Annotated in this window: 39 protein-coding genes; 26 read left to right on the forward strand and 13 right to left on the reverse strand. The window is 66.0% G+C overall.

All coding sequences use genetic code 11. The features are described 5' to 3' along the window. Window positions 1–262: 262 nt before the first annotated feature. Window positions 263–934: a DNA/RNA nuclease SfsA gene (gene sfsA, locus MLE18_RS15145; RefSeq protein ID WP_243439643.1), complete on the reverse strand. Its 672-nt coding sequence runs from the start codon at window positions 932–934 to the stop codon at window positions 263–265. 113 nt (window positions 935–1,047) lie between these two features. Between sfsA and MLE18_RS15150 the strand changes: the two genes are divergently transcribed. The 14 genes from MLE18_RS15150 (at window position 1,048) to MLE18_RS15215 (ending at window position 19,590) form a co-directional block, all read left to right on the forward strand. Beyond that, a complete protein-coding gene (locus tag MLE18_RS15150) occupies window positions 1,048–2,220 on the forward strand; it encodes a pyridoxal phosphate-dependent aminotransferase (protein WP_243439644.1) in 1,173 nt (390 codons plus the stop codon). A 20-nt stretch (window positions 2,221–2,240) separates the two neighbouring features. After that, window positions 2,241–3,590, forward strand: a complete 1,350-nt coding sequence (locus MLE18_RS15155) for a glucose-6-phosphate isomerase (protein WP_243439645.1) — start codon at window positions 2,241–2,243, stop codon at window positions 3,588–3,590. A 3-nt stretch (window positions 3,591–3,593) separates the two neighbouring features. Next, window positions 3,594–5,393: a sensor histidine kinase gene (locus MLE18_RS18145; protein WP_243439646.1), complete on the forward strand. Its 1,800-nt coding sequence runs from the start codon at window positions 3,594–3,596 to the stop codon at window positions 5,391–5,393. A 12-nt stretch (window positions 5,394–5,405) separates the two neighbouring features. Continuing rightward, window positions 5,406–6,779 carry a sigma-54-dependent transcriptional regulator gene (locus MLE18_RS15165; protein ID WP_243439647.1) on the forward strand — a complete coding sequence of 458 codons (1,374 nt, stop codon included), beginning with the start codon at window positions 5,406–5,408 and terminating at the stop codon, window positions 6,777–6,779. Between the two features lie 40 nt (window positions 6,780–6,819). Then, window positions 6,820–7,743 carry a hypothetical protein gene (locus tag MLE18_RS15170; RefSeq protein ID WP_243439648.1) on the forward strand — a complete coding sequence of 308 codons (924 nt, stop codon included), beginning with the start codon at window positions 6,820–6,822 and terminating at the stop codon, window positions 7,741–7,743. 6 nt (window positions 7,744–7,749) lie between these two features. Continuing rightward, complete coding sequence (locus MLE18_RS15175) at window positions 7,750–9,321, forward strand: hypothetical protein (RefSeq protein WP_243439649.1); 1,572 nt, start codon at window positions 7,750–7,752, stop codon at window positions 9,319–9,321. Continuing rightward, a complete protein-coding gene (locus tag MLE18_RS15180) occupies window positions 9,314–10,288 on the forward strand; it encodes a glycosyltransferase (protein ID WP_243439650.1) in 975 nt (324 codons plus the stop codon). Before MLE18_RS15175 ends, MLE18_RS15180 begins: the two co-directional genes overlap by 8 nt. Then, window positions 10,285–11,013 carry a class I SAM-dependent methyltransferase gene (locus tag MLE18_RS15185; RefSeq protein ID WP_243439651.1) on the forward strand — a complete coding sequence of 243 codons (729 nt, stop codon included), beginning with the start codon at window positions 10,285–10,287 and terminating at the stop codon, window positions 11,011–11,013. The genes MLE18_RS15180 and MLE18_RS15185 overlap by 4 nt, the downstream gene beginning before the upstream one ends. Then, window positions 11,010–12,872 carry an acyltransferase family protein gene (locus MLE18_RS15190; RefSeq protein WP_243439652.1) on the forward strand — a complete coding sequence of 621 codons (1,863 nt, stop codon included), beginning with the start codon at window positions 11,010–11,012 and terminating at the stop codon, window positions 12,870–12,872. The genes MLE18_RS15185 and MLE18_RS15190 overlap by 4 nt, the downstream gene beginning before the upstream one ends. 4 nt (window positions 12,873–12,876) lie before the next feature. Next, window positions 12,877–15,801, forward strand: a complete 2,925-nt coding sequence (locus MLE18_RS15195) for a DEAD/DEAH box helicase (RefSeq protein WP_243439653.1) — start codon at window positions 12,877–12,879, stop codon at window positions 15,799–15,801. A gap of 342 nt (window positions 15,802–16,143) precedes the next feature. Further along, window positions 16,144–16,593: an RrF2 family transcriptional regulator gene (locus tag MLE18_RS15200; protein WP_243439654.1), complete on the forward strand. Its 450-nt coding sequence runs from the start codon at window positions 16,144–16,146 to the stop codon at window positions 16,591–16,593. Window positions 16,594–17,214: 621 nt separating this feature from the next. Continuing rightward, window positions 17,215–17,865 (forward strand): respiratory nitrate reductase subunit gamma, encoded by a 651-nt coding sequence (locus tag MLE18_RS15205; protein WP_243439655.1) that lies wholly within the window; start codon window positions 17,215–17,217, stop codon window positions 17,863–17,865. A 13-nt stretch (window positions 17,866–17,878) separates the two neighbouring features. Continuing rightward, the gene (locus MLE18_RS15210) at window positions 17,879–19,174 is read left to right on the forward strand and encodes a (Fe-S)-binding protein (RefSeq protein WP_243439656.1); all 1,296 of its coding nucleotides are present in this window, start codon (window positions 17,879–17,881) and stop codon (window positions 19,172–19,174) included. Beyond that, entirely contained in the window at window positions 19,174–19,590 is a 417-nt protein-coding gene (locus MLE18_RS15215) for a cytochrome c3 family protein (RefSeq protein ID WP_243439657.1), read from the forward strand. Before MLE18_RS15210 ends, MLE18_RS15215 begins: the two co-directional genes overlap by 1 nt. Window positions 19,591–20,029: 439 nt before the next feature. Here MLE18_RS15215 and MLE18_RS15220 read toward each other — a convergent pair whose 3' ends face one another. Beyond that, on the reverse strand, window positions 20,030–20,269 hold the full coding sequence (locus MLE18_RS15220; protein WP_243439658.1) for a hypothetical protein: 240 nt from the start codon (window positions 20,267–20,269) through the stop codon (window positions 20,030–20,032). Window positions 20,270–20,440: 171 nt separating this feature from the next. On the opposite strand from MLE18_RS15220, the gene MLE18_RS15225 reads away from it, so the two are divergent. Genes MLE18_RS15225 through hmcD form a run of 4 tightly spaced genes read left to right on the forward strand, consistent with a single transcriptional unit; the run spans window position 20,441 to window position 23,636 of the window. Next, a complete protein-coding gene (locus tag MLE18_RS15225) occupies window positions 20,441–21,244 on the forward strand; it encodes a cytochrome c3 family protein (RefSeq protein ID WP_243439659.1) in 804 nt (267 codons plus the stop codon). A gap of 10 nt (window positions 21,245–21,254) precedes the next feature. Further along, window positions 21,255–22,223, forward strand: coding sequence for a sulfate respiration complex iron-sulfur protein HmcB (gene hmcB, locus MLE18_RS15230; RefSeq protein ID WP_243439660.1), 969 nt, complete (start codon window positions 21,255–21,257; stop codon window positions 22,221–22,223). A 12-nt stretch (window positions 22,224–22,235) separates the two neighbouring features. After that, complete coding sequence (gene hmcC / locus MLE18_RS15235) at window positions 22,236–23,480, forward strand: sulfate respiration complex protein HmcC (RefSeq protein ID WP_243439661.1); 1,245 nt, start codon at window positions 22,236–22,238, stop codon at window positions 23,478–23,480. Between the two features lie 15 nt (window positions 23,481–23,495). Then, window positions 23,496–23,636, forward strand: coding sequence for a sulfate respiration complex protein HmcD (gene hmcD / locus MLE18_RS15240; protein WP_243439662.1), 141 nt, complete (start codon window positions 23,496–23,498; stop codon window positions 23,634–23,636). Window positions 23,637–23,717: 81 nt separating this feature from the next. Here hmcD and MLE18_RS15245 read toward each other — a convergent pair whose 3' ends face one another. Further along, entirely contained in the window at window positions 23,718–24,293 is a 576-nt protein-coding gene (locus tag MLE18_RS15245; protein ID WP_243439663.1) for a hypothetical protein, read from the reverse strand. Between the two features lie 194 nt (window positions 24,294–24,487). Between MLE18_RS15245 and MLE18_RS15250 the strand changes: the two genes are divergently transcribed. Next, window positions 24,488–24,832 (forward strand): IscA/HesB family protein, encoded by a 345-nt coding sequence (locus tag MLE18_RS15250; RefSeq protein WP_243439664.1) that lies wholly within the window; start codon window positions 24,488–24,490, stop codon window positions 24,830–24,832. A gap of 241 nt (window positions 24,833–25,073) precedes the next feature. Continuing rightward, window positions 25,074–26,279: an amidohydrolase family protein gene (locus MLE18_RS15255; protein WP_243439665.1), complete on the forward strand. Its 1,206-nt coding sequence runs from the start codon at window positions 25,074–25,076 to the stop codon at window positions 26,277–26,279. A 428-nt stretch (window positions 26,280–26,707) separates the two neighbouring features. Here the strand turns inward: MLE18_RS15255 and MLE18_RS15260 are convergent, their stop codons facing one another. The 10 genes from MLE18_RS15260 to MLE18_RS15305 form a co-directional block, all read right to left on the reverse strand. Next, entirely contained in the window at window positions 26,708–27,472 is a 765-nt protein-coding gene (locus tag MLE18_RS15260; RefSeq protein ID WP_243439666.1) for a hypothetical protein, read from the reverse strand. Window positions 27,473–27,491: 19 nt separating this feature from the next. Further along, the gene (locus MLE18_RS15265) at window positions 27,492–28,517 is read right to left on the reverse strand and encodes a hypothetical protein (RefSeq protein ID WP_243439667.1); all 1,026 of its coding nucleotides are present in this window, start codon (window positions 28,515–28,517) and stop codon (window positions 27,492–27,494) included. Between the two features lie 10 nt (window positions 28,518–28,527). Continuing rightward, on the reverse strand, window positions 28,528–29,163 hold the full coding sequence (locus tag MLE18_RS15270; RefSeq protein ID WP_243439668.1) for a DUF2491 family protein: 636 nt from the start codon (window positions 29,161–29,163) through the stop codon (window positions 28,528–28,530). A 116-nt stretch (window positions 29,164–29,279) separates the two neighbouring features. Further along, window positions 29,280–29,603 (reverse strand): cupin domain-containing protein, encoded by a 324-nt coding sequence (locus MLE18_RS15275; protein ID WP_243439669.1) that lies wholly within the window; start codon window positions 29,601–29,603, stop codon window positions 29,280–29,282. A 139-nt stretch (window positions 29,604–29,742) separates the two neighbouring features. Beyond that, a complete protein-coding gene (locus MLE18_RS15280) occupies window positions 29,743–30,171 on the reverse strand; it encodes a hypothetical protein (protein ID WP_243439670.1) in 429 nt (142 codons plus the stop codon). A 201-nt stretch (window positions 30,172–30,372) separates the two neighbouring features. Continuing rightward, entirely contained in the window at window positions 30,373–31,584 is a 1,212-nt protein-coding gene (locus MLE18_RS15285) for an acetate kinase (protein ID WP_243439671.1), read from the reverse strand. A gap of 27 nt (window positions 31,585–31,611) precedes the next feature. Then, window positions 31,612–33,705: a phosphate acetyltransferase gene (gene pta, locus MLE18_RS15290; protein WP_243439672.1), complete on the reverse strand. Its 2,094-nt coding sequence runs from the start codon at window positions 33,703–33,705 to the stop codon at window positions 31,612–31,614. 553 nt (window positions 33,706–34,258) lie between these two features. Then, the gene (locus MLE18_RS15295) at window positions 34,259–35,359 is read right to left on the reverse strand and encodes a LeuA family protein (RefSeq protein ID WP_243439673.1); all 1,101 of its coding nucleotides are present in this window, start codon (window positions 35,357–35,359) and stop codon (window positions 34,259–34,261) included. Next, window positions 35,356–37,083 carry a putative bifunctional diguanylate cyclase/phosphodiesterase gene (locus tag MLE18_RS15300; protein ID WP_243439674.1) on the reverse strand — a complete coding sequence of 576 codons (1,728 nt, stop codon included), beginning with the start codon at window positions 37,081–37,083 and terminating at the stop codon, window positions 35,356–35,358. The genes MLE18_RS15295 and MLE18_RS15300 overlap by 4 nt, the downstream gene beginning before the upstream one ends. A 31-nt stretch (window positions 37,084–37,114) precedes the next feature. Continuing rightward, window positions 37,115–37,912 (reverse strand): sulfite exporter TauE/SafE family protein, encoded by a 798-nt coding sequence (locus MLE18_RS15305; protein ID WP_243439675.1) that lies wholly within the window; start codon window positions 37,910–37,912, stop codon window positions 37,115–37,117. Between the two features lie 415 nt (window positions 37,913–38,327). Between MLE18_RS15305 and nifH the strand changes: the two genes are divergently transcribed. From nifH to MLE18_RS15335, 6 genes are all read left to right on the forward strand, one after another. Then, window positions 38,328–39,152: a nitrogenase iron protein gene (gene nifH / locus MLE18_RS15310; RefSeq protein WP_243439676.1), complete on the forward strand. Its 825-nt coding sequence runs from the start codon at window positions 38,328–38,330 to the stop codon at window positions 39,150–39,152. Between the two features lie 42 nt (window positions 39,153–39,194). Further along, window positions 39,195–39,557 (forward strand): P-II family nitrogen regulator, encoded by a 363-nt coding sequence (locus MLE18_RS15315; RefSeq protein ID WP_243312570.1) that lies wholly within the window; start codon window positions 39,195–39,197, stop codon window positions 39,555–39,557. Next, entirely contained in the window at window positions 39,554–39,928 is a 375-nt protein-coding gene (locus tag MLE18_RS15320) for a P-II family nitrogen regulator (protein ID WP_243439677.1), read from the forward strand. The genes MLE18_RS15315 and MLE18_RS15320 overlap by 4 nt, the downstream gene beginning before the upstream one ends. A 45-nt stretch (window positions 39,929–39,973) precedes the next feature. Beyond that, entirely contained in the window at window positions 39,974–41,623 is a 1,650-nt protein-coding gene (nifD, locus tag MLE18_RS15325) for a nitrogenase molybdenum-iron protein alpha chain (protein ID WP_243439678.1), read from the forward strand. Between the two features lie 11 nt (window positions 41,624–41,634). Beyond that, window positions 41,635–43,017, forward strand: a complete 1,383-nt coding sequence (nifK, locus tag MLE18_RS15330) for a nitrogenase molybdenum-iron protein subunit beta (RefSeq protein WP_243439679.1) — start codon at window positions 41,635–41,637, stop codon at window positions 43,015–43,017. Window positions 43,018–43,126: 109 nt separating this feature from the next. Continuing rightward, on the forward strand, window positions 43,127–43,429 hold the full coding sequence (locus tag MLE18_RS15335) for a (2Fe-2S) ferredoxin domain-containing protein (protein WP_243312566.1): 303 nt from the start codon (window positions 43,127–43,129) through the stop codon (window positions 43,427–43,429). The last annotated feature ends 162 nt before the right edge of the window (window positions 43,430–43,591 follow it).

Here is a 43,591-nt window from a genome sequence, read left to right on the forward strand (position 1 = left end):
CGCGGCGCAAGCCGACATATCGGAAGAATATCGTCATGCGCCGCGCTGGGAGGGCCACACCGCCGGACAAAGCGGTTCACGGCAAAAGCACGGGGTTCAGGGCCTCGCCTGGATGGTCCTGTTGGCTTGTTGGTCGCCGAACGATGGATTGGCCACATGAAACGCACCTTTGCGGCCTGATGCGAAGCTTATATGGGATTCCAAAGGGAGGAACTCCCTTTGGCCGCCGGAGGCATTCTTCTCCGCCACCTCTTCCCGCTTCTTAAAGCGCCAGGGGCAGGCGCTCGCCCAGTCGCAGTCCATCCCGGGCCACGTGCACCACGAAGGGCCAGGCCTCCACGCCAGCCTTGAGCGCCGCCTTGAAGGCCTCGGCGTAGGGCGGGTCCACCACCTCGGCCGGGGCGAAACACCTGCCGTCCGGGCGCTGCACCGCGAAGAACACCGCCGCCCGCAACCCCTGAGCGGCCAGCCGGGTCAGCTCCCCCATGTGCTTGCAGGCCCGCTCGGACTGGGCGTCCGGGAACTGGGCCACGCAGTCCTCCACCATGGTCACGTTCTTGGTCTCCACGTAGAGCTCGCCCGCCGGGCCGCTGAGCAGGGCGTCCAGGCGGCCGCCCGCGAAGGCGGGTTCGGCCCGGAAGCAGTCATAGCCCGCGCAGCCGGGCAGCAGCCCGGCCTGCCAGGCGGCGCGCAGCACGCGCGTGGGCATGGCCGTGTTCACCCCCACCCAGAAGCCGTCCAGGCGCACGGCCTCCACGGTGCAGGCGTGCTTGCGCGTGGGGGAGCCGCTCACGGAAAGCAGCACCTCCGAGCCGGGACGCAACAAGCCCAGCATGGAGCCGGTGTTGTTAGTGTGCGCGGTGAAGACGCTTCCGTCGGCCTCAACGTCCATGAGAAAGCGCTTGCGCCTGCCCACGAGGCGCGCGGCGCGCATGGTTGCGGGATACGGAACGAGCGGCGGGCGGCAATTTACTGTTTGCATTTTTTCCTCTACAAGGTGCAGGGCTTGAGCGCCCGCCAAACGTACAGCCAGCAGAGAGTGCACGCATGAGAATTTCCCTGAAACTGTCCCGGATCAAGCCTTCGGCCACCCTGGCCATGAACGCCAAGGCCCAGGAGCTCAAGGCCCAGGGCGTCTCCGTCATCAGCCTGGCGGTTGGCGAGCCCGACTTCCCGACCCCGGCCCACGTGAAGGCCGCGGCCGTGGCCGCCCTGGAGGCGGACTTCACCCGCTACACCGCTGTGCCGGGCATCCCCGAGCTGCGCGACGCCGTGGGCGGGTACTTCGGCCGCTTCTACGGCGTGACCCCGCCGCGCGAGGCCGTGATCGTCTCCAACGGCGGTAAGCAGGTGCTCTACAACCTGTTCACGGCCCTGCTCAACCCCGGGGAAGAGGTGCTCATCCCGGCGCCGTACTGGGTCAGCTACCCCGACATGACCATCCTGGCGGGCGGCGTGCCCGTGCCCGTGCCCACCAACCCGGAGGACAACTTCCTGGTGAGCGTCGAGGCGCTGGACAAGGCCTGCTCCCCCAATTGCCGGGTGCTGGTGCTCAACTCGCCCTCCAACCCCACGGGCTGCTGCTACACCCGCGAGCAGCTGGACGCCATCATGGAGTGGGCCGTCTCCCGCAATATCTTTGTGATCTCCGACGAGATCTACGACCAGCTGGTCTACGCCCCGTCCGAGCCCGCCTCCTGCGTGGGCTGGTGGGAGAAGCACCCCGAGAACGTGGCCGTGGTCAACGGCCTGGCCAAGAGCTTCGCCATGACCGGCTGGCGCATCGGCTACTGCGTGGCGCACCCGGACCTGATCAAGGCCCAGAGCAAGATCCAGGGCCAGTCCACGTCCAACGTCTGCTCCTTCGCCCAGAAGGGCGCGGTGGCCGCGCTCACCGGCAGCTACGACTGCGTGGCCGAGATGCGCGCCGCCTTCAAGCGCAGGCGCGACCTGGCCATGGAGGTTGTCTCCACCTGGGAGGGCGTGCGCTGCCCCAACCCCGGCGGCGCCTTCTACCTCTTCCCGGACGTGTCCGCGCGCTACAGCGCCTCCACGCCGGACTCCACCACGCTGTGCACGCGCATCCTGGAGGAGGCCAAGGTGGCCCTGGTGCCGGGCGCGGCCTTCGGCGACGACCGCTGCGTCCGGTTCTCCTACGCCGTGGACGACAACACCCTGCTCGCCGCCCTGGAGGCCGTGGGCAAGGTGCTCAAGAGCTGACAATCCCAAGGAGAGACTCCATGTCCAAGAACTTCCTCGACTGGTCCGGCGCATACCCCAAGGGCGTGTCCCCCAGCGCGGGCCAGGCCCGCCTCGGCGCCTTCGTGGAGAAGCTCTCCATGGACCTTTCCGGTCCCGAAGGGGGCAGGCTGCCCTTCATCAACCTGCCGCACTGGCCCGCGCTCAAGCGCGAGCTGGCTGCCCTGGCCCCCAAGCTGAAGCGCTTCAAGCACATGCTGGTGCTGGGCATCGGCGGTTCGGCCCTGGGCGCGCGCGCCCTGCAGAAGGCCTTCGCCCCCGGGCAGGACCAGCCCGGCCACGACGGCCCCTGGCTCTGGATCGCCGACAACGTGGACGTGCCCACCCTGACGGCCTACTTCACCAAGCTGCCCCCCGGGGAGACCGTGGTGGTGGCCATCAGCAAGTCCGGCGGCACCATCGAGACCACCAGCCAGTACTTCCTGGCCTGCCAGTGGCTGCAGGGCGCCCTGGGCGAGAAGTGGAAGGAGCACCTGGTGATGGTCACCGGCGCGGAGGGCTTCTTCCGCAAGGAGGCCGACGCCCACGGCTTCACCACCCTGCCGGTGCCCACGTACATGGGCGGGCGCTACTCCGTGCTGTCGGCGGTGGGGCTGGTGCCCGCGCTGTTCTTGGGCATCGACTGCGAGGCCCTGGTGGAAGGCGCGCTGGCCGTGACCAACCCCCTGTTCGAGACCATCCTCTCCACCAGGATCCTGGCGGCGCACCCGGCCTGGCAGCTGGCCACCTGGAACTGGTCGCTCATCGATTCCGGGTTCAACCAGCTGATCTTCTTCAGCTACGTGCCTCAGCTCTCCACCTTCGGGGCCTGGTTCGGCCAGCTCTGGGCCGAGAGCCTGGGCAAGGACGGCAAAGGCTCCATGCCCCTGCCCGCCGTCGGCGTCACGGACCAGCACTCCCTGCAGCAGATGTTCCTGGACGGCCCCCGCGACAAGGGCTGCCTGTTCCTCACCTGCCAGGACATGCCTGAGGGCCAGGCCTTCCCGGCGGACATCCCCGCCGAGTTCGGGTACCTGCGCGGCAAGATGATGGGCGAGCTGCTGGCCGCCGAGGCCCTGGGCTCGCGCATGGCCATGACCCAGGCGGGCGTGCCCCTGGTGGAGGTTGGCCTTGGCGCCTGCACCGAGCGCGAGGCCGGGCGGCTCATCGCGCTCATGGAGCTGACCACCCTGTTCACGGGCTGGCTGCTCTCCATCGACCCGCTTGACCAGCCCGCCGTGGAGCTGGGCAAGCGCCTGGCCAAGGCCAAGCTGGGTGCCGAGGGCCTGGCCAAGGAGAAGCAGGACCTCGCCGCATTCCTGGCCTCCGACCGCCAGACCACGGAGTTCTAGCCAGTGCAGCAGCCTTCGCGGGCCCCAGGGGGATCGTCCTTCGGACTGATGAAGTTCGTCTCCTGGGGCACGCTGGTGCTGACGCTGCTCTCCAGCCTGTTCCTCTCCATCTTCCTGGCCAACTACGCCCGGCAGGTGCTGCTCTCCAAGCAGCACGAGTTCGCCCGGCTCTGGGCCGAGACGCTCAACCACAACATCTCCCGGCGCTTCTCGGTGCCGGTGTTCCTGCGCTACGGCGAGGTCAACCTGGCCGACCCGGCGCAGTACAAGCTCCTGGACGACGTGGTGCGCTCCGTGCTGGAGGACTTCCCCGTCCAGGACATCCGCATCTACGACCTCAACGGCGTGGTGGGCTACGCCCTGGACCGCTCCCTGGTGGGGCGCGAGGGCCTGGGCGGCGAAGCCCTGGGCCAGGCCATGACCGAGGGCAAGCTCACCTTCGAGTTCATCTACCAGACCGGGCCGCTTGGGGCCATGTTCTCCGCCGAGATCGCCCCGCGCTCCGTGGTCATGCGCACGCTGGCCCCGCTGCGCTTCAAGGTGACCTTCCCGGGCGGGCGCATCACGCCCAACGCCCACGGCCAGAGCCCTCCAGGGGAGGAGCTGGGCCCCGGTCCGGCCGGGGAGGCCAAGCCGGGGGCGGGGCGGGAGTCAGCCACCATCCAGAGCGCGGGTCCGGCCCCGGGGCAGAATCAGGGCTTGGGCGCTGAATTCGCGCTGGAAGGCAGCCCCGCGCCGGAGTCGGCGCCGGCACCGGCACCCGCGCCGGAGCCCGACACCGGGCAGCCGCCCGCGCCCGCGCAGACCCAGAAGGGCGAGGACGCCCAGCCGGGGGCTGGGCAGAGCGGCGCGGGGCAGGCCGAGAACCCGGAGGAGCAGGCCGGGGACCTGGTGATCAACGAGGTCATCGGCGGGCTGGAGTTCACCCAGGACATCACCGCCGACTACCAGAAGCTGGTCACATTCCAGCGCATCATCATCCTGGCGGCCCTGATCTCGGCGTTCCTGCTGTTCTTCGTGCTGCGCATGCTCATCCACCGCGCCGACCGCCTCAACGCCCAGCGCCTGCTGGAGCGCGAGACCTTCGAGCGCGAGATCATGCAGAACGAGAAGCTGGTGAGCATGGGCCGCATGGTGGCGGGCATCGCCCACGAGATCAGGAACCCCCTGGGCATCATCCGCTCCAGCTCCGAGCTGCTGGTGACCCGCGTGGGCGACAAGGACCAGCTCACCACGCGCATCCTCCAGGCCATCAACGAGGAGGCCGTGCGCCTCTCCAAGACGGTGGGCGACTTCCTGGACTACGCCCGCCCCAGGGCGCTCAAGCTGTCCCCCGTGGATCTTGGGCAGCTGCTGGACCAGGCCCTGACCTTCCTGGAGCAGAAGTTCCGGGAGCAGGGCGTTGAGATGGTCAAGGAGTACGGGCAGGGCGTGGTGGTCCAGGCCGACAAGGACCTGCTCTACCGGGCGCTGTACAACATCCTGGTCAACGCCCTGGAGGCCATGGCCACCCAGAAGCCCGCGGAAACCGGGGAGGGGGCCGGGGGCGTGCGCGGGCAGATCGTGGTGCGCCTGAAGGAGGAGGGGGGCAAAGCCCTGCTGACCTTCCTGGACACCGGCCCGGGCATTCCGGCGGACATTCGCGACAAGCTGCTGGATCCCTTCTTCACCACCAAGGAGTCGGGCACGGGCCTGGGCCTGGCCATCACGGCCAACATCCTGCGGAGCCACGGGGCCACCATCGCCCTGGGCGACAACCCCGAAGGCGGGGCCAGGGTGGACATCGTCTTCGCCAAGCCGTAGATGTGATCCGTTATGGCAACCCAAGTTCTCATCCTCGACGACGAGCGCAACTACCTCCTGATCCTGCAGGCCCTCCTGGAGGGCTCCGGCTACGCGGTCACAGCACTGGACGACCCCGAGATGGGCATGGCCTACCTCGAGGAATCCGAGGTGGACGTGGTCATCACGGACATGAAGATGCCCAAGATGACCGGGCAGGAAGTGCTGGAGCGCGTCAAGAAGACCTATCCCCACGTGCCCGTGATCATCATGACCGCCTTCGGCTCCATCGAGGCCGCGGTGGAGGCCATGCGCGTCGGGGCCTACGACTACGTGACCAAACCCTTCTCCAACGACGAGCTGATGCTCACCGTTGGCAAGGCCGCCCAGTACGCCAAGGCCAAGCGCGAGAACCTGATGCTGCGCCAGACCCTGGAGGAGCGCTTCTCGGTCCACCAGGTCATCGGGCGCTCCAAGGCCATGGGCCAGGTGCTTGAGCTGGTGGAGAGGGCCGCGCCGTCGCGCTCCACGGTGCTCATCATGGGCGAATCCGGCACGGGCAAGGAGATGGTGGCCAAGGCCATCCATTTCGCCTCCCCCCGCAAGGACGGCCCCTTCATCTCGGTGAACTGCATGGCGCTCAGCACCGGGGTGCTGGAGAGCGAACTTTTCGGGCACGAGAAGGGCTCCTTCACGGGGGCCGTGGCCCGCAAGCGCGGCCGCTTCGAGATGGCCCACGGCGGCACCCTGCTGCTCGACGAGGTGGGCGAGCTGACCCCCGAACTGCAGGTCAAGCTGCTGCGCGTGCTGCAGGAGCGCACCTTCGAGCGCGTGGGCGGAACCGAGTCAGTCGAGGTGGACATCCGCGTGGTGGCCGCAACCAACAAGAACCTCCAGGAGGCCGTGGCCGCGGGCACCTTCCGGGAGGACCTGTTCTACCGCCTGAACGTGGTGCGCATCGACATGCCCGCCCTGCGCGAGCGCCGGGAGGACATCCCGCTGCTGTCCAGCCATTTCCTGCGCAAGTACGCCTCGGAGAACGGCAAGCCCTTGCAGGGCTTCAGCACCGAGGCCATGGACGCGCTCACGGGCTACGAGTGGCCCGGCAACGTGCGCCAGCTGCAGAACGTGGTGGAGCGCTGCGTGGTGCTGGCCTCGGGCGAGCTCATCGGCGTGGACGACCTGCCCGCCGAGCTGCGCGACGAGGAGACGCAGTACAAATCCGCCGTCGACCTGCTGCCCGTGCAGCTCAACCTCTCCGACACCCTGGAGCGCATCGAGGCGGCCCTGGTGCGCCGCGCCCTGGCCCGCGCGGACTTCGTGCAGGTCAAGGCGGCGGAGATGCTGGGCATCTCCAAGAGTCTGCTGCAATACAAGCTCAAGAAGTACAACATCGCCGGGCATTGACGCGCAGGCGCGCGGCCCGAGACCCACAAGGTTCGTTCCGATGAATCCGAACGCCGATTCCACCCGCGCCCCCGGCCCGGGCAAGGACCAGCTCCAGCGCTTCTGCGAGCGCGCGGGCCGGGGCCTGGAGCTTTTCCGCCAGGAGCTGGAGGGAGTCCACCTGCTCTACGCACAGGACCTGGAGCGCCCGGCCGCCCGCTCCCTGGCCGAGCTGGCCGAGACCGGCCGCCAGCTGGCCCGGCTGCTGGAGGAGAATCCGGCTGGCGCGCCCCTGCACAACCGGGCGTACATCCAGGCTGGCGTGGCCCTGCTGGGCCGCTTCAGCCCCGAGGACCCCAAGGCCCTGGGGGTGAGCGAGGCCCTTGATTGCGCCGCCTCCCTGTTGGGAGCCCTGGAGGCCGCCTTCGCCAGGCTCCAGAGCGGGCCCTGCAAATCCGCCGCGTATATCCGCAACAAATCCCTGCGCGTGCTGGCCGCCCTGTGCGCGGTGGCGGTGCTGGCCGGCGCCGTGGCCTTCGGCCCGGCGGCTTGGAAGCTTGCGGCGGGCGCCCTCAACGAGCACCGCGCCGGGCAGGCCCGGGCCGCCATGGAGCGGATCGCCCAACTGGCGGTGCAGGCCAAGATGGCCACGGGCAAGTCCCTGGTGCAGGTCACCGGGTCGGACTGCACGCGCTGCGCCTGCCAGAAGGACAAGTTCCTCTGGCAGGAGCCCAAGCGCTCCGAGTGCCGCACCCGCTGGGAAAAGGCCATCGCCGCCATATACACGGCCGCCACCCGCAAGCAGGACACGCCCGCCGAGCTGCTGGCCGACCCCTGGGGCGCGCCCTACCTGCTCAACGAGAACGAGCAGGAGCGCCCGGGCGACTGCTCGCGCGACGAGCTGCGCTCGGCCGGGCCTGACGGCATCGCGGACACCCCGGACGACGTGGTGAAGACAATCCCCAACGTCCACTGCGGGAGGTAGAGGGGCATGAGCGGCCCCAGCTGCCTCTCGCGCGCCCCGGCCCTGCGCCTCACGCACGCCGCGCTCGTCCTGTGCGCGGCAGCGCTGTTCCTGGTCTTCCCGGCCCTGTCCTTCGACTACGGCCAGACCCCGGACGAGGAGCTGGCCCACTTCTACGGGGAGCGGGTCTACAACTACTACGCCTCCGGCTTCAAGAACCAGGACGCCAAGAACTTCGCCAACCTGCACTTCTACGGGGGGCTCTTCGAGGCGGCCTCGGTGGTGGCCCAGAAGGCCGTGGCGGCCCTGGGATTCAACCGCTGGTTCGAGGACGTCTACGAGGTCCGCCACCTGCTGGGCAGCCTGTTCGGGGCCCTGGCCGTGGTGGTCACGGGGCTCATGGGCCGCAGGCTGTTCGGGCTGTGGGGCGGGGTGCTGTCGGCCGCGCTGCTGCTGGCCTCGCCGCGCTTCGTGGCCCACGCCATGAACAACCCCAAGGACGTGCCCTTCGCGGCCCTGTTCGCCCTGGCCCTGTACCTGATGCTGGGCATGCGCACCCGCTGGCCCTACATCGGCCGGGGCAGGCTGGCCGCGCTGGTGGTGGCGGCGGCCCTGGCCACGGCCATCCGCATCGGCGGGCTGCTGCTGGTGTGCTACGCGGGCCTGTTCGTGGGCCTCTCCTGGCTGACGGAGAAGAACCGGCCGGGAATGCGCGGGACGCTCACCGCCGCCGGGGTGTTCCTGGGGGCCTTCGCGGCCATGCTCTGCATCCAGGCCCTGTTCTCGCCCTGGCAGTTGGAGAACCCGCTGATCCGGCCCTTCCAGAGCCTCAAGGAGATGAGCAACCTCGTCGGATACTGGGACCAGGTGCTCTTCGACGGCGTGGTGCGCCACTATACCGAGACCCCGTGGAACTACGCCCTGCGCTGGTTCTGGCTGGCCACCCCGCCCGTGGTGTTGCTGGGCCTTGCCCTTGCCCTGCCGCTGCCGCTCAGGCGCTACGCCAGGCCCCAGGTGCTGCTGTTGTGGTTCAGCGTGGTCTTCCCCCTGGCCTACGCGGTGCTCAAGGGCGTCTGGCTCTACCACGACATGCGCCACTTCTTCTTCGTCTACCCGGGCATGGTCGTCCTGGCCGCCGGGGGCTTCGTCTGGTGCTGCCGCCGCCTGTGCGCCGCCCGGGACTCCGGGGCCTGGCGCGCGGCCTGCCGGGGGGCCACGCTTGCCTTGCTGGCGCTGCTGCTTTACGACCCGGTGCGCTTCAGCGTGGTCAACCACCCCAACCAGGCTGTGTACTTCAACCCTCTGGCCGGGGGCATCCAGCAGGCCTTCCACACCGACGAGCTTGACTACTGGATCAACTCCAACAAGGCGGCCCGGGCCTGGATCAGGCAGGCCGCCGGGATGAGCGGCAGGCAGCCCTCTGATTACGAGATCATCACCATGAACCTGGCCCCCCAGGACCGGATCAAGGCCCTGTCCAACCCGCGCAACGCGCACGCCATCACCGTGGACGGCGTGCCCATCGTGGTCATCAGGCTCAAGGAGCAGGCCCCGGACAAGACCCAGGACAAGACCCAGGAGGGCGCGGGCAATGGCTGAGCAGTCCCTGGTGGTGGCGGCCCCGTTCTTCAACGAGCAGGACATCCTGCCCCTGTTCATGGAGCAGGTGGGCAGACTGGCGGCCGGGCAGCCCGTGGCCGGGCTGCTCCTGGTGGACGACGGCTCCTCCGACGGCTCGGTGGAGGCCGTGCGCGCCGCCGCGGCCCGCATGGACCTGCCCGTGCGCCTGGTGCGCCTCTCGCGCAATTTCGGGCACCAGAACGCCTGTCTGGCGGCGCTGCGCGCGGCCTCGCAGTGGGCGGCGGAGCTTGGCGTGGAGTGGGTGGGGCTCATCGACTCCGACCTGCAGGACAACCCCCTGCACTTCCGCGACCTCATGGCCCAAACCGGGCATAACGACGTGGTCTACGCCGTGCGCAAGAAGCGCGACGACGGCCTGATCCGCAAGGTGCTCGCGCCCGTGTTCTACCGGTTTCTGGCGCGCAGCGCCGCGTTCCCCATCCCGGTGAACGCGGGCACCTTCTCGGTGATGCGCCGCGAGCTGGCGGCCATGATCTGCGACATCAGCGACGTGGACCCCTACGTGGCGGGCCTGCGCGCCTTCGTGGGCTTCAGGCAGGCCGGGGTGCTCCTGGAGCGGGCTGACCGGCACAAGGGCACGTCGCGCGTGGGGCTCTTGGGCCTGATGCTGCTCTCGCTGAGGGCCACGATCCTCTACACCAACGCCATCCACAACACGATCCTCTATTCGGGGCTGGTGGTGTTCCTCATTTCGCTGGCGTCGAGCCTGCTGCTGTTCATGTTCAATCTTTCCTCGTCCTTCTCCATGAGCTCGGAATGGCGCACCTGGCTGCTCATCAGCTGCACCTTCGGCGTGCAGATGATCTTCCTGGGGGCGCTCGGGCACATGGTCAACCGGGTCAAGGCCAACACCAGCAAGCAGCCTCCCTTCGTGATCATGGAGGACGAGACCGTCTCCAGGCCCGGCCGGAAGGAGGGGGCGTGACGGCTCCCGATTCCGTCAGCCAGGCCATGTCGGACCAGCTGGCGGTGTTCCAGCACGCCGCCAACTGGAAGAAGACCCTGGTGCGCCACATCGGCCCGCACCTGGGTCCCGACGTTTTGGAGGTGGGCGCGGGCATCGGCGGCACCACCCGCTTCCTGTGCGACGGCGGCCAGCGGCGCTGGCTCTGCCTGGAGCCGGACCCGGTGATGCACGCCCAGCTGGCCGAGCGCGTGGCGGGCGGCGGACTGCCAGCCTGCTGCGAGGCCCGGCTGGGGGACGTGCGCTCCCTTGAGGAGGGTGAGCGCTTCGACGCCGTGCTCTACGTGGACGTGCTCGAGCACATCCTGGACGACGCGGGCGAGCTGCGCGACGCCGCCAGGCTGCTGAAGCCCGGCGGCCGCCTGGTGGTGCTGAGCCCGGCCTACCAGTTTCTCTACACGAGTTTCGACGCCGTCATCGGCCACCACAGGCGCTACACCGTGTCCACCCTGCGCAGGGCCCTCCCGCCCGGGCTCGAGACGGTGAAGCTGCACTACCTGGACAGCATGGGCTTCTTCGCCTCCCTGGGCAACCGGCTGCTGCTGCGCCAGGCCATGCCGGACCTGAAGCAGATCCTGCTCTGGGACGGGCTGCTGGTGCGGCTCTCCCGCTTCGTGGACCCGCTGCTGCGCTACCGCGCGGGCAAGACCGTGCTCTATGTGGGCCGCCGACCCGAGGGAACATGACCGCCCGGACCGCCTCCGCCCGGATCTCTTCCGGCTGCCCCGCGCCCGCGGGCCGGATCAACACGGACATCGAGATCCTGCGGGCCTTCGCCATCATCATCACCGTCGTCGGCCACATCAGCAGCCACTTCGAGATCGCCGGGACCCCGCTGCGCGCCTCCATGGACGTGGTGAGCTACTGGTTCGGGGTGGACCTATTCTTCTGCATATCCGGCTACGTGATCTGCATGTCGCTCATGCGCCAGCTGCCCGAAGGCGGGCTCACCGGGGGCAACTACGCCCGGGTGGCGGTGCCCTTCTACATCCGCCGGGTATTCCGCATCCTGCCCACGGCCTGGCTCTGGCTGGGCGTGGTGGCCCTGCTGGCGGCGGCCATGCCCCAGGTGGAGGGCAAATCCTTCTTCGGGAACAGGAAGGAGGTCTACGACGGGGTGCTGGCCTCGCTGCTGTTCGTCCAGAACATCTCGCTCTGGGTCAAGCAGCACTTCGAGCCCATGACGGACATCTACTGGTCCCTCTCCCTGGAGGAGCAGTTCTACTTCGTGTTCCCGCTGGTGCTGCTGGCCCTGCCCAGGCGGCCCCTGCTCTGGGCGCTGGGCGCGGCGGCCGCCGTGCAGATATTCACGCCCAGGCCCATGTGGAGCTTCTGGTGGGCCGTGCGCAGCGACGGCCTGATCCTGGGCGTGATGCTGGCCCTGTGCCAGGGCGGCAACCTGCACGCCAGGTTCGCCCCGCTGTTCATGGAGAACGGCGCGGTGCGGGTCGGGGCCGCGCTGCTGCTGGTGCTGCTTTCTGGCATGGCGGCACACGGGGGCTGGTTCCCCCTGGGCGTGGGCGTGCTGACGGTGTGCTCCTTCGCGCTGGTCTGGATCGCCAGCTACGACAGGGGCTGGATACTCAGCCGCAACCCGGCGGTGCGGCGGGCCCTGGTCTACGTCGGGCAGCGCTCATACGGCATCTACATCATCCACCAGCCAGCCTTCGCGCTCACGAAATATCTCTGCGCCGCGCCCTTCAAGGAACTGGTCGCGCGCATGCCCTCCCAGGCGGCCTCCTGGCTGACGCCCACGGTGTTCCTCCTGCTTTTGTTCGTCCTGGTGGAGCTCAACTTCGTGCTGCTGGAGACGCCCCTGCGCCGCTTCGGCGTGGCCCTGGCCCGCAGGCGCGCCGGACAGGCGCAGGAAGCGCCGCCCAAGGGCTTCCTGGCGGCCTGCTACGAGGCCGTGGACCCGGCGGCGCTGCGCAGGCCCCTGGCCGGGGTGGCCGTCCTGGCGCTGGTGCTGGGCGGCGGGCTGGGCGGGCTCAAGCTCACGGACGCAGTCCGGGAGGAGTGGACCCGCCGCAAGATCGAGCGCGCCCTCACGGATGTCTCGTTCGACCTGTTCACCTTGCCGGAGTACCTCAAGAACCACGTCAAGACGGCTGGCTTCAGCTTCGTGGAGAAGGACGGCCGGACAGGGGAGCCCTTCGTCTGGCTGGAAGGGCCGGAGGCCATCTTCGCCTTCATCTCCAACCAGGAGAAGCTGGTGACGCTGGAGCTTGGCCTGGTCAACGTCATCGAGGGCCAGGGCGTCACCGTGGACGTCAACGGCCAGAAGACCGTGCGCCTGGACTTTTCCGCCGGGCAGGGGGGCAACAGGGTGCAGCTCGAGCCCCTGGTCTTCACCGTCAGGCCGGGCCTGAACCAGGTGATCATCACCCCCAGGCTCTGGAACGGCAACGGGGCCACCCTCGGGGAGGGCGAGAAGCGGACCCTGGCCGTCATGGCCTCGCGCTTCCGGCTGACCCCGGCCGTCGTCCAGACGCAGGGGCAGGCGCAGGGCCAGAACCAGGGCCAGAACCGGGGCGGAGGAGGGTAGGGCGGTGGCCGACCCAGGCATCACCCCCGAGGCGGCCGCTGATCCACAGCGCGACGTGGGCGAGTACGTGGCCGCGCTCAAGGCCTCCGAGCGCCTGGGCCAGAGCATCTGCCACCACAGGATCATCCCGGCCCGCCCGGCCGAATACGGCGAACCCGCCCGCCCGCTCTCCCGCGCGTTGCGCGAGATGCTGGCCGCCCAGGGCATCGACAGGCTCTACTCCCACCAGGCCCTGGCCATGTCACTGTCCCGGGCCGGGCGCAACGTGTGTTCGGCCACGCCCACGGCCTCGGGCAAAACGCTTACCTACACCCTGCCCGTGCTGGAGGAGCTGCTGGCCAACCCCGGCAGCCGGGCGCTGTACCTCTTCCCGCTCAAGGCCCTGGCCCAGGATCAGCTGCGCGCCTTCCAGGAGCTCACGGCCCTGCTGCCGCCCTCGGCCAGGCCCAGCGTGGCCGTGTACGACGGCGACACCACCCCCTACCAGCGCAAGAAGCTGCGCGCCGAGCCGCCCCGGGTGCTCATCACCAACCCGGAGATGCTTCACCTCTCCATCCTGCCCCACCACGAGACCTGGGCCACCTTCCTGGCCGGGCTCTCCCACGTGGTTGTGGACGAGGTGCACACCTACCGGGGCGTCATGGGCTCGCACATGGCCCACGTGTTCCGCAGGCTGCGGCGCGTGTGCGAACGCTTCGGGGCCGCGCCCGCGCACATCTTCTGTTCGGCCACCATCGGCAATCCGGGCGAGCTGTGCCAGGCCCTCACCGGCCTGCCCGTGGAGGTGGTGGGCCAGTCCGGCGCGCCCTCGGGCAGGCGGCACTTCCTGTTCGTGAACCCCCTGCAGGGCGCGGCGCACACGGCCATCATGCTGCTCAAGGCCGCCCTTGCCCGGGAGCTGCGCACCATCGTGTACTGCCAGTCCCGCAAGATGACGGAGCTGGTGGCCCTGTGGGCCGCCGAGAAGGCCGGGGCCATGGCCCCGCGCATCAGCGCCTACCGCTCGGGCTTCCTGCCGGAGGAGCGCCGCGAGATCGAATCGCGCATGGCCTCGGGCGAGCTGCTGGCCGTGATCTCCACCTCGGCCCTGGAGCTGGGCATCGACATCGGCGGGCTGGATCTGTGCGTCATGGCCGGATACCCGGGCACGGTGATGTCCACCTGGCAGCGCGGGGGCAGGGTGGGGCGCTCCATGCGCGAATCCGCCGTGATCCTGGTGGCCGGGGAGGACGCCCTGGACCAGTACTTCATGAACCACCCCGAGGATTTCTTCGACCGGCCCCCCGAGTCCGCCGTGGTCAACCCGGACAACCCCGCCATCCTGGCCCGGCACCTGGAGTGCGCCGCCGCCGAGCTGGCCCTGCGCCCGGGCGAGCCCTACCTGGCGGGCGAGGCCATGCGGAAGGGCGTGCGCGAGCTGGAGGCCAAGGGCAAGCTGCTGCTGGACGCCCAGGGCGAGCGCATCCACAGCGCGCGCAAGGCCCCGCACCGCGACGTGGACCTGCGCGGCTCCGGCGGGCGCTACCACATCGAGACCACGGCGGGCGTGAGCATCGGCTTCATGGACGAGCACCGCGCCTTCCGCGAGACCCACCCCGGCGCGGTCTACCTGCACCGGGGCGTGAGCTACGTGGTGGAGACGCTCTCCCTGGGCGACCGCCTGGCCCGCGTGGAGCCCAGGCAGGTGGACTACTACACCCGCACCCGGGGGCAGAAGAGCACCGAGATACTCGAGGTGACGGACCAGACCGTGGTCTTCGGGGCGCGGGTTGGCTTCGGGCGGCTCAAGGTCACGGAGCAGATCACCGGGTTCGAGCGGCGCAAGGCGCGCGGCGGGCAGATGCTCAACATCGTGCCCCTGGACCTGCCGCCCATGACCTTCGAGACGGAAGGGCTCTGGCTGGAGATCCCCCGCCCCGTGCAGGACGAAACCGAGCGCAGGCTCTTCCACTTCATGGGCGGCATCCACGCCCTGGAGCACGCGGCCATCGGCATCCTGCCGCTGCTCGCCATGGCGGACCGCAACGACATCGGCGGCATCTCCACGCCCCTGCACGCCCAGCTGGGGCGCGCGGCGGTGTTCATCTACGACGGCGTGCCCGGGGGCGTGGGGCTCACCCGCCAGGCCTTCCTGCGCGCCGGGGAGCTCATCGAGCGAACGCTCTCCGTGATCGCCTCCTGCGGCTGCGAGAACGGCTGCCCCTCCTGCGTGCACTCGCCCAAGTGCGGCTCGGGCAACCGGCCCATAGACAAGGTGGCGGCCCAGTTCGTGGCCGAGGCCGTCATCCGGGGCGTGCCCGAGACCACCGAGGCCTTCGCCGTGGAGACCGTGAGCGGCGGGGACGCCCCCGCCGAGGAAGCGGCGCACAGCGAGGGGGGCGAGGCCCCGCGCCCGGAGCGCTTCGTGGTCTTCGACCTGGAGACCCAGCTCTCCGCCCAGGAGGTGGGCGGCTGGCACAACGCCCGCAAGATGCGCGTGAGCGTGGGCGTGGTCTACGACTCGGCCCTGAACGACTTCCTGGTCTTCCGTGAGGACCGGATGGACGAGCTGCTTGCGGCCCTGCGCCAGGCCGACCTGGTGGTGGGCTTCAACTCCCGCCGCTTCGACTACGAGGTGCTGCGCGGCTACACGGACATGGACTTCTCCGCCCTGCCCACCCTGGACATGCTGGAGCACATCACCAAACGCCTGAGCGTGCGCATCTCGCTGGACACCCTGGCCCAGGCCACCCTGGGCGCGGGCAAGACCGCCGGCGGCCTGCAGGCCCTGGAGTGGTGGAAGCAGGGCAAGGTGGAGGAGATCACCCGCTACTGCAGGGACGACGTGGCCATCACGCGAGACCTCTACATCTTCGGGCGCGACAACGGCTTCCTGCTCTACCGCAACAAGGCGGGCAAGTTGGTGCGTTGCCCGGTGAGCTGGCGCTGAGATCCGAGCGAAGCCGGATGGGAGACCGGAGGGCGCAGCCCTTGGGCCTCGGGAGGCTCAACCGGAGCCGAATCAGAAAGGGGGATGCCTCCGGCGGCCAAAGGAACTTCGTTCCTTTGGAATCCTTTTCCGCTTCGCTTCCAGAGCGCCAATATGGCCTTTGAACGGGAGCCGGAAGGCGTCCATGCCCCTTTCGAGGGGCGGAGGCGGCCAAATTCTCTTCAAGAGGGACACTCCGGCCCCTTGCTCGCTTGTCAAGAATGCGCCGACGCGCTAGGCTTGAGCGTCGTCGCAACTTGGCCGCCCACCGGGCGGCCCCATCCGCAATGAGGATTGTGTCCGATGAAACTGACCACGCGTAGCCGCTATGGGACCAGGATGCTGCTCGATCTGGCTCAGCACGGCGCCGGAGGGCCTGTTCGCGTCAGCGAGATCGCCCAGCGCCAGGGAATTTCCGTGAAATACCTTGAGAAGCTGTCGCGTATGCTCAAGAAGGCCGGGCTGATCCGCAGCATGCGCGGCTCCAAGGGCGGGCACCTGCTGGCCAAGTCCGCCGCCGAAATCTCCATGGGCGAGATCGTGCGCGCCCTGGAGGGCGACCTCAACCTCGTCACCTGCTGGACCGAACGCACCAGCTGCCCCCGCCTGAAGACCTGCCCCACCAGCAAGCTCTGGCAGGAGGTCAGCAAGGCCCTGCTGGAACGGCTGGACTCCATGACCCTCGAAGAACTGCTGGCCTCCAGCGCCTCGGACGACAGCCTGCCCGCCTGCGGCAGCCACCGCCTGAGCTGACCGCCCGGGCACGTTCCTGAGTCGTTTTCCGGCCGCGCGGCCTGCCCTGACCGGGCCGGGCCGCGCGGCCTTTTGCTTGCCCGCCCACCCGCCCCGTGAAGCGCTTCCGGGGTGCAAATCCTCCCTGGATGGGGACGTCCCGCCGTGATCCCCTTCCCCTGCCCCGCCGTGTTTCCCGTGACCGGCCTTTTGCCTCCCCTGTGCCAAGATAGGAATTGGATGCAACAGACATGTTACATCGTTCACAAATAATCGCATGTTTTGGAATTCTGGCACTTAAATCATGACCGCCAAGGTATGAATTGATGTATAAGCATTGGTTCTATCCCTCTGCGTTGGTAGAGAAGCATCGACTTGACAGTGTTCCTGCATGGATGTAGGGCCTACATGCTTGGTAAAAGTATGCGCTCACTGGAGTGAACCCGATTCATATTGCGGCGTTAAGGCCGCGGGGGCAATCCGGTCCACTTCGGGATCAATAGCGCAGCAGACGCCGGGGCCACGGCCCGGGGCGTTCATTCGGAAGGACTGACACCGGCCCGGGGGGGTCGGAAAAGTTGGGGCCGGGTGCTTTCGACCCGGCAGGTGTCGCAGGTCCATCATTTTCACCAAGGAGATGCCATGTACGCATTTGTGAACGGCCCGTTGGTATGGATTGCCTTCGCCGTGTTCATCCTGGGCAGCATCTGGCAAATTGCCGCGCTCTACAGGATGTCCAAGCGGACGGATAAGGTGTTCTACAACCACTACAACTCCGGCGCTGCAGCCAGTTCCGTCATCAACTGGCTGATTCCCTTCGGCTCCCACAGCTGGCGGGAGCATCCCGGCTTCACCGTGCTCACCTTCGCCTTCCACATCTGCCTTCTGGCCGCTCCCATCTTCGCCCTTGGTCACTCGGCCACCCTGGCCTTCAATTTGAACATCTCCTGGCCGAACCTTCCTGACTCCCTGGTGGACACGCTGACCCTGGTCTTCATGGCCGCCGCCGCCGGCATCCTGATCCGCCGCTTCGTGGTGCCCCAGGTGCGCATCGTCACCGAGCCCAAGGACATCGTGGTCTGGGCCATCACCGTGCTGCCTTTCGTCACCGGCTACATGGCCGCCCACAAGATGCTCCTGGACCCCGACACCATGCTCCTGCTCCACGCGCTGACGGGTTGCCTGATGCTCATCTGCATTCCGTTCACGAAGCTGGCCCATGTGTTCCTGTTCTTCATGAGTCGCGCCTTTATCGGTAGCGAATTCGCCCGCCGCGGCACCAAGACCTGGTAGGAGGTAAGCCACCATGTCCGACCAAAAGCCTGTCAACGCCGCGGACATCCGCGCCGTCCTCGAACGCAACGATTCGGCCCGGCTGCGCGCCTGGCTCAAGACCTGCGCATCCTGCGGCCTGTGCTCCGAGTCCTGCTTCTTCTACCTGGCCAACGACAACAACCCCGAGTTCATGCCCCAGTACAAGGTCCGCAAGACCCTGGGCGAGCTGATCAAGCGTCAGGGTGAGGTCAGCCGCGAAGAGCTGGAGGACATGAAGGAGATCGCCTGGGCGCGCTGCACCATGTGCCGCCGCTGCACCCAGTACTGCCCCTTCGGCATCGACATGGGCCTGATGATCAACATCGCCCGCCAGTGCATGCGCACCCAGAACGTGTGCCCCGAGCGCCTGATGAACATCGACCAGAGCTACGTCGAGTTCGGCAACCAGATGCAGATCCCCGACGAGGAGTTCGTCGAGACCTGCGAATGGATGGCCGAGGAAGGCCAGGCCACCATCAAGGACCTGGAGATCCCCATCGACAAGCAGGACGCGCGCATCATGTTCATCGTGAACTCGCGCGAGCCCAAGTACTACCCGCAGGACATCCAGGAAGCCGCCATCGTCATGCACGTGGCCGGCGACAACTGGACCATGCCCAGCCACGGCTGGGAGGCCACCAACCTCTCCATGTTCTCCGGCAACATCGCTGTGGCCGGGATGGTGGCCCAGTCGGTGTACGACGCGGCCCTCAAGCTCAACGCCAAGAAGATCTGCGTCACCGAGTGCGGCCACGCCTACCGCGCCGCCAAGTACGAGGGCCCCTACTGGACCAAGCAGCCCAACGGGCAGGCCCCGGTTGAGGTCACCCACGCGGTGGCGCTGTTCCACGAGTACATGAAGGAAGGCAAGATCAAGCTGAAGCACAAGTTCAAGGATCCCATCACCCTGCAGCACCCCTGCAACCTCTCGCGAAGCGGCGACCTGGGCGAGCAGGCTGACGAGCTCATGGAGATGCTCTGCGAGAACTTCATCCCCATGGAGCCCCACCGCGAGTGGAGCCACTGCTGCTGCGGCGGCGGCGGGTTCATCCCCATGGGGCCGGACTACAAGAGAACCCGCATGGTCGCGGGCAAGGTCAAGGCCGAGCAGATCAGGAAGACCGGGGCCAAGTACGTGCTGGTGCCCTGCCACAACTGCACGGACCAGATCAACGACCTGAACAAGGAATACGATCTGGGCATCAAGATCGTCTCCTTCAAGCAGCTCATCTGCGAGCTCATGGAAGTCCCGCCCCATATGCAACCCGAAGAGGAGGATGAAGAATAATGCGCCGCTCCCACACTCTCGCCGCCTTCCTCGCGGCGTTCATCCTGATCGCCTTCGGCGCTGTGGGCTACTCGCAGAGCCCCGAGATGGTCATCAACAACCCCAAAGCCTACGCTGGCGGCAAACAGCGCGGCCCGGTGACCTTCACCCACGAAAAGCACCAGGGCTACGGCCCCAAGATGGAGTGCACCACCTGCCACCACAAGTTCGACCCCAAGCAGCCCGGGAAGAACCTCTGGGAAATGGGTGACGAAACCTCCTGCGCGGCCTGCCACGCCGGAGCCAAAAAGACCGCCAAGCTGGACATGCAGCAGGCCTTCCACAAGCAGTGCTGGGGCTGCCACGAGAAGATGCCCCAGGACAAGAAGCTGCCCTACGGCCCCCGCTCCTGCGCCGGCTGCCATAAAGTGAAGTAATCCCGTAATCTCGGGAGGTCCGCCCGAGAACCCCGGCTCCAACGGCATAGCGCCGTATGGAGCCGGGGTTCTCTTTTTTATGTGCGCTTCGCCGATGTGGCCTGGCGTTGGATGGCGTTCGGACGCCATCTTGTTGGTCGCAGGCAGCATTGCATGGCATGACGGGGTATGCCCTTCCGCATCCATCGCAGGGCTGGGTTGCGGCGGGAGCGGGCGGGATGGGGAAGGGGGATGGCGAACGTGAACGAGGGGAGGCCGAAGGGGTGATTTGGCAGTGGAGCGACACGGGCAGGGGCTTGGACCTAAGTTTCGCCGGGGAAATGGCTTCAGCTGTGAAACGGCCGGAGCGCTCCTTCAAGGGCATCCCGGCGTCGTTCGTCGCCCTGGCGATGGTTCAAGGGCGCCGGGACAGCTCTGTGGGAGGAGCAACAGCCCGTAATCACGCGCCATGAGCTTGTATCAATCTGATACAAGCTGGTTTCTGGCCGGCCCTGGAGGGGCGAAAGGCGACTTGTTGTAATACGCTGAAATATTCTGAAATTACCTGAAAAGGTAGGAATTCGCCCTGAACCGCCCTAAAAACCCTACCTGAAAATACTTCGGCCTTTCGGGTGGATAAGCGCTCCTGTTTTTCGATCATGACAATTCTTTCACGAATGCCTTGACGAAGCTCTGGCATGTGTTCTAGTCCCTGGTCAAAATCGTTTCAGGTTAGCTGGTTATCGCAGCACCGCGCTGGCTGGAGGGGTGGGTCTCCAGTGGCGTGTCTTCGGCATTCAACCCTAGAGGCAAGGACGGGATGCGTATGGTGAAACGTGTTTCCAGGTCACGATGGGGCAGAGTTTTCTGCTTGACCCTGACCCTCTCTCTGGCGGCGGCCCTTGTGGGCGCCTTTAGCGCCGGTGAGAACGGTCAGGCCAAGGCGCAACAGCCTCAGATGGTCTTAAGCGGCACCGCCATTGGCGGCAAACCAGGCCAGGGACCTCTGTCCAAGGCTGTGTTCAACCATCAAAAACACGAGGCGGCTGTCGGCAATTGCGAAAGCTGCCACCATACCGGCACCATGGACGCCTGTTCGTCCTGCCACACCAGCCAGGGTTCTCCTGACGGCGGCAACATCCAGCTCTCCGAGGCCATGCACTCCGCCAAGGCCAAGGTCAGCTGCGTGGGCTGCCACTACCAGGAGACCAAGAAGAAGCAGTGCTCCGGCTGCCACCAGTTCATCGCCGCCGGTCCGAAGGAAGCCTCCTGCGTGGCCTGCCACAAGGACCCCAAGGCCCCGGCTCCCGCCGCGGTCAAGGTGGCCCAGCCCGAAGTGGTGACCATCGGCTCCATCTCCAAGGATTACCAGGCTTGCGAGTTCAACCACTCCAGCCATGTGGAGCTTCTGCAGGACGCCGCCAAGGGTGCGCTGGCCAAGGGTTTCCATACCCAGCCTGACACCCTGTGCCAGGGCTGCCACCATCACACCCCCGCCGGCGTGGCCCCGCCCAAGTGCGGCACCTGTCACGGCAAGGCCTTCCAGAAGGAAGACCCCCGGCGTCCCGGTCTGATGGCCGCCTACCACATCCAGTGCAACCAGTGCCACAAGGCCATGGGCGTGGATTCTCCCAAGGCCACTGATTGCAAGACCTGCCACGCGCCCAAGAAATAACGAGGTACCTATGAAGCGCAGAAACTTCCTGGGACTCGCCGGCGCGGCAACGGCTACGGCCCTGGCCGGCAAGGCCCAAGCCGCCGGCGGGCATTCGTTGGACGGCTACCCCAACTCCTACGGCGTTCTCTTCGACGCCAGCCGCTGCATCGGCTGCCGCCAGTGCGAGATGGGCTGCAACAAGATCAACTCCGAGAACATCACCGAACCCTGGACCACCCTTCCCAAGAAGGACGCCAAGGCGTTCGATGAGAAGGGCCTGAACGCCAAAGCCCGTACCGACGCCACCATGTACACCCTGGTGAACAAGTACGAGCCCCAGGCCCTGGGCGGCAAGACCTCGGTGTTCAAGAAGGCCCAGTGCATGCACTGCAAGGAGCCTGCTTGCGCCTCGGCCTGCTTCGTCAAGGCCTTCACCAAGACCCCCGAGGGCGCGGTGACCTACAACGGCTCCGTGTGCGTGGGCTGCCGTTACTGCATGGTGGCCTGCCCCTGGGACGTGCCCACCTACGAGTTCAACAAGCTGATCCCCTACGTGCAGAAGTGCCACATGTGCCATCCGCACATCAAATCCGGCAAGGCCAAGCTGCCTGCCTGCGTGAACGCCTGCCCCATGGAGGCCCTCACCTGGGGCAAGCGCGAGGACCTGATCAAGGAAGCCTGGGCGCGCATCGGAAGCGTGCCCGGCCGCTACCTGCCCCATGTCTACGGCGAGCGCGAGATGGGCGGCACCAACTGGATGTACATCTCCAACGTGCCCTTCGCCCAGATCGGCCTGCGCGAAGACCTGGGCAAGACCCCGGCCCCGGAGATGACCTCCGGCGCGCTGGGTCTGGTTCCCCTGGTCGCCTGCCTGTGGCCTGTGCTGCTGGGCGGCATCTGGCAGATCACCAAGTGGAAGGACGAGCGGGCCGAGGACGAGAAACAGAAAGCCGTTGCCGAAGCGATCGCTCAAGAGCGCGCCAAGGCCGGGAAATAAAGGAGACCGACCATGAGCCAACACGATCACGGCGCTCAGCCGGTCATTTTGCCGCCCCAGGAAGCTTGGGGGGTCATCAAGAGCCTGCTCAGCCCGGTCACGTACCTGAAGTTCGCCAAGGAACATCCGATCCTCTCGCTGATCTTCCTGGTGGGCGTGGTCGTCACGGTCAACCGCTTCCTCATCGGGGGCCTGGCCGGAACCACCAACCTGGACGACAACAACCCCTGGGGCATCTGGATCAGCTTCGACCTGCTCTGCGGCGTCGCTCTGGCCGCCGGCGGCTACACCACGACGGCCGGCGCGCTGATCTTCAACATCAAGGGCCTGCGCACCGCGGTGAAGCCCGCGATCCTCACGGCCTTCCTGGGCTACGCTTTCGTCGTGTACGCCCTGCTCTACGACGTGGGCCAGCCCTGGCGCCTGCCCTACCCCGTGTTCTGGTCGCAGGGCACCAGCTCGGTGCTCTTCGAAGTGGGTCTGTGCGTCATGCTCTACGTCACCGTGCTCATGATCGAGTGGCTGCCCAACTTCACTGACTGGGTGGGCATGCAGAAGATCAGCCACGTGATCCACAAGTGCACCATCGCCCTGACCATCATGGGCATCGTGCTCTCCACCATGCACCAGTCCTCGCTGGGCATGCTGTACCTGATCGCGCCCCACAAGATGCACCCCCTGTGGTACACCTCGCACCTGCCCCTGCAGTTCTTCGTCTCCTCGATGGTTGCGGGCATGTCCATGGTCATCTTCGAAGGCACCATCTCGCACCACTACATGCACTCCCGCATGAGCCCCGAGTACAACCGGGATCATGACGGCGTGCTGTTCGCCTTCGCCAAGGCGTGTTCCATCATCCTCTTCGGCTACTTCTTCATGAAGTGGGTTCCCATTGCCGGGGAAAACAAGTGGAACTACATCTTCGACGGCAAGTACGGCCTGATGTGGTTGATCGAGATGTTCGGCTTCATCGCCATCCCCTGCTTCCTCTACGCTGTGGGCTACCGCTCCAAGAGCACCGGAACCATCAAGGCGGCGGCGACCATCTCGGTGCTGGGCATCGTGTTCAACCGCTTCAACGTCTCCTGGTTCGGCTTCAACATCCACCTGCGTCCCGAGCAGCAGTATTTCCCCTCGGTGCAGGAAATCATCGTCTCGGTGTTCGTGGTCACGCTGATCATCCTGTGCTTCCGCTTCATCTCGAAGTACATGGCCATCTTCTCCGACCACCCGTCCTACAGCAAGGGCCACCACTAAGAGAGGAGCGACGACATGGAATTCCACGTCTATCATGACCAGATGGTCTTCTCCAAGGCAGCGGCCTACATCCTGATGGCCATTGCGCTGGCCTGCTCGGTGGGCTGGTGGAAGTTCCTCACGGGCAAGGAGCCCAAGAAGAACGACGACCACTAGACCGCAGGCGAGAACATGAAACAGAAGGCCGCGGAGCGCACGCTCCGCGGCCTTTTCGTTCATACGACCGTGGGCTGGCTGTTATTGCTTGAAAGAGATGGCATTGGTTAGCTTGTTGAAGATGTACGGGGCGAACAGGCTCGATCCGCCAACTAGGAAGGTGGTCAGGTTCTCCAGGCCGGGCATGCAGCCGGTCTTGCCCAAGTACCAGACCACGACGACACCGTAGCCCATGAACAGCATGGAGACGGTAACTGTCCCGAGCATAGCGATTAGGCGGCTGGTACTTGGCGCGAAGACCTTTTCAGTATTGGCGGCCACGGCAGGCTGTTCAGCTGGCTGCTGACCACCTCCGGCCGGCCCGACGTTCTGAACCTGCGCAGTGGAACCGGCCGACGTTGTGACTTCAACCGGTTGGGGCTCAGAGAGGGCTTTAGCCAAGGACCATCCCGGGTCGCTCAGCAACATGTTCATAAGTTTGCTGTTGATGAAGAACACAGCCGCAACCACAACACCCATGAGGGCGTACAACACGCCGTCGTGTATAGGTGTCTGGGTCTGGACGCAGGGGGCTATGCCGGCGGCGTCTGCTGCCAAGCAGAGTGACGGTAAGGCAAGGAACAACACGCAAGCGTTCAGGCTGAAGGCGAAGCGCATGGTGGACCTCCGTGATGCCGGTCTGGGGGATAATGACCCGTATCAAAATTCCGCCATCGCGCAATAGAATGGCAGTATGATGAAACAATACTATATCTTATTATAAAATGATCGCTCTTGCGGGAACCGAGGGGTTTGACAACCTAGGAAAGAGTGCTGATACTTGCCATCAGCAATTTCAATGGAGGTTTCCGATGCTGACTCTTACCGATTCCGCCAAGGCGCAGATCGACGCCTTTTTTACTGATAAACCCAAATCCCCCATCAGGATTTACCTCTCCTCCGGCGGGTGCGCAGGGCCGCGTCTGGGCCTGGCCCTGGACGAGAAGAACGACGCCGACGAGGCTTTCGACGTGCAGGGCTACTCCTTCCTCATCGAGAAGGAGCTCTTCGACCAGGGCAAGCCCTTCTCCATCGACTTGACCCACATGGGCTTCGAGGTCGGCTCCACCTTGGAGCTGGGCGGCGGCGGTTGCGGCTGTTCCTCTGGCGGGGGCTGTCCGTCCTCGGGTGGCTGCGGCTCCGGCTCCTGCGGCTAGACCGTATTTTCAGCATGAAAACAGGCCCTTCCGGCAACGCCGGGAGGGCCTTTGTCTTTACCTGCCCTTGCTGGCTTCAGCCTATGTTGCGCGGCTTTATACGCATCTCCCTGCTTTGAAACGAATTCAGTGTGCAGGATCGGCGGATTTTCGTATGCGGCCCTTACAGAGGCGGTGTGGCCCATTGGGAGGCGACCGGGTGCCCCGGCTGGAGGATGCCAACTGCGCGACGGAGGGGCGTATGGACGATCTGCGCTTCAACCTGCATTGCCACGTGTTCAACCTCAAGGCCGTATTCAGCAAGAAGACGAAGCATATCATCGAACAGCGCGTGCTGGACGCCGGACTCTCGAAGGGCGTGGCCCAACTGGTGATCAAGGTGATCACAGGGCTTCTGAAGGGTCCCGAGGCCATCGAGAAGATCCAGCAGATCATCGACCCGCACGAGCACAACCCCTTCCTGGAGTTCCTCAAGGTCGCCCTCCTGGAGGATATGGACGAGGTGACCAACTGGCTCCTGGGGCAGTTGGCTGAGGATGTGATCATCACCCCGCTGATGATGGACATCACCACCCCGGATGCGGGCGACGGCAACGAGTTCCAGCGTCAAATCGATCTCACGCTGCGCCAGATGTACCGCTTCCCGGGCAGGGTGCTTCCCTTCTTCGCCTTCAACCCCTTGCGTCCAGACGCCATGGACCGCTTGAGGGCCGCCTACAGCCAGGGATTCGTGGGGGTGAAGCTCTACCCGTCATTGGGCTACTCGGTCGAGTCGGAGCAGATCGAGCAGGTGGCGCGTTACTGCGCCGCGCGCGACCTGCCCATCATGCAGCACTGCAGCAAGGGCGGCTTTTACGCCGAGAGAACCGACAGGGACAACAGCCTGCCCTCCCTCTGGAACGTCTATCTGGAAGGCTACAAGGGCCTGAAAATCTGTTTCGGCCACTTTGGCGGGGAATCGGATTTCATCACTCCCGGTTCGCAGAACAACTGGACGGACGCCATCCTCGAAATGATGCGTCTGTTCAACAACAAGGCGAGCATGGGCACGGTCTACGCCGACGTATCCTATCATACCACAGGCATGCCTGACGCCAATCCGGCAGCCTACAAGGCCAGGATCGACAGCGTGCTTGGCGAAGCGGCCTGCAGGCCCTACGTGCTCTGGGGCACGGATTCCTTCCTGGTGCGGCAGCGCGTCACCGAGCGGGAATACTGGGAGCACTTCAGAGGCGCGCTCATTCCTCAGGCTGTGGATTTCGACGCGATCAGTGTTAAGAACGCCATGGACTTCATGGGGTTCGGCGGGCCAAAGCTCGCGAACAACATCGAGAACTACGTCAAGGTCATGCGCGCCAATACCCACAGGTTCAATCCTCGGTTGGCGGCCCCCTGGCTGCGCAAGCTGCTGGGTAAACAGCCGCATATGGGCGGTTCGGGCGGATAAGGCGGGAGGACGACCCAACGGAATTGCGGGGCTCCGCCCCGCGCCCCGCCAGGGGGATGATCCCCCTGGACCCCGCAATCAATCCGGAAAGGCTGCGCCTTCCCGGATTGCCTCAGGTGCCTTCTGCCGCGATACTCGCGCACTCGAACGCGAAGCGGTTGCGGGGTGCAGGGGAGTCACTCCCCTGCCGGAGGGGTTCGGGGAGGCGGAGCCTCCCTGAGAATCATTGCTAATGAAAAGGCCCGCGCTGGACTCTGTCCAGCGCGGGCCGGGGGGGGGGGCGGGGGGCGGGCCGGGGTTTTGTTTGGTGAGGGGGGGCCGGCGGGTTGGGGGGCGGGGGCCCCCCCCTGACAATCTTTGCTATTTAAACGGCCCGCGCTGGACTCTGTCCAGCGCGGGCCTTCGATCGTCTCGCGGCGAGGCCGCGTTTATTTCTTCTTCAGGGCGGCCAGGCGGTCGGAGAGGCTCTGCTGCTCGGCGGCGGGCTTCTCACCGGCGGCTTCCTTGAGGGCCTGGGCCAGGTAAGGGTCCTCGGACTTGGGCGGGGTGAGCAGCTGGGTCTTTGTGTTGTGCACCTCGGTCTTGGCCTCAAGCTCCGCGGCCTTCTTGGACATGGCGTCGAAGGCGGTGCCGATGGTGGATGCCTGCTGCTTGATGCCGGCGACCACCTTGGCGCGCTCCTCCTGCTCCTTGGCGCGCTCCATGCGCACCTGGGCGGCGTCCATGCGGCGCTTGGCGTCGCTCAGCCGGGCGCGGGCGGTCTTCAGGCGTTCGGAGGCGTCCTTCACGGCCTGGGCCAGCTCGTTGTAGTAGCCCTTGGCCTCCTCGGCCTCGCGCAGCTCGCGGTCAACCTCAGGGACCATCTTCTCAAGCTCGCCCAGCAGGGCGGCCAGGCTGGCTTCCACCTGGGGTTTCTCCTCGGGGGAGGCGGCCTCGGCCCGGGCCTGCAGGCGTTCGGCGGCGGAGAGGCGCAGATCGTAGTTCTTCTGGATCTCCTTGGCCTCGCGGTCTTCCTTCTCCCAGGCGTTCTTGGCCGCCACCATCTGCTGGGTCAGCTTGGTGAGCGCGTCGTCGAGTTCGCCGATTTCGGCCTCGGAGGCCGTCTCGGGGTCGAACTGCACCAGCAGCTGGACGAAGCCCTGCTGGGCGTCCTGGGTCTTCTGGATGAAGAAGTGCTTCAGGAAAGTGAACATGCGATATCTCCTTGGAGTGTTAGGCGCGTCTTCTGAAGAAGATGAAATACGCGGCGCCGCCGAAGGCCACCAGGCCCACGATGGGCCAGAGCAGGCCGGAAGCGGCGTTCTTGGTTTCGATTTTAGGCTGGGCCATGACCACGTTGGGGTCCACGTCCTTGGGCAGGGCGTTGGGGTCAACGGGCACGCCGTCCTTTTTCATGGTGTCGAGCTTGGCGTTGAGCTCGTCCAACTGCTTCTTGAGGTCCGCGTTGGATTCGGAGAGCTTCTGGGCCTCCTGTTTGAAGGCCTGCACGCCCGGGTCGCTCTGGTGGTTGTGGAAGAAGCTCGAGCCTGAGGTGAGGTTCGAGAGCATGAACCACATGAACATGGCGTCCCACATGCCGAAGCTTGAATAGCTGTTGAAGGCGTAGCCAGGCGCGCTCCAGCCCCGGCCGGCGTAATAGTTGCCCCGGTAGTTGCTGTAGTCCTGGTAGGAGCCGAAGCTGCGGTTCTGGTTCAGGATGGGCTTGTTCGTGCTAACCTGGCCGGGGTTCACAGGGTTGCCGGACTTGCCGAACTGGCCCTGGTACTCCTGGTAGGACTTGGTGGCGGCGGTCTTGTTCACCGACGCGGCCCCGGAGGAGGAGAAGGCCGACGTGCCCGTGGGCTTGGTTCCCTGCTGCGAAGTCGCACCCGTGGTGTTGGACCAGCCAGGCTGCGTGGACGTGCTCTGGGCGGGCGCGCTGGCCGGGGGAGTCGTCGTGGAGCCGGAAGCCGATCCGGTGGTGCCTGAAGTTGCGCCTGAAGTGGAGCCGGAGGTCGCGGGCTTGCTCGTGGCGCTTGACCCGGAGGACCACCCGGAGGAGCTCGTGGAGCTCGTGGAACTGCCGGAGGTGCTGGGCTTGGACGAGCTGGACCAGCCGGAGGACGAGCCGGAGCGGCTGCCGCCGGAAGAGAAGGAGCCGCGGCTGGAGCTGGAGGACGTCTTGGCCAGGGACAGGGCGGCAGGCCCGAATACCATGCTGAGGGCCACAGCCAGGGCCAGGAACGTTCTGAAGCGCATCGGTGCCTCCTTAGTAGATCTTGAGCGCCTGGGGGGTCATGACCACCCCGCTGAGGATGCGGACCAGGGCCTGGCCCGGCTCGTCATCCGCCGAGACCAGCAGATACTCGCGGCTGTCGCCAAGCTCGCGGCTGTAGAGCATCATCTTGTGCTCCACCACGATGGGCTCCTTGGTGGGGTCCACGAAAATGCGCTCCTGAGCCTCCACGGGCTCGGAATACGTGCCGTCGCCCCAGTCACGGGTGTAGCGCACGCCGTCGGGGGAGGTGATGTCCGCTCCGCCGATGAGCCCGCCTTCGCCGATCCAGGTGTCCCAATCGTCCGGGGTGCCGGGGAAGACCTCCTGCAGCACCTGGAGGCAGTTCACGTCCAGGACGGTCCCGTCCTTTTGCTGTTGGAACTGGAACACGGCCTGTCTTCCGCCTGCCTTCACGTAGGCCCGTGCGATGTTCAGGCCGAACAGCTCCATGCCGGACACGGCCTCCACCACGATCTCGCCGGCAGGCAGGGGCAGGGTCAGGCCCATGCCTTCGTAGCGCAGCGCCTCACCCGGCTCCACGGCCAGGATGGCCCCGATGCGCAGGGTGTCGGGCAGCTTGGGATACTGAGGATGGTAGGAATCTTCCTTCTTTGATTTCCAGAACATGGAAGCTCCTTGGCTAGGAAGTTGGGTCCAGTAGGATTTAGTGAGGTGGCCGGGCTTTGGCAAGAAGAGCCGAACATTTCAAAGATGAAATGATGTTCATGTGCCCGGACGGCAGTTCACGCGGGCAGAAAATCGTAGGCGCCTACGCCCTGCACCAGGAGCACGCGGCATGGCTCGGGGCCAAGGCAGCGCACGCGGTGCGGGGTTCCGGCGGGGATGCGCTTGAACTCGCCCGGAGCGATGACCTCGACTTCGGAGGGGTTCCGGGTGGATATCTCGACGGAGCCCTTGAGGCAGAAGGAGGTGTCGTCCACGGCGTTGTGGCGGTGCCAGGGGATCTCCTGGCCGGGGGCGAAATCCATGAGCGTGACGCGCAGGTCAGAAGTCTGGGCGATGGTCTGCTTGCCGGCGATGGCGTAGGGGGGCGGGCTCGTCTGCATGGCTTCTCCTGGCAGGGCGCCGGGGCGGGAGGCTACCCCGGCGCGCCGAGTTGCGATTGCCTTCAGGCGTGCGCGGATTTCGCGTGGCGCATGGCAGAAAGCGCCAGGCGGGCCGCGCCATGCCCCAGGCCGCGTGCGCCTAGGACGAGGGTCCGGCGATGGCGGCGCGGGCGTGCGTGAAGCGGTACACGTCACCTTCCATCAGGAAGGGGGTGTGCACGAAGCTTTCCATCTTCGGGGTCTTGTACTTCAGGCGTCCGAAACCGCCGCACAGAGCGGTGATGGTCACGGTCTTGCGCTGCCAGGGGTTGAAGTAGATGCGCCCCAGCTTGAGCCCGGTGGCGGTGTCCTCGATCTCCACGGCCCTGGGGAAGGAGCTGTGGTTCTCGAGCTCCACGTTCACCAGAACGCCGGAGAAGAACTCGGCGAAATCCATGAGCTTGCCGTAGCGGAACTTGTAGTTCTCGCGCACGGTCTCGATCTTGCCGGCCAGAGTCTCGACCTCGTCGTCGGCGAGGTGCTGGAAGGTGTTTTTCAGGTGCGTACGCAACAGGTGAGCCTCGTCCATTGATAGCCTCCTCATGTGTTCGAGTCTTTCGTCGCCGTCTATCACCGGAAAATCGTCGTGGTCAATTTCCGAGGCCGCGCGGGCGGCCGCCATGAGCAGTGGGAGCGTTACCATCGGGATGCCTGCACGTCTTTTTGTCAAAAAAATGGGAGCCGCGCGGGCGGCTCCCAAAAGCAACATGAACTCAGGTTGTTGTAAAGCCTATTTGGAGCCCAGCAGCGAAGCGGTCTGGGTGGCGATCTCCAGCTCCTCGTTGGTGGGGATCACGTAGATGGCCACGGGCGAGTCGTCGGTGGAGATCTTGCAGACCTCGCCACGCTTGAAGCCGAAGTTGCGGTCCCGGTCGATCTTCACGCCTACGGCGCCCAGGGTGTCGCAGCTGTACTGGCGAACGTCGGGGTCGTTCTCGCCGATGCCGGCGGTGAAGACCACGGCGTCGCAGCCGTCCAGGGCGGCCAGGTAGGCGCCGATGTAGTGCTTCACGCGGTAGCAGAACATCTTCAGGGCCAGTTCGGCCTTCTTGTCGCCTTTCTCGCGGGCGGAATGGATGTCGCGCATGTCGTTCAGGCCGCAGATGCCCTTGAGGCCGCTTTCCTTGTTCAGCAGGGTGTCCACCTGTTCGATGGTGTAGCCCTTGTTGGCGGCCAGGAAGGCGTGCAGGGAGGGGTCGACGTCGCCGGAGCGGGTGCCCATCATCAGGCCCATGAGCGGGGTCAGGCCCATGGAGGTGTCCACGCACTGGCCGTTCTTAACGGCGGCCATGGAGCAGCCGTTGCCCAGGTGCACGGTGACGCAGCTGGTCTGCTCGAAGGGCTTGCCGATGATCTGGGAGAGCTTCTTGGCCACGTAGCCGTGCGAGGTGCCGTGGAAGCCGTACCGGCGGATGCCCAGCTCCTGGTAGAGGCCGAAGGGGATGGCGAAGAGGTAGGCGTAGTCCGGGATGGTGCCGTGGAAGGCGGTGTCGAACACGGCGGCCTGCTTCACGCCCGGGAACAGGGCCGTGGCGGCCTCGATGCCCATGAGCCCGGCGGGGTTGTGCAGGGGGGCCAGGGAGCAGAAGTCCTTGATGGCCTTGACCACTTCGGGGGTGATCAGGGTGGGCTGGCGGAAGGCCTCGCCGCCGTGCACCACGCGGTGGCCGATGGCGGCGATGTCGGCGGGGGTGGCCACGGGGGCCTCGCCGCCGGTGATCAGGCCCGCGCAGCGGCCCAGGGCGGCGGTGTGGTCCTTGAAGGGCTCCTCGACGGTGAGCACCTTCTGCTTGTCGGTGCCGGGGAAGGCCTTGTGCGTGATCTTGCCCATGGCGTCGCCGATGCGCTCGGCAAGGCCGGAGCAGAGCACGGCGTCGTTGTTCATGTCGATGAGCTGGTATTTGAGCGACGAGCTGCCGCAGTTGAGAACCAGGATTTTCATGCGAATGCGTCTCCTTGGAGCCTTATATTAGTGCTGCGCCTGAATGGCGGTGATAACGACGGTGTTGACGATGTCTTCCACGGTGCAGCCGCGGGAGAGGTCGTTCACGGGCTTGTTCAGGCCCTGCAGGACGGGGCCGATGGCCACGGCCGAGGCGGCGCGCTGAACGGCCTTGTAAGTGTTGTTGCCGGTGTTCAGGTCCGGGAAGATGAAGACGGTGGCCTTGCCCGCCACCGCGGAGCCCGGCATCTTCAGCGCCGCGACCTCGGGGTCGATGGCGGCGTCGTACTGCAGCGGGCCTTCCAGCAGCAGTTCGGGGGCCATCTCGTGGGCGATCTTGGTGGCCTCGCGCACCTTGTCCACCTCGGCGCCGGAGCCGGAGCTGCCCGTGGAGTAGGAGAGCATGGCGATGCGCGGCTCGACGCCGAAGGCGGCTGCGGTGTGCGCGGACTGGATCGCGATTTCGGCCAGCTGCTGGGCGTTGGGGCTGGGGTTCACGGCGCAGTCGCCGAAAACCAGCACCCGGTCGGCCAGGCACATCAGGAACACGGAGCTGACGATGGACATGCCGGGCTTGGTCTTGATGATCTGCAGGGCCGGGCGGATGGTGTCCTGGGTGGTGTTGATGGAGCCGGAAACCATGCCGTCGGCCTGGCCCATCTGCACCATCATGGTGCCGAAGTAGGTGGGGGAGAGCATCTGGTCGCGGGCCATCTCCTCGGTGACGCCCTTGGCTTTGCGCATGTCGTAGTAGGTGTGCCAGTACTGCTCGTAGAACTCGGACTTGGCCGGGTTGACGATGTTCGCGCCGGAGAGGTCCAGGCCCAGCTGGGAGATCAAGGGCTGGACCTCGTCCTCCTTGCCCAGGATGGTCAGGTCGGCCACGCCGCGGCGCAGCAGGATGTCGGCGGCCTTGAGGATGCGGTTGGAGGTGCCCTCGGGCAGCACGATGTGCTGGCGCTGGAGCTTGGCCTTGTCGATCAGGCTGTACTCGAACATCTTGGGCGTGATCTTGGAGGAGCGCTTGGCCTCCAGGCGGGAGCGGAAGTCCTCGCCGTTGACGTGCTTCTCGAAGGTGCCCAGGGCGGAGGCGATCTTCTTCTGGTCGTCGGACTCGATGCGTCCGTAGAGGTCCATGAGGATGCGGGCCACCTTGTAGGTGTGGCCCTCGGCCAGCAGCACCGGCAGGGGCACGCCGGTCCACCCGTCGATGAGCTTCTTGATGCTGGCGGTGGGCTCGATGCCGCCGGTGAGCACGATGCCGGCCACGTCCTGGTAGGCGGTGGACAGGCGGGAGGCGTAGCAGCCGAGCACCACGTCGGCGCGGTCGCCCGGGGTGATGACCAGGGCGCCCTTCTTGATGTATTCCAGGAAGTTGCCCACCTGCATGGCGGCCACGATGTAGTCGTCGATGGGGGTGTCGAGCTGGTCCTGCCCGTAGAGCACCTGCGCGCCCAGCCACTTGGTCACGTCGGCCACGGTGGGCTTGCCCAGGGTGGCGTCCTCGGGGATGGCGTAGCTCAGGCAGTCCTGCCCGCCGATGTACTTGCAGGTCAGGCCGTTGAGGACCTTCTCCTCGAAGCCGGGGTCCACGCGGTTGACGATGGTGGCGAAGATGTCCAGGCCCTTCTCAGAGAAGGTGTCGATGGCGATCTGGGTGGAGGCGATGAGCTTGTCGGCGGGCTTGTCCAGGCCGTTGGAGACCAGGATCACCGGGCAGCCGATGTTGGACGCGATCTCGGCGTTGATGTCGGACTCGAAGGCCAGGTCGCTGCCCAGGAAGTCCGTGCCTTCGAGCAGCACGAAGTCGTACTTGGACTCGAGCTCCTTGTACTTGGCAAGGATGTTCTCGATCATCACGGTGTGCTTGCCCTGGTTGATCATGTCGCGGGCCTGGTCCAGGGTGTAGACGAAGGTGTCCTCGTAGCGCATGTTCAGGTAGAACTGCGAGAGGATCAGGTTGATGTCGTGGTCTTTCTTGCCCTGTGCGGAGCCGGAGATGATGGGGCGGAAGAAGGCGACGCGCTGGAAATCCTTCAGGAGCAGCTGCATCACGCCCAGGCAGATGGCGGATTTGCCGCTGCGGGCCTCGGTGGCTATGATATAGAGATTTTTAGCCATGCGATTCTCCTCGTTTGCAAATGGGTGGGTGGTGCCGGCGGGAAGAGAAGGATGCCGCCGGATGAACGGGTGAACCAATATGGAGGCCGGTTTGCGGCCTGAGAAGTCGGATAGCCGGCGCGCAGGCCGGGGCGTCGGGCGACGTATATGCGGAGGCAGGCGCGTTGTGGCGCGCCCGGAAAGGCAGGGTGGGGGTCATGACGGTCCACGCAAGGATTGTGCTCCGGCGGGGCGCGGCCCCGTCGAAACTGGATTCGCAGGCCCTAACAAGGACCGTGCCAGATGTCCATGTTTGGCAATGGTGCATGATTTCAAGCCGTTGCTGATTCCCGTCATCTGCACTCTAGACTTATTTTCCAGACAAAACCAGAAGTGAATTGGAGCCGCGGGGTGGCGTTCCCTCATGGCGGCGGAGGACATGGGTGGTGTGGAATGTTCAACCGCCCGGATACGCAGGGAATGTTTCGAGTAAGGCTCCGCGATGTCCGGTAAACCGGACAGGTCCGAATTGCGGGACGGAGCGTATCGTGTTGGGTGGGGATGGGCGGGGAGTTCAGCCTGCGCGCAGAATATCCCGTGCCTCCTGCTCCGTGAGCGGCCTTCCCAGGCGTTCCGAGGCCTCGCGCACGCGGCTCACCAGCTTCTCCACATCCACGGCCGCCGGGTCGATGCCCATTTCGTTGAGCTTGGCGGCCACGGCCGCGCGCCCGCTCTTCTTGCCCAGGGCCGTGGAGCGCGTAAGGCCCAGCCGGGCCGGGTCGTAAGGCTCGAACAGGGCCGGGTCGCGGGCGATGCCGTGCACGTGCAGGCCCGTCTCGCAGGCGAACTGCCCGGTCCCGGCCACGGCCTTGCGCGGCGAAATCTCGATGCCGGCGGCCAGGGCCACGGCTTCGCACAGCCCCGGCAGCTCCGCAACGGCGTAGTCGCGTCCCAGGCGCAGGTGCAGGTAGGCGGCCAGCTCCTCGGTGCAGGCCAGCCCGGCGCGCTCGCCCAGGCCCAGCACCGTGCAGTCGGCGTAGTCGGCCCCGGCCAGCAACCCGGCCAGGGCGTTGCCCGTGCCCAGCCCGAAATCGTCGTGGCAGTGCACGCCCACGGCGATGTTCACCCCCGCCTTGAGCCGGGCCACGGCCTCGGCCACCGAAAGCGGATTCCAGACCCCCACCGTGTCGGAGAGCCGCACCCGCGCGGCCCCTGCCGACTGGGCGGCCAGCGCCGCGCGCATCAGGAAGTCCGGGTCGGCGCGTGAGGCGTCCTCCAGGCCCACGGAGACCCGGGCCGCGCCCAGCTCCCCGGCCAGGGCCACGTGGCGGGCCAGGTGCTCCAGGAGCTGGTCCTCCTCCATCTTCAGGCGGGTGCGCATGTGCGCGGCCGAGACGGGCAGGCCCATGTGCAGCCAGTCCGCGCCCAGGGGGGCGGCCGTCTCGATGGCGTCGCGGCGGCAGGCAGTCCACACCGAAACGGGCGGGGCGCCGTCGCGGGCGCGGGCCAGCGCCAGCAGGGCGGCCAGGCTCTCGTCGCGCCCGGCCACGCCAAGCTCCAGCTCGTCCACGCCAAGGCGGCAGAGCCGCTCCAGGATGTCGGCCTTCTGCTCCGGGCGGAAATAGACCCCGAAGCACTGCTCGCCTTCGCGCAAGGTGGAGTCGATAAGCTTCACGGCGTCCCGCCCTCAGCCCTGCGGGCTTCCCTTACCAGGAGCTTGGCGAAGTCGCGGGCGGGCACCGGCCGGGAGAAGAGATAGCCCTGGAAGCCGCCGCCGCAGCCCAGCGATTTCAGGAAATCCAGCTGCGCCTGCGTCTCCACGCCTTCCGCAACCACTTCCAGGCCCAGGTTCCTGGCGATGGAGACCACCGAGTTGACGATGGCCGCGTCCTCCGGGTCGCCGGGCAGGCCACCGATGAAGGATCTGTCTATCTTGAGCGTGGAGATGGGCAGCCGCTTGAGGTAGCTCAGCGACGAGTAGCCCGTGCCGAAGTCGTCCAGGGCCACGGTGATGCCCATGACGGTCAGGGCGGAGAGGCGGCTGTGGGCCTGCTCGAATCCGGTGAGGAACAGGCTCTCGGTCACCTCCAGCTCCAGGCTGGCGGGCGGCAGGCCCGTGCGCTCCAGGATGGCCATCACCGTATCCACCAGGTTGGGCTGCTCCAGCTGCCGGGCGGAGAGGTTCACGGCCAGCTTCAGGTGGGCGTGGCCCTCGTCGGCCCAGATGCGGGCCTGCCTGCAGGCCAGCTCCAGCACGAGCTCGCCCAGGGGGACGATGAGGCCGGTCTCCTCGGCCAGGGGGATGAATTCGGCCGGCGAGACCATGGTCCCGTCGGAGCGGTGCCAGCGCACCAGGGCCTCCATGCCCTGGATGGCCCCCGAGGCCAGGTCCACCTTGGGCTGGTAGTGCACGCTGAACTCCTCCCGGGCCAGGGCCTTGCGCAGGTCGTTCTCCATCTGCAGGGCGCGCAGCACCTTGTCGCCCAGGTCCTCCGTGAAGAAGGCGTAGCCGCTGGGGCCGGAGCGCTTGGAGGTGTACATGGCGATCTCGGCGTTGCGCATGAGCTGGCCCGGGTCCGCGCCGTCGTTGGGGGAGATGGCGATGCCCACGCTGGCCGAGATGCGCAGCTCCTGGCCCATGATCTCGAGCGGCGCGGCCAGGCTGGTCAGGATGCGGCCCGCCACGTGGGCGGCGTCCTCCGGGTCGCGCAGCCCGGTGAGCAGCATGTAGAAGGTGTCGCCCCCGTAGCGGGAGAGGGTGTCGGCCTGTCGCAAAAGCGGGGTCAGCCTGCGGGCGACCTCCGCCAGGAGCTGGTCCCCGGCCCTGTGCCCCAGACTGTCGTTGACGGCCCGGAAGCGGTCGAGGTCCAGGCAGATCACGCCCAGCAGGCTCCCGTCGTTGGCTCTGTTGCGCAGGGCCACGCCCAGGCGGTCCTGGAAGAGGAAGCGGTTGGGCAGGTTGGTCAGGGCGTCGTGGTAGGTCTGCCGGCGGATCAGGTCCTTGTCGCGCTTGATGTCCGTCAGGTCGTGGAACACGGCCACATAGCGCTGGAGCGCGCCCGAGCCGTCTCGCACGGCGGTGATGGCCAGCCACTCGGGGTAGGCCTCGCCGGACTTGCGGCGGTTCCAGATTTCGCCGGACCAGTGGCCCTTCTCGGCCAGGGTGCGCCACATGTCGGCGTAGAATGCGTCGTCGTGGCGGTCGGATTTCAGCACGCGCGGGTTGTGGCCCACGACCTCACCGGCCTCGTAGCCGGTGATGGTCGTGAATGCGGGGTTAACCCACTCGATGCTGCCGTCCGGGGCCGTGACGGAGACGCCCTCGCGGCAGACCCCGAGCACGGTGTGCAGAAGACGCAGGATCTCGTCCTGCGAGAACCTGGGATATGGGGAATCCATGTACTCCAGCCTTTGCCGTCGGGCCTGCCGGTTAGAAGAATTGCAGCAGCATGCGAGTGGCCATGATGAACAGGAAGACCGCGAAGACCTTCTTGAGCTTGGCCACGGGCAGCTTGTGGGCGATCTTCGCGCCGGTGGGGGCCGTGAGCATGCTGCAGACCACCAGCCCGATCAGCGCGGGGATGTAGATGAAGCCCAGGGTGGCGTCGGGCAGGCCCGCCTTGCCCAGGCCGCCGAAGATGTAGCCCACGGTGCCGGCCAGGGCGATGGGGAAACCGATGGCCGCCGAGGTGCCCACGGCCTGGTGCATGGGGATGTTGCACCAGGTCATGAACGGCACGGAGAGGGTGCCGCCGCCGATGCCCACCAGGGCGGAGATGACGCCGATGCCGGAACCCACCCCGAAGATGCCCTTGGTGTCGGGTATCTCGCGGGTGGGCTTGGGCTTGATGTTCAAGAACATCTGGAAGGAGACGTAGTAGAGGAAGAAGACGAAGAAGCCCTTGAGGAACCCGCTGGAGAGGATGGAGGCCAGCCAGCTGCCCGCCAGGGTGCCCACGATGATGCCGGGGGAGATGGCCTTGACCACGTTCCAGCGCACGGCGCCGTGCCTGTGGTGGGCGCGCATGCTGGAAACGGAGGTGAACATGATGGAGGCGAGCGAGGTGCCCAGGGCCATCTGCATCATGTACTCTTGTGGCATGCCCTGCATGGTGAAGAGCACGGACAGAACGGGGACGATGACAATGCCGCCTCCGACGCCCAGGAGCCCGGCCAGGACTCCCGCCACGGCGCCAGCGAAGGCGTACAGCAGCCAGTACGTAACCATCGGATACTCCAGATCGAAAAATTGCGGCGCAGGGCGCCGCTGGGCCAGGACTACTGGCTTTTGCCGCCGATGTCGACAATCCCCGCCGGGCGATATCGAGCGCCGTCAGGCTCTCCCGGCTGAAACCGGGCCAGGGCCGCCCCGTCGGTCTTTCGCTCGCCCCCGGTTTTCCGGAGAGAGCCGACACCAGTGGGCACTGATCTTACAAAAAGGAGAACAAAATTGTAAACTATTTTGAAACATCTTGGCGCGACATCTCTGCGAGCCACTATCTGCCAGCTTTGGCCGAACTCCCCGCAGCCCGCCCCAGCTAACGATTTTACCAAATTTGCAAAAAACATCCTGTTTTTGGCACGGCGCTTGCCTTATGCCTTGCGTATTTCAACTCGACCCCATCCCCTTTCGGAGGTTTGTCATGAGAAAGATCGCAATTTACGGCAAAGGCGGCATCGGCAAGTCCACCACCACCCAGAACACCGTGGCCGGTTTGGCCACGCTGGGCAAGAAGGTCATGGTCGTGGGCTGCGACCCCAAGGCCGACTCCACCCGCCTGCTCCTCGGCGGCCTGCAGCAGAAGACCGTGCTCGACACCCTTCGTGAGGAAGGCGAGGACGTGGAACTCGAAGACATCCTGAAGCCCGGCTTCAAGGGCACCATGTGCACCGAGTCCGGCGGCCCCGAGCCCGGCGTCGGCTGCGCCGGCCGCGGCATCATCACCTCCATCAACCTGCTCGAGCAGCTGGGCGCCTACACCGACGACAAGCAGCTCGACTACGTCTTCTACGACGTTCTCGGCGACGTCGTCTGCGGCGGTTTCGCCATGCCCATCCGTGAAGGCAAGGCCCAGGAGATCTACATCGTCGTCTCCGGCGAGATGATGGCCATGTACGCCGCCAACAACATCTGCAAGGGCATCGTGAAGTTCGCCGAAGCCGGCGGCGTGCGCCTGGGCGGGCTGATCTGCAACTCCCGCAAGGTCGACCGCGAGCTGGACCTGATCACCGCCCTGGCCGACCGCCTCGGCACCCAGATGATCCACTTCGTCCCCCGCGAGAACCAGGTGCAGCGCGCCGAGCTCAACCGCAAGACCGTCATCGATTTCTCGCCCGAGCACCCGCAGGCCAACGAGTATCTGGCCCTGGCCTCCAAGATCCAGGACAACCAGAAGTTCGTCATCCCGACTCCGCTGCCCATCGAGGAGCTGGAATCCCTGCTGGTGGAATTCGGCATCGCCAACTAGCGGCCGACGGAACAACCATAGAGCAAGACAGGAGAAAGCAGCATGTCCCTTATCATGATCCGTTCCATCGTCCGCCCCGAGAAGGCCGACGACGTGATGGCCGCCCTCATGGACGCCGGCTTCCCGGCAGCCACCAAACTCGCGGTCGCCGGCCGCGGCAAGCAGCGCGGCATCAAGATCGGCGAAGTGACCTACGACGAGATTCCCAAGGTCCAGATCATGACGGTCGTGTCCGAGAAGGACAAGGACTACGTGATCAAGACCATCGTTGACTCCGCCCGCACCGGCGGGAAGGGCAACTTCGGCGACGGCAAGATCTTCGTCACCCCCGTGGAGGAGATGTACACCATCAGCTCCGGCGTGAAGGAGACCGACCTGTCCAGCATCGGGGAGGCCAGGCCATGAAGGAAGTCATCGCCATCGTTCGCATGAACAAGATGAACCAGACCAAGAAGGCGTTGACCGACGCGGGTATCGCGGCCTTCTTCGCCCACGAGGCCTGGGGACGCGGCAAGGGGCTGGTGAACTCGATCGTGGCCGCGGGCGCGGCCCAGGGCTACCAGGAAGCGGCCGAAGTGCTCGGCAGCAAGGGCAAGCTCTTCGCCAAGCGCCTGATCACCGTGGTGGTGCCCGACGAGAAGGTGAGCACCGTGGTGGACGCCATCATGGCCGCCAACAAGACCGGCCAGGCCGGCGACGGCAAGATCTTCGTGGTGCCCATGGCCGACTCCGTGCGCGTGCGCACCAGCGAGAGCGGCACCTGCGCCATCGAGTAACCGGCTCCACGAGCCCCGAAACGGAGCCCCTGAAGAGGAAGCATTATGGACGCCCCGATCACAGATAAGGTCGCCCCGGCGATCGACCCTGAAGAAGTAAAGAAGGAGCTTCTGGCCAAGTACCCGCCCAAGGTCGGCCGCAAGCGCTCCCAGCAGATATTCATCAAGGAAAACGAGGGTCCCGAGGACCGCGAGGTGCTCTCCAACGTGCGCACCGTCCCCGGCATCGTGACCATGCGCGGCTGCACCTACGCGGGCTGCAAGGGCGTTATTCTCGGCCCCACGCGCGACATCGTGAACATCACCCACGGCCCCATCGGCTGCGGCTTCTACTCCTGGCTGACCAGGCGCAACCAGACCGACGCGTCCGCCCCCGGCGCGGAGAACTACATCCCGTACGCGTTCTCCACCGACATGCAGGACGAGGACATCATCTTCGGCGGCGAGAAGAAGCTCAAGAGGGCCATCCAGGAAGCCTACGACCTGTTCAAGCCCAAGGCCATCGCCATCTTCTCCACCTGCCCCGTCGGCCTCATCGGCGACGACGTGCACGCCGTGGCCCGTGAGATGAAGGCCCTGCTCGGCATCAACATCTTCGGCTTCTCCTGCGAGGGCTACAAGGGCGTCTCGCAGTCGGCCGGCCACCACATCGCCAACAACAAGATCTTCACCGAGGTCATCGGCACCTCCGACACGCCCAACCGCACCGGCAAGTACAACATCAACATGCTGGGCGAGTACAACATCGGCGGCGACGCCTTCGAGATCGAGCGCATCCTGGACAAGTGCGGCATCACCGTGAATGCCACCTTCTCCGGCAACTCGACCTACAACGACTTCGCCTCCGCCCAGATGGCCGACCTCTCCTGCGTCATGTGCCACCGCTCCATCAACTACGTGGCGGACATGATGGAGACCAAGTACGGCATCCCCTGGATCAAGGTGAACTTCATCGGCGCCCACGCCACGGCCAAGAGCCTGCGCCGCATCGCCGCCCACTTCGGCGACCCCGAGCTGATCGCCAAGGTCGAGGAGGTCATCGCCGAAGAAATGCCCCTGGTCGAAGAGGCCCTAGCCAAGATCAAGCCCCGCACCACGGGCAAGACCGCGATGCTCTTCGTGGGCGGCTCCCGCGCGCACCACTACCAGGAGCTCTTCGCCGAGCTCGGCATGACCACCCTGGCCGCCGGCTACGAGTTCGCCCACCGCGACGACTACGAAGGCCGCCACGTCATCCCGACCATCAAGATCGACGCCGACTCCCGCAACATCGAGGAGCTGCACGTCGAGGCCGACCCCGAGCGCTACAGCCCCCGCATGAGCGAGGAGGACATGAAGGCCCGCGAGGCCGCCGGCTGGAAGTACAAGGAGTACGAAGGCCTGGTCCCCGACATGGCGCCCAAGACCATGATCATCGACGACCTCAACCAGTACGAGGCCGACAAGCTGATCGAAATGTACAAGCCCGACATCTTCTGCGCCGGCATCAAGGAGAAGTACTCCGTGCAGAAGATGGGCGTGCCCCTGAAGCAGCTGCACTCCTACGACTACGGCGGTCCGTACGCCGGGTTCCGGGGCGCTGTGAACTACTACAAAGACATCGACAGGATGGTGAACACCAAGGTCTGGAGCAAGGTCAAGGCTCCCTGGGCCGCGGACGGCCCCGAACTCACCGCCTGCTACGTGGCCGGCTAGGAGGAACTACCATGGCTATGCTCAGACACACACCGGCCGAAATCACGGTCGACCGCACGGCCCTGACCATCAACCCGGCCAAGACCTGCCAGCCCGTCGGCGCCATGTACGCCGCCCTGGGCATCCACGGGTGCATGCCGCACTCCCACGGCTCCCAGGGATGCTGCGCCTACCACCGCTCCGCGCTGACCAGGCACTACAAGGAGCCAGTCACCGCGGCCACCAGCTCCTTCACGGAAGGCTCCTCGGTGTTCGGCGGGCAGGCCAACCTGCTCACCGCCATCCAGAACATCTTCTCCGTGTACGAGCCCGAGGTCGTGGCGGTGCACACCACCTGCCTCTCCGAGACCATCGGCGACGACATGACCCAGATCGTGGAGAAGGCCCGCTCCGAGGGCAAGGTGCCCGCGGGCAAGCACGTGATCTACTGCAACACCCCCTCCTACGTGGGTTCGCACGTCACGGGCTACTCCAACATGGTGCAGGGCATGGTCAAGAACCTGGCCAAGTCCTCCGGCGCCAAGAACGGCAAGGTCAACGTGATCCCCGGCTTCTGCGAGCCCTCGGACATGGCCGAGATCAAGCGCCTGGCCAAGCTCATGGGCGCGGACGTGACCATGTTCCCGGACACCTCGGGCGTGATGGACGCCCCCCTGACCGGCAAGTACGAGATGTTCCCCAAGGGCGGCGCCACCGTCGAGGAGATCATGTCCTCCGGCGACGCCGTGGGCACCATCGCGCTGGGCCAGTGGGCCACCGCCGCCCCGGCCAAGTACCTGGACGCCGAGTTCAAGGTCCCCTGCGAGATCATGGGCCTGCCCTTCGGCATCGAGGACACCGACGCCTACATCATGGCCCTCTCCAAGATGAGCGGCAAGCCCGTGCCCGCCTCCATCGACTTCGAGCGCGGCCAGGTGGTGGACGTCCTCTCCGACTACAGCCAGTACTTCTACGGCAAGCGCGTTGCCCTGGCCGGCGACCCCGACCAGATCATCGGCCTGACCAAGTTCCTGGTGGAGCTGGACATGGTCCCGGCCTACATCGTCTCCGGCACCCCCGGCAACAAGCTGGAGAAGGCCATCCGCGAGATCACCAAGGACGTGCCCGCCGAAGTCAAGTTCAAGTGCCCCGGCGACATGTTCCTGCTGCACCAGTGGATCAAGCAGGAGCCCGTGGACCTGCTGATCGGCAACTCCTACATGAAGTACATCGCCCGCGACGAGGACATCCCCCTGATCCGCCACGGGTTCCCCATCGTCGACCGCTTCGGCCACTCCATGTTCCCCACCGTGGGCTACAAGGGCGCCCTGCGGCTGATGGAGAAGATCCTCGACGCCCTGCTCACGCGCCGCGACCGCGACGCCTCCGAGACGGAGTTCGAGCTGGTCTACTAGACGACGCATCGGGGGTGCGCGCCCCCGTCCTTACCATACCGCCCGGCCCGCGCGCGGCCCCGAAAGGGGGGCGCGGGGGCCGGGCGGTAACTCAAAGAGGAGTACGGACATGGTCAACAAGCCCAAACACCATATCCTGGTCTGCAACAGCTTCCGCGCCAAGGGCGAGCCCAAGGGCGTCTGCTTCAAGGCCGGCGGCGGCATGCTGCAGTACATGGAGACCGAAATCCTGGACCGCGGCCTGGACATCCTGATCACCGGCTCCGGCTGCCTCAAGCAGTGCGAGCAGGGCCCCGTGATGATCGTCTACCCCGAGCAGTGGTGGTACGGCGGCATCGACTCCGAGGAGAAGGTGGACGAGATCCTGGACGCGCTGGAGAACGGCGAGCCCTGCGAAGACTACCTGATCTAGACTTTACGCCCCGGCCGGAGAGCGAAGAGAGCGCGCTCCCCGGTCGGGCGCACGACTTCATGCCGGGTGCCAGGCCGGCGTGATGGGCCTCCTGCCTGCCTCAGCCTCAGGGAGAAGGGGGCCCCCCCCCAGCGGGGCGGCCCGCGGGGGGGTTTGAGTTGA

Source organism: Fundidesulfovibrio soli (genome assembly GCF_022808695.1).
In the GTDB taxonomy this organism is placed as follows: Bacteria; Desulfobacterota; Desulfovibrionia; order Desulfovibrionales; family Desulfovibrionaceae; genus Fundidesulfovibrio; species Fundidesulfovibrio soli.

Coding starts and splice junctions, on each gene's coding strand:
- sfsA (WP_243439643.1), bottom strand. CDS start 934: ATGCGCGCCGCGCGCCTCGTGGGCAGGCGCAAGCGCTTTCTCATGGAC.
- MLE18_RS15150 (WP_243439644.1), top strand. CDS start 1,048: ATGAGAATTTCCCTGAAACTGTCCCGGATCAAGCCTTCGGCCACCCTG.
- MLE18_RS15155 (WP_243439645.1), top strand. CDS start 2,241: ATGTCCAAGAACTTCCTCGACTGGTCCGGCGCATACCCCAAGGGCGTG.
- MLE18_RS15165 (WP_243439647.1), top strand. CDS start 5,406: ATGGCAACCCAAGTTCTCATCCTCGACGACGAGCGCAACTACCTCCTG.
- MLE18_RS15170 (WP_243439648.1), top strand. CDS start 6,820: ATGAATCCGAACGCCGATTCCACCCGCGCCCCCGGCCCGGGCAAGGAC.
- MLE18_RS15175 (WP_243439649.1), top strand. CDS start 7,750: ATGAGCGGCCCCAGCTGCCTCTCGCGCGCCCCGGCCCTGCGCCTCACG.
- MLE18_RS15180 (WP_243439650.1), top strand. CDS start 9,314: ATGGCTGAGCAGTCCCTGGTGGTGGCGGCCCCGTTCTTCAACGAGCAG.
- MLE18_RS15190 (WP_243439652.1), top strand. CDS start 11,010: ATGACCGCCCGGACCGCCTCCGCCCGGATCTCTTCCGGCTGCCCCGCG.
- MLE18_RS15200 (WP_243439654.1), top strand. CDS start 16,144: ATGAAACTGACCACGCGTAGCCGCTATGGGACCAGGATGCTGCTCGAT.
- MLE18_RS15205 (WP_243439655.1), top strand. CDS start 17,215: ATGTACGCATTTGTGAACGGCCCGTTGGTATGGATTGCCTTCGCCGTG.
- MLE18_RS15210 (WP_243439656.1), top strand. CDS start 17,879: ATGTCCGACCAAAAGCCTGTCAACGCCGCGGACATCCGCGCCGTCCTC.
- MLE18_RS15215 (WP_243439657.1), top strand. CDS start 19,174: ATGCGCCGCTCCCACACTCTCGCCGCCTTCCTCGCGGCGTTCATCCTG.
- MLE18_RS15220 (WP_243439658.1), bottom strand. CDS start 20,269: ATGCCAGAGCTTCGTCAAGGCATTCGTGAAAGAATTGTCATGATCGAA.
- hmcB (WP_243439660.1), top strand. CDS start 21,255: ATGAAGCGCAGAAACTTCCTGGGACTCGCCGGCGCGGCAACGGCTACG.
- hmcC (WP_243439661.1), top strand. CDS start 22,236: ATGAGCCAACACGATCACGGCGCTCAGCCGGTCATTTTGCCGCCCCAG.
- hmcD (WP_243439662.1), top strand. CDS start 23,496: ATGGAATTCCACGTCTATCATGACCAGATGGTCTTCTCCAAGGCAGCG.
- MLE18_RS15245 (WP_243439663.1), bottom strand. CDS start 24,293: ATGCGCTTCGCCTTCAGCCTGAACGCTTGCGTGTTGTTCCTTGCCTTA.
- MLE18_RS15250 (WP_243439664.1), top strand. CDS start 24,488: ATGCTGACTCTTACCGATTCCGCCAAGGCGCAGATCGACGCCTTTTTT.
- MLE18_RS15255 (WP_243439665.1), top strand. CDS start 25,074: ATGGACGATCTGCGCTTCAACCTGCATTGCCACGTGTTCAACCTCAAG.
- MLE18_RS15260 (WP_243439666.1), bottom strand. CDS start 27,472: ATGTTCACTTTCCTGAAGCACTTCTTCATCCAGAAGACCCAGGACGCC.
- MLE18_RS15265 (WP_243439667.1), bottom strand. CDS start 28,517: ATGCGCTTCAGAACGTTCCTGGCCCTGGCTGTGGCCCTCAGCATGGTA.
- MLE18_RS15270 (WP_243439668.1), bottom strand. CDS start 29,163: ATGTTCTGGAAATCAAAGAAGGAAGATTCCTACCATCCTCAGTATCCC.
- MLE18_RS15275 (WP_243439669.1), bottom strand. CDS start 29,603: ATGCAGACGAGCCCGCCCCCCTACGCCATCGCCGGCAAGCAGACCATC.
- MLE18_RS15280 (WP_243439670.1), bottom strand. CDS start 30,171: ATGGACGAGGCTCACCTGTTGCGTACGCACCTGAAAAACACCTTCCAG.
- MLE18_RS15285 (WP_243439671.1), bottom strand. CDS start 31,584: ATGAAAATCCTGGTTCTCAACTGCGGCAGCTCGTCGCTCAAATACCAG.
- pta (WP_243439672.1), bottom strand. CDS start 33,705: ATGGCTAAAAATCTCTATATCATAGCCACCGAGGCCCGCAGCGGCAAA.
- MLE18_RS15300 (WP_243439674.1), bottom strand. CDS start 37,083: ATGGATTCCCCATATCCCAGGTTCTCGCAGGACGAGATCCTGCGTCTT.
- MLE18_RS15305 (WP_243439675.1), bottom strand. CDS start 37,912: ATGGTTACGTACTGGCTGCTGTACGCCTTCGCTGGCGCCGTGGCGGGA.
- nifH (WP_243439676.1), top strand. CDS start 38,328: ATGAGAAAGATCGCAATTTACGGCAAAGGCGGCATCGGCAAGTCCACC.
- MLE18_RS15315 (WP_243312570.1), top strand. CDS start 39,195: ATGTCCCTTATCATGATCCGTTCCATCGTCCGCCCCGAGAAGGCCGAC.
- MLE18_RS15320 (WP_243439677.1), top strand. CDS start 39,554: ATGAAGGAAGTCATCGCCATCGTTCGCATGAACAAGATGAACCAGACC.
- nifD (WP_243439678.1), top strand. CDS start 39,974: ATGGACGCCCCGATCACAGATAAGGTCGCCCCGGCGATCGACCCTGAA.
- nifK (WP_243439679.1), top strand. CDS start 41,635: ATGGCTATGCTCAGACACACACCGGCCGAAATCACGGTCGACCGCACG.
- MLE18_RS15335 (WP_243312566.1), top strand. CDS start 43,127: ATGGTCAACAAGCCCAAACACCATATCCTGGTCTGCAACAGCTTCCGC.